Raw genomic sequence first — 53284 nt, 5'->3', positions numbered from 1 at the left:
CCACGCCGTCGCTTCGCGCCATCGCGGCTTGCCCGGGACGACAGCGATGGGTGCGATGGAGCGCGGACATGCCTGATGGGCTCGCGCCTGCGTAAAGGTCGCTGAAGGAACTGATCCTCTCTCCTCCGTCATTGCGAGCGCAGCGAAGCAATCCAGAATCCCTCTGCGGAGACCGTCTGGATTGCTTCGCTGCGCTCGCAATAACGCTGGGGCGGCCGTAGGACGCCCCGCTCAGCTTCACGCGCTGAGCGCGCGCATCTCGGCATAGAGATCGGATTTGCCCTCGAAGCCGATGCCGGGGAGGTCCAGCATCGTGATGTGGCCATCGATCACCTTCACGCCGTCGGGGAAGCCGCCATAAGGCTGGAACAGGTCGGGATAGCTCTCATTGCCGCCGAGGCCGAGGCCGGCGGCGATGTTGAGCGACATCTGGTGGCCGCCATGCGGGATGCAGCGTGACGGCGACCAGCCGTAGGTCCTGAGGACGTCGAGCGTGCGCAGATATTCGCACAGGCCGTAGGACAGCGCGCAGTCGAATTGCAGCCAGTCGCGATCGGGACGCATGCCGCCATAGCGAATGAGGTTGCGCGCGTCCTGGTGGCTGAACAGGTTCTCGCCGGTGGCCATCGGGCCGGGATAGAAGTCAGCCAGCGTCGCCTGCAGGTGATAGTCGAGCGGATCGCCAGCCTCCTCGTACCAGAACAGCGGATAGTCGCGCAGCATCTTGGCGTAGGCGATGGCGGTCTCCAGGTCGAAGCGGCCATTGGCATCGACGGCGAGCTGATGGCCGGAGCCGATCTCATCGAGCACGGCCTCGATGCGCTCACGGTCCTCATCGATCGGGGCGCCGCCGATCTTCATCTTCACGACATTGTAGCCACGCTCGAGATAGCCGCGCATCTCGCGGCGGAGCGCCGAGAGATCCTTGCCGGGATAGTAGTAGCCGCCGGCAGCGTAGACGAAGACGCGCGGTTCGGCCTTGCGGCCGTGCCGCTCCGCGAGCAGACGGAACAGCGGCTTGTCGGCGATCTTGGCGACCGCATCCCAGATCGCCATGTCGAGCGTGCCGACGGCGACCGAGCGCTCGCCGTGACCGCCGGGCTTCTCGTTGCTCATCATCGCCGCCCAGGCCTTGTCGGGATCGATGTTGTCCTTGGTCGCGTCCAGCAGCGAGACTGGATCAGCCTCCAGCAGCCGCGCGCGAAAACGCTCACGGATGAGCCCGCCCTGCCCGTAGCGGCCGTTGGAGTTGAAGCCGTAGCCGACCACGGGACGCCCGTTGCGCTCGACATTGGTGATGACGGCAACCAGGCTCGTCGTCATCCTGGTGAAGTCGATATAGGCGTTGCGGATCGGCGACGAGATCGGCTTCGTCACCTCGCGGACGTCGACGATGCGGATGGTCATGGTCAGTCTCCTGGTCGTGTGAGCATGCGCGGTCGCTCTAGAGCGAGGCGCCGGCGCAGATGGTGATGGTCTGTCCGGTGATGGCGCCCGCCTCCGGCGACAGCAGGAAGGCGGCGAGCGCGGCCACCTCGGCCGGACCGACGAAGCGGCCCATCGGCGGCAGCACCGGCGCGGTGCCGGCGCGGCTGGGATCGCGCAGGAACGGTGTGTCGGTCGCGGCCGGCGCGATGACGTTGACGGTGACGCGGCGCGGCGCCAGCTCGATCGCCCAGGACCGCGCGAGGCCGGTGAGCGCCGCCTTGGTCGCGGCATACTGGCTGCGGCCGGCTGCACCGTTGGCGGTGCGGCTGCCGATCAGCACGATGCGCCCACCCTCGCCCATATCGGGTGCCAGCGCATTGGCCAGCGCCTCCGCCGCACCGACATGGACGCGCCACATGCCCGCGCTGGTCTCAGGCGCGAGCTCGCCGAGACGGCCGACCCGCATGTAGCCGGCGGCATGGACCAGCGCGGTCACGTCGCCGAGATCGGCCAGGCGCGCGACAAGGGCGTCCGGCTCGGCCAGATCAGCCTGCAGGCCCACGAAGTCGGGATGCGACAACGCCGACGGCGCGCGGTCGATGCCGGTCACGCGCCAGCCGCCCGCGAGGAGGCGCGCGGCAATGGCGTGGCCGATGCCGGAGCTGCTTCCGGTCACCACCGCGTGGCGCGCAGACCTGCGTTCGTGATCCCCTGCCGTCATCCCTTGTACGCAGCCGCCTCGGCCTTGACCTTCACTGCATCGAAATTGTTGATCTTGTCGATCAGCTCGTTGGTGTAGAGCGCAGCATAGTCCTTGATGTCCAGCCCGTTCATCGCCGCTTCGGTGCGGAACTCCTGCTCGTTGATCGTGCCCATCTGGGTGCTGGCATAAGGCGGCGCATAGAGCTTGATGCGGCGGCTGATCGACTGCAGCACGGCCTTGACCGCCTCGTCCTCGCTGGCGCCGCGCGGCGCCGTTTCAGGATAGAGCTTGAGAAAGGCCCTGGCGCCGGCGGCGGGATTGGCGAGCAGGAACTGCGACGCCTTGCACACCGAGCGGCCGAAGCCGATCAGCAGATCCTTGTCCTTCTCGAAGGTCGCGGGCATCGCCATCAGAAACTGGCCGCCGACCATCGGGATATTGGTCGGACGCGGCAGGTAGGTCAGCTCGATGCCGGCGGCTTCGATCTGGCCAAAACCCGTATCGAAATAGGCGAGCGCATCGATGACGCCACGCTGCAGGGCGACGCCGGCCGGCGTGCCGTTGCCGACCGCGACCCAGCTCACGTCCTTGTCCGGATCCAGGCCGAGCGCCTTCAGCACGTTCCTGGTCACCGGATATTCGGTGGCGCCAAAGTCCGAGACGCCGATCTTCCTGCCCTTGAGATCCGTGTAGCTCTTGAGCGTCGACCCCGGCGGGACGGCAATGTCCCATTTGTACGGATAGGTGTACTGATAGAACAGTTTGGCGCCGCTCCATTCGCCCTTGGCGAGCAGCGGCAGCGCGGTCGAGGGCACGCCGACGCCGATCGCCACCGTGCCGCGATCGGTCGCGACCTGGACGTTGGCGTTGGTGCCGAGCGCCTGGACGTCGAGCGAAAAGCCCTCCTGCGCGTTGTAGCCCAGCGCCTCGCCGATCACGCAGTTGATCACGGTGGCGTTGAGCGCCTTGAGCCCGACGCCGAAACGGATCTTCTTGATGTCAGCCGCCATCAAGCCAGCCGGCGCACTGCTCATCAGCAGCGCCGCCCCGGCGCTGCCCTTCAGGAATGACCTGCGCGAAACCATTCTTCGTTCCTCCCTGTTTTATTTTTTGCGGTTGGCGCCCCAGTGCACGATCTTGGCCTCGCACCAGCGCACGATCCCATGCAGCACGATGCCGAGCACACCGAGAATGATCAGCGCGGCGAACACGCCGGCGACATCCGACACCGCCTGCGCCTGGGTGATGACCACGCCCATGCCGCGCTGCGCGCCGAGGAACTCGGCCACGATGGCGCCGAGCAGCGCATAGACCACGGCCATGTCGAGGCCCGCGAAGATGAAGGGCGCAGCGTTGGGCAGCTTGACGATGCGGTAGGTCTCGAGCCGCGACGCCGACAGCGAGCGCATCAGGTCGATGCGCTCCGGCTCGACGGCGCGCAGCCCCGTGAAGCTGTTGATGAGCACGGGGAAGAACGACAGCAGCGCCGAGATCGCGATCTTCGAGCCGTCGCCGAAGCCGAACCAGATCACGATCAGCGGCGCAATCGCCACTTTCGGCAGGCTCTGCAGCGCGAACGCATAGGGCATCACCAGGCGCTCGATCGCCTCGACCTCCGCCATCAGCGAGCCGATGACAAGGCCGAGCGCAACGCCGATGGCGCAGCCGACGGCGGCGTTGCTGAGCGTGCTCCACAGCGGCAGGTAGTAGCCGAGCGGACTGGCGGGGCTGACGGCGAGGCCCGACCACAGCGCGCGCACGACGGCTTCGGGCTTGGGCAGGATGTAGGAGGGGATGTTCAGCAAATTGACCGCGGCGATCCAGCTCAGGATCAGCACCGCGAGACCGATCCAGGCGATCGGCGATCCCAGGCTGAGGCGTCGGCGCGGCCTGGCTGGTTGATGTGACATGGCTGAAACGGCGACGTTGGCGAGATCAGTCATGACCGTGCTCCTGCGCGTTGAGCAATCCACGCACCTCCTTGGCGAGTCGTGCATAGTCCGGGTGCAGCACGATGTCGTCGAAGGTACGCGGCCGCGGGATCGGCACGGGGAGATCGGCGAGGATGCGGCCGGGGCGTGCCGACATCACGATCACGCGGTCGGCGAGGAAGATGGCCTCGGAAATCGAGTGGGTGATCAGCAGGATGGTCTTGCGGTTCTCCTGCCAGATGCGCTGCAGCTCGAGGTTCAGGCGCTCGCGCGTCAGCGCGTCGAGCGCGCCGAACGGCTCGTCCATCAGCAGGATCTCGGGATCGCGCGCCAGCGCACGGCAGATGCCGGCCCGCTGCTGCATGCCGCCGGACAGCTCGTAGGGATATTTGTCGCCGAAATCGGCGAGACCAGTGACGGCAAGCAGGCGCTCGATGCGGTCGCCCGCCGGTCCATGCTTGCCGCCGACGCGCAGCGGCAGCCGCACATTGTCGCGCACCGTCATCCACGGCAGCAGGTTGGCAGCCTGGAACACCACGCCGACCTTGCGCGAGGGCCCTGCGACCGTCTCGCCGTCGAGCAGTAGCCGTCCATCGCTATAGCCGTCGAGCCCGGCGAGCAGACGCAGCAAGGTGCTCTTGCCGCAGCCCGACGGACCGACCACACAGACGAACTCGCCCGGCCTGATGTCGAGCGAGATCCGGCTCAGCGCATGAACCGCCGCGCCCGAAGCCGAGACGTAGGTCTTCGACACCTGGTCGATCGCGATGAGCACGTCATCCGGCGCGGCGGCGCGCCGGGGCGCATTGTCGACATCCATCATCAGCATGAGCGTCCACCCGATTTTTTATGAGTTGTCGCCTGGGTGACGGCCGGGCCAAGCCCGACCGTCGCTTGTCGAGCAATCAGGCCGCGGCCTGCACCGTCAGTCCGGCCGCAGCCACCGCCGCGCGGATCGCGGCCATCTCCTCGGCGCTCGGCGCGTGCGTCGGCGGGCGCACCGTGGCATCACGGATGACGCCGGCAACCTGCATCGCCGCCTTCATGCGGCCATGCGCCTCGCCGGTCGGCTCGCCGCCGCCGTACACGGCGTCCTTCAGCGGATCAATCATGCCCTGCAGCTTCATCGCAAGCTTGAGGTCGCCGGCGGTGACGGCCGCGAACAGATCGTAGATCAGATCCGGAATCAGCGAGGCGAAGCCGACCAGCGCGCCGTCGACGCCCTGCACCATCGAGGCCAGCAGATATTCGTCGTGGCAGGTCAACAGCGCCTTGTGCGGCGCCGCGGCGCGGATCGCCTTGAGGTCGCGGGCGTATTTGTTCATCTCGCGGGTGCCGATCTTGAACGCCTGCACGTGGTCGAGGCGGGCGAGCTCGGCGAGCAGCTCAGACGAGAACGAGGCGCGGGTCCAGGCGGGATAGACATGGACGATCAGCGGCAGCTTGGTCGCTTCGCCGATCGCGCTGAAATAATCCAGGCAGTGCTCGCGCTTGAAGCCGAAGCGCAGCCAGTGATGCGGCGGCATGATGTCGAGCGCGGTGGCGCCGGCTTCCTTCGCCATCAGCGCATGCTCGATGCCGTCCTTGATGCCTTCGCACACGACAGAAGAAATGGTCGGACAGATGCCGGTGAGCGCCTTGGCGACGATGCGCGTCACCTCGGCGCGCTCCTTCGCGGTGAGGCCGAACACCTCGCCGGTGTGGCCGTTGGTCATGATGCCGACGATGCCGCGGCGCTTGCCGAGCCAGGCCGCGTAGCGCGACAGCTCGGCCTCGTCGATCGAATGGTCGGCGTTGAAGGGGACGGCGATCGCCGGGATGATCCCCTTGAAGTTGGTCATGACGCTCATGCTTGCTCCTGTTTCGTCACATCGATGTTCATCGTTTCGAGACCGTCGCGGTCGCCCCGCCCATCGCCTCCAGAGCCCGCGACAGCTGGGCGGCCGCTCTGAGCAGCGGCGCCACGCCGAGCCGCTCGAAGTCGTCCGCCGTGATGCGCATGGTGGGCGCAGCGATGCTGATCGCCGCGAGCGGAATGCCGTCGCGATCGATGACGGGTGCCGCGAGCACGCACAGCCCGGGCGCATTTTCCTGATTTGACAGCGCGTAGCCGGCCGCCTTCACCTGACGCAGACGCTGCAGCAGCGCGTCGAGCTCGGTGATCGTGGTCTCGGTGCGCTTGATGCGCGGCTGCGCCTCCAGCACCTGGATCTGCGTCTCGACCGGCAGCAGCGCGAGAATGGCCTGGCCGACCGCGGTCGAATAGACCGGCGCCCGGCTGCCGATGCGGACATCGACGCCGAGCCTGACGAGGCCGGCCTGGATGCGCTCGACATAGACGATGTCGCTGCCGTCGAGCACGGCCAGCGACGCAGCCTCGTTCATCTCGCCGACCAAGCTGCGCAGGATCGGGCGTGCCTGGGTGCGCAGCTCCGAGCGCGCGATCGCGTTAAAGCCGAGGTCGAGACATTTGAGCGTGAGGCGGAAGCGCCTGGAGTCGCCGACCTTCTCGACATAGCCGAGCATCACGAGCGTGTTGAGCAGGCGGAACGTGGTGCCCTTGTCGAGGGCGGCGCGGCGCGCGACGTCGGCGAGCACCAGCTCGGGCTCCTCGCTGGTGAAGGCATTGAGCACCTGAAAGCCCTTGGCCAGCGACTGCACGACGCTTTTGCCAGCCTTGCTGTCCTCGTCCACTTGGAGGCTCCGACGTTTCCTGGCTGACGCCGGCCTTGACGACCGGCATTTTTTGTATGGTTCGGATTGCGAACTATAGTTCGTATATTAGAATGCGCGTAGCCGCTTCTGTCAAGCGCTCTCGCACGCCGCATGCGCGCACGGCTTGAAATCTGCGCAGCCGGCATGATCTCTCCCTGAGGGCCGCGACATCTCGCGGCCTTTTTCAGGAGTCCGGCGTGAGCGTTGCATTCACCAAGGAAGAGAGCGCCGAGACGGCCGCCGAAACGCAGCTACCCGACCGGCCGGTCTCGCCGCATCCGAACCTCGTCACCGAGGCGGGACTCAAGGCGCTCGAGGAGCAGTTGCGCGAGGCGCAGGCGGCGTTTGAAGCGGCGCAGGGGATCGAGGACGTGAATGAACGGCGACGGGAGTCGGCGCTGCCGCTGCGCGACGCGCGCTACTTTGCAGCGCGTGTCCGGACCGCGCAGGTGATGCCGGCGCCGACATCGACCGATCAGATCGCGTTCGGCAGCACGGTGACGTTCAAGCGCGGCGACGGCCGCGTGCAGACCTACACGATCGTCGGCGAGGATGAGGCTGATCCGAAGCGCGGCATGATCTCGCACGTCTCGCCGGTGGCTCGCCTGCTGATGGGCAAGTCGGCCGGCGACGTCGTCGAGGTTACCGGACAAGAGCTGGAGATTCTCACGATCGCCTGAGGCGGTACCCATCACGCCGGCAGGAAACGATGCTCAAAGTTGGAATCATCTCCGACACGCACGGGCTGCTGCGGCCGGAGGCAGTGCGATGTCTGTCGGGCGTCCATCACATCATCCACGCCGGCGATATCGGCCGGCACGAGATCGTTGACCGGCTTCGCCTGATCGCGCCGGTGACTGCGATCCGCGGCAACATCGACACGGCAGACTGGGCGAATGCATATCCTGCGACCGAGACCGTCAGGCTCGGCACGCATGCCGTCCATGTCGTGCACGACGTCCACGACCTCGCGATCGATTCTGCAACGTCGGGCATCGACATCGTCGTATCTGGTCACTCGCATCGCGCAGGCATCGAGACACGCGACGGCGTGCTCTACCTGAATCCAGGCAGCGCAGGGCCGCGTCGCTTCAAGCTGCCGATCACGCTGGCGACGCTGAACATCTCCGCAGGCCAACTGTCACCCGCGATCCACGATCTCGGCAGCGCCTGAGGCAAAGCGAAAGGGCGCCCATGGGCGCCCTCCCCGAACCTCGTATGAGATGCATCGATCAGAAGCGATCGGCCAGCGCCATCCCGGGGTCGCTGAACGAGGGACGGCCGGTCTCGACGTGGCCGGCGACGCGGCGATAGAAGCTGTCGTCGGTGTCGCTGGTGACGACGAAGTCGTACCAATGGCCGGACTTGCGCAGTTGCCAGTACAGCTCGCCGTGGCGTCCGGGCGCGGACACCTTGACCGTCCACGACGTGGACGGACCGCCATGGCCCGGTCCGGGGAAGAAGGTTGGCGCGCCGAAGCCGAAGCCCGGAGCATCGAAGTCGGGAGCCGAGCGGAAACCCGGCACCGCGCCAAGACCCACCGCATGGAAGCCGGGCAGCGGACCGAAGCCGGGACATCGGGGCTCCAGCGCGGCCGAGACCGAGGCGGTGACGGCCTGCAACGGCCCATAGATCTCGTTGGACTTCACCGTGAAGCTCGCGCGAGCATGACCGTCGTTGCGCAGCTGCATGTGCAGGCCGCCCTCGAAGACGTTGTAGCCGACGAAGATCTCGGGGCTGGCTGCATTCGACGGCCTGACCTTGTCGAGGTCGCCCTTGAAATGACGATGGAAGCCGTTCGGGCCGAGCACCCAGAGATCATACAGGCCGTCGCTGCCGACGCTCCATTCATCGTCGATCATCTTGCCGGCCTCGACGGTGTAGCGGCGCGGAATGAGATCGAGATGCTGCTTGTCGTAGACGTGGAACACGGCACCGGCGAAGCCGGTGTTGGCGAACAACAGCTTCACCTTGCCCGCGGCGGCGTCGACCTTCGCGGTGGCGTGCAGGATGTAGGGCAGCGGACGTGAATAACGCGCGCCGCTCTCCTGGAACAGCGGCTGCGGTGTCGCGGGCGCAACCGGCGCCGGCAACGTCTTCTGATGCGCGTCCGAGGCCTGCCAGTTGCTCTGGTCGGGCAGCTCCGGGAAGCGCGGATCGTTCGGGCTGGCGAAGTCGAACGCCGAGGTCAGGTCGCCCGAGACGGCGCGGTGCCACGGGCTGATGGCGTCGACCTTGATCGCAAAGCGCTTCTCGAGGAAGCGGCCGATCGAGGTGTGGTCGAACACCTGCGAGTTGACCCAGCCGCCCTTGCTCCACGGCGAAACGACGTACATCGGCACGCGCGCGGAGAGGCCCCAGGGACGGATGTTGCCGCTAATCGTGTCGGTCGCGGTCAGCACGTTGCCGACGGAGTTGGAGAAATACTCGCCATCGAGCGGCAGCGTCGCCTTGCCCATCAGCTTGCCGTTGATGTCATAGGACGGCACCGACGGTGCCGGCAGGTGATCGAAGAAGCCGTCATTCTCGTCGAAGGTCAGGAAGAAGACCGTCTGGCTCCAGACCTCGGGATTGGCGGTCAGCGCTTCCAGCACCTGGTCGGTGAAATTGCCGGCCCGCGTGGGACTGCCGCCGCCGGGATGCTCGGAGTTGGCCTGGGTCGGCAGTATCCATGACACCTCCGGCAGCGTACCGGCCATGACGTCGGCCTTCAGCCGGTCGAGATAATCCGGGCCGCCGGTCAGGCCGTGGACGTAGTTCGGATCACCCGGCTGGGCATGACGGAAGCTGGAGAACGCGAGGCAGCCGTGCATCGCGCCGGTCCAGTTGTCGTTCATGTCCTGATAGATGTGCCAGCTGACGCCGGCCTTGTTCAGCAGATCGGGCAGCGTGTCCCAGGCGAAGTCGCTGCCGACATATTTGTAGGTCGCCTGCGGCTGGGGCTGGCCGGCGACCCAATTGTGCGGGTTCGGCCAGCAGCGCAGGTTGTTGGGCTCGGAGTCGCTGGTCGTGGAGTTGATGCCCTGCGCGCGCAGCGCCGGATTGAAGTTGGAGCCCGACCAGAACTCGATCCGGTTCGGATCGGTGCCGGTGGTGATCGAGGCATGGTAGGCGTCGCACAGGGTGAAGGCCTCGGCGAGCGCGAACTGGAACGGGATGTCGTCGCGGCCGAAATAGCCCATCGCGTAGGGCGTCTTGTACTTCGCCCAATAGCCCATCTTGCCCTGATTCCAGGCCGCCTGGCTGTCGCCGAACGAGTGCGGCGTGCCGTAGCCGACCAGCGCGTTGGAGGTCGTGGAGTCGCGGTGATAGGGCGGAATCTCGCGGCTGCCGTCGGACTGGAACCAGACCGGCTTGCCGCTCTCCAACGGGATCGGGAAGCGGTCGCCGAAGCCGCGGACGCCGCGCAGCGTGCCGAAGTAGTGATCGAAGGAGCGGTTCTCCTGCATCAGGATGACGATGTGCTTGACGTCCTGAATGGTGCCGGTCCGGCGCCGTGCCGGAATGGCCAGCGCCTGGCGGATGCTGGCGAAGGCAGCCGCCGCCGTGGCGCCTGCCAAGAAATCGCGACGTGTTGTCATGCTGATACGACCTTTTGAAATCTTGAAGAACGTATTCAGGGTTGGCGGGGCGAGCCCGACCTGCTCCTGCGAACGTCGCTGGCGTATCAGCGCGACTTGACAGCGCTGTGAAATTTTTATTCACGAAATGAATCTGAATGAGATTTTCTCAGTATCGGGGGCGCAGCGTGATGGGATCGACCTTTCGTTCTGGGCCGGGCGCGAACGGCATCTTGTTTCGTATCCGCGAGCTGCAGAACGAGCTGCCGCCAAAGGCTAGGCAGATCGCGGAGCTGGTCATCGCCCGGCCGGAGCCGTTCATTCACATGTCGATCACGGAGGTCGCCGAGGCCTGCGGCGTCAGCGAGGGCACGATCGTGTCGTTCTGCCGGCGCGTGGGGGTGCGGGGGTTCCAGGAGCTCAAGATCATGCTGGCGCGGGACCTGATCGAGCCGGTGCGGCTGATCCAGGAGGACCTGCATCGCGGCGACGATCCGGCGACGGTCACGGACCACATCTTCGCGGCGCATGCCGCCTCGCTGCAGGAGACGCGGCGGCTGCTGTCGATGGACGCGCTGGCGCAGGCGGCCAGACTGTTGCGGGAAGCACGGCGGGTCGAGATCTACGGCATCGGCAGTTCGGCGCCGATTGCGCAGGACCTGTCGTATCGCCTGCTGCAGCTCGGGCTGGCGGCCAATGCGATCGTGGATTCCCACGTCCAGGCCGTCAGCGCCGGGATGACCGGGCCCGATGTCGCGACCGTCACGGTGTCGCATTCGGGCAGCACGGTCGAGACGGTGCTGGCGACGCGGCTGGCGCAGGCGGCGGGTGCGCGGACCATCGGCATCACCCGGCTCGGCAAGTCGCCGCTGGCGGCGCATTGCGAGGTGCTGCTCTACACCGTCGCCAACGAGACGCGCTATCGCCCGGAGGCGATGAGCAGCCGCGTCGCGCAGCTCGCGATCATCGACACGCTGGTCAGCTGCTGCGCGCTGACCGACACCGAGCGCTCCGTCGACCGGCTGCAGCACGCGGCGCGCATCCTGTCCGAGAAACGCTATTGACCGACGCGGCCTCCGGTCAGAACGGTGAGCCACGGGCATGACCTCCCGTGGCCGACCCATCCTCAATAGTCCTTCAGCAGCCGCTCGATGTAGTCGAGCTCGAGCTGCGGCCGCGACTGATCGCCGAGACGGCGGCGCAGCTCCTCGAGGATGCGGCGGACGCGCTGCACGTCGATCTCGCCCGGGATCTTCTGGGAGAAATCGTCGATGTCGCGGCCGGGATGCATCGGGCGTCCAAGCGGATCGGTCTGCTGCGCGCCCTGCTGGCGGCCGGCGCGCTGGCCGGGGCCGTCGCCGGGCTGGTCGCCGTCGCCCTGCTGCATCGCCTCGGCGAGGCTCTGTGCGCCCTTGCGCAGCGCGTCCAGCGCCTTGCCCTGCGATTCCACCGCGCCGTCGGCATTATTGTCGCCGAGCTGACTGCCGGCATCGCCCATCGCGCTGTCGGCGTCGTCGAGCCCGTCGCCGGAATCGCCCTGGTCGCCTTGATCACCGGGATCGCCCTGCTGACCCTGTTGCCCCTTCTGGCCTTTCTGACCCTTCTGGCCTTTTTCGCCCTTCTGGCCCATGCCGCGCTTGGCGAGCTGGTCCTGAAGCTGCTTGAGACGGTCGCGCAGCGCCTGCTGGTCCTGCTGCAGGTCGCCCATGCTCTGGTCCTGGTCGCCCTGCTGCTTGTTGCGGTTGCGGCGCGAATCCTGGCCCTGCTTGAAGGTCTTGTCGCGGAGCTGCTGCTGCTTGCGGATCATGTCGCCGAGCTCGTTGAGCGCCTGCTCCATGTCGTTGTCGCCGCCCTGGTTGGGCTGCGCCATCTGCAGGTTCTCCAGCATCTGCTGCAGCTGCTCGAGCAGCTCGCGTGCGCCCTCCTTGTCGCCCTGCCGCGACAGCCGCTCCATGCGGTCGATCATGTTCTGCAGGTCCTGCTGGCGCAGGATCTTGGTGTTCTGGTCGAGCGGCCGCTGCGCCATCTGCGGGTTGTTGCGCAGCTGCTCGGCGAGCTGGCGCATGTAGTTGTCCATCGCCTTGCGCAGATCCTCGGCGAGCTTCTTGATCTCCTCGTCGCTGGCGCCGCGCTCCAGCGCCTGCTTCAGCGCGTCCTGGGCCGCGCGCAGCGCCTTGTCGACGTCGGAGATGTTGCCGTCCTCGATGGTGACGGCGAGCGCCCACAGGCTCGCCACCACCTCGCGCAGCGCATCGTCGGTGCGCGCGGCCTCGAGCTGGCGCGTCACCGAGCGCAGGCCGAGATACTGGCCGGGCTCGGGCGTGAACAGCTCCGGCGCGATCGCCAGCGCATCGAGCGCGGTGAACACGTCGGCATTGCGGTTGCCGTCGAGCGCGAGGATGCGCCGCTGCTCGATCAGCGCCCGCGCCAGCGGCTTGGTGAACAACCGCTCCGGCAGCCTGGTCTCGAACGGCTCGCTGGTGCCCTCGTTGCCGGCCTCGTCCTTGGCCGTCAGCGTGAGCGTGACGTCGGCGCCGGCGTACGGGTCCTCGCTGAGATCCTTGACGGTCTGGCCGACGCCGTTGCGGGTGCGCGCATTTGGCAGCACCAGCGGAAACTCCGGCGGCTGGAACAGCGGCCGCGCGGCGGGCGCATCAGCCGTCTTGCTCTCGGCAGCCTTGTTTTCGACAGGCCGCGCAACGACCTTGGCGCGGGCTTCGGTGACGCCGTAATCATCCTCGAGCTTGTAGGACAGCTTCAGCGAGCCGCGCGCCTGCCGCTCGGGGTCCTTGGCCATGCTGATGACCGGCGGCTTGTCCGGCGTCGCCGCGAACACCCATTGCGGTTGCCCTGCGGGCGCGCGGACGTGAACGGTGCCGTCGGTCTTAATCGTGTAGTGCTTCTCGGTGGTGCCCTTCGGCGCCGCCTCGCCGGCCGCGCCCTCGCCGGGCGCCGCCTCGGCGACGCCGCCACCGGTGACGACATCGAGATTGCCGCCGCTGGAACGCACGATCAGCGTCGAGCCCTGGGGCACCACGATCGGGCCGCTCGCCGGCACCGCGCCTTCCTTGTTGGCGGCGGACAGGATGATCGGCGGCTTCGCGGTGTAGAGCGGCGGCTTGATCCAGGCATCGACCCGGATCGTCACCGGCGTCATCACGCCGTTCCAGTCGAACGCCGAGGCCACCCGCAGCGCCCGCTCGTCACCGGCCGCGATAGAGGTCGCGACCAGCAGCACGACGACCAGCGCGCGCACGGCCCAGGGATCGTGCAGCGACAGCCGCGGCCGCGGCGTCCCGGCGCGGATGCGCTTGATCGAGGCCAAAGTGCGCTCGCGCTGCGCCTGCCAAAGCGCGCGGGCCAGCGGATCCTGCGTGGTGAGCGTGTCGGTGAGCGCGGTGGCGGGGCGATGGGCGATGCCCGAGCCGCGATCGAGCCGCGCCAGGCCCTCGTCGCGGGTCGGCCAGCGATAGCGCAGCATTGGCACGGCGGCGCCGAGCAGCAGCAGCAGAAACAGCCCGACGCCGATCATGCGGACCGTGAACGGCAGGCCGAGCCAGAGTCCGGCCCAGGAGACGATCAGGAACAGACCGACGACCGTAAGCAGCCGAGCGAGATGCGGCCAGCCGCGCTCCCAGGCGATGGCGAGACGCGCCCGCTGCAGCGCCTGCGCCAGCTTCAGCCGCGCCAAGCCATCATGCGTCAGGCCATCGGGCGTGCTGCTTGCCGGCCCGGCCGGCTCGGGGGTGATGCCGCTCAACAATCTCTCCAGGTTGCCCGGATGTTCACCCTAGCACAAAGGCAGCCGTGAGGCACCCGCTCTGCGCGGGCTTTCCCGCCGCCGGCCGCGGTTCACACGGGAGTGTGACCGGCCGGGTTCCCGGGGAGTTACGGGGCGCCCTGATGACGGCTGGGCGTCCGGTGACAACGGAGAGATCCACGCCGCACACCCCAAACTCCGTCATTGCGAGCGCAGCGACGTGTCCGCCGAAGCCCTTCGGGCGAAGGCGGAAGCAATCCAGGGCTCCGGGCGGGACTCTGGATTGCTTCGTCGCTGCGCTCCTCGCAATGACGTCGTGGCGAACGTCACGTTGCACATGATCAAACACCCCCGCGGAGAAATCATCGGCGAGACGAGCACCGTCCTTCTCGCGGCGCAGTCGGCGCCCGAGTGATGCCCGCCATCTCACCCTCATCAGACAGAGGGCGCAGGGAAGACCGGGCGCCGGCCGGCGCCCATGGTCCGCGTGCAGCAAGAAAGCACGCGGCAGAACCACAGGCTCAGCCGAGATCACCCGGCCTTCCCTGCGCGATGGTGTTACGATTTATACGCGATCTTCCCGGGGAACGGCTGTCTTGCCCCCGTCGCAGTCGACTCGTCATCGGCCTGCTTGGCATCAGCACCGCGATGCCAGAACCACGCGACTTCATCGTCGCACCGGGGTCGTTCGTCCGCGCGAGCAAGCCCACGCTGCGCCCCAATGCGCCCACCGCATCCCGCACCCGACGTCCGTGACGATCGCGAAGCGCCCCCTCAGCGGGACGGGATGCGGCGAGTAGAGCATGATTTCGGATAAAGCGCAACAAGAATCTCGGTATACCGACTGAAACTGGATGAAGCGCGCGGACAGTGCTCGTGAATTTGGTTGTTCGACCTGACCTAGTCAGGCAAAATGGAGGCATCGTATTTGATGCGGGTAAAAGTCGTTGAAATTGAAATCGGCGCATTCTTTCAGGAAATAGCTGCGTGAGCCGGATTGACCGACAGCAGCCCGGCATGAGGGCAGAGCCTGATAGCGGCACCAACAGGACCGACCTTGCGCTGATTAGCCTCGGCGTCGCTACGACCAAGGCCGTAAAGCTAAGGAAGGCTGGCCACACGATCACCAAGCTCAAGCAGATGACCCGCGCTGAGCTGACGAAGCTTGGGCTGAACAAGCTAGTCGTTGACAATATCTTGGGAAGCGGCCGTCCGCCTATACCTCCTAAGAATCTGATCGAGGTGTTGTTTGCTAACCGCTTCACATGCTGTGTCTGCCGACAGCAGAAGCGCGGCGTGATTGTCCATCACATCAGGAAATGGGCCGAAACGCGCGATCACGGGATGGATAATCTGTCCGTCCTCTGCACCCTCGATCACGCTAAGGTCCATACTAAGAGCGAGCTGACGCAAAACATCGATGAAACGACCCTCCGCGGATTCAAACAGCGGTGGGAGTCTGACATTGCGCAGATGGATGCCGAGGCCATTCTCGATCAATCGCGCCAGCATCACGACGCGTGGGTCTACTTCAACCACCAGCGAGTCTTCGACCTAGCCGTGCAAAACAAGGTGAAGTTCAGTGAACTCGACGCGTTCGGGGTAGCCAAGATGCAGCAACTCTGTGACAGAAATGGGTTTCTTGTGCCCCGGAACCTCGATACTGGCTGGATGTACAGTGATGGCTACGGCCGGGTTCTCTATGCCTACGTGCGGGACGTTCTGCACGCCACCCTTCAGAAGATGACCATCGCGAATATCTCCGATGACCTGGAGAGAGGCGTGCTGTCGGCTCTGCTCAAGTCCGGCGACTTCATCCTAGTGCAAGGCCTGCACAGCTTCGCGAAACAGAACTCGATAGACAGGGGTCCTGGCCAGACTACTGATGGCATCAGGAAGGCGAATAGCGTGAGCGTGGAGTTCACGCTCGACCGGTTCGAGGCCACGTCATCTTCAGCCCACGGTCGTTGGGTTTCCGGCACCGTGGACGTGAGCAGTGTGATCCGGGTTGGTACAATTTTGTCGGAAGGGGGCAAGCTGCGGATACAGGGGACCGTCCTCGCTATCGCGATGGGGTTCTCCGGGTTTAAGACGCGGGAATACGCCAGCTTCCCATATCGCGCGGGCGTCTATCTACTCGACGACTTCGACGAGGACGACGATATCGGGCTGGACGATGATGACGGCAATGAGTGAACCTTACTTCTCGATGAGGCTGATAGTGTAGTTGGTTTGCTCGATCGTGTCGAACAGCTTGAGGCCGGATTTTTCCAGCAGCTGCTTGAACAGGTCATCCATGTCCTTGTAGGCCGTCATAATGGGCTCATGGGTCAGCGCCATCTGCCAGTCGGCTTTCAGATTATCGATGATATTCTGCTGATCGGGCGTTGCGCTGGTAACGTTATCGTACCGGATCTCCGCCGGCTTGCCGTGGGCAAGGGTGTCTCGCAGGTTCTTCATAGCCCGGAATGAACTCAGCGGCCGGGTCTCCCAGACGATCGGCATCTTGAAGGCGTTGAACACCGCGGCGACTTTGCTCTCGATCGGGTCGCGCTCGACGTAACCTTTGACGCACTTCATGCCGAAGAAATTGATATGCGCTTCGTTGGTGAACGCAATCGAGATTGCGCAGGCCAGATAGTCGAAGGCTATGCCCGTTCTGTCGTCTGACTCGATCTTCTTCTCAATCTGGCGTTTGAACCAGTAAGCTGAGTTTGCGAGATGGTTATGCAGGTAAACATCAGCCTTGCCAGTGACCTTCGCCTTGAGATCCTTGTCCATATCCCGCCCCTTCTTGCTTAGCCAAGTCACCTTGGGACTACGGTGACAGTCACCGTAGTCCCCGGCAAGATCCTGCCTACGATTGCGGCGACAGTGCACTAAACATTTGCGTTCCGCGGACTTAGGAATTTATCGAGACTTGGGTATTTGTTAAGTGCACTATCACCGCCATTCCCCGTCACTATAGCATCTGCTTTAAAATCATTTCGAAGACGCGTGCCGCTTCAGTCTCACCGATGCTATCGAGCTCCATGGAAAGACGTCTGCAGATCCCGGCCTCGAAATGCACTTCCTTGCCATCCTGGAATGTGAACGCGATCCTGGGTATTCCATCGATTCTCAGGTTGGATGGTTTCGCGCTAACCCAGGTCTCCAGCCCATAACGCCTGATGACTTCCCGCGCTCTGGGTGAGAATGCGGCGGTGGGAACAACCGGATCGCTAGCCTCGTATCGCCCGAACCGATCTAGCGCGCTTGGTTGAATGCGTTCCGCAGTCTCCATCAACGGCTCCCCGCCAATCATTTTGATCCGCTCCATCGGACTCTTCCGCGAAGGCACAATGTATCTATCGTTCACCGTGTCAAAGACCTTGAAATGGTACACAGTGACTCTCGAGTTCTGTGACTTCTTTTGCGAAACGGCAGTTGGAATTGCTCCGCGCACCCGCGGCACAATTCGTGCTGGACCGGGAAGCGATGCAATGGCAAGCGCCACCGCAGCAAGACAGCTTCCTTCGCAGGGAAAACCACAGGCAATTGCATCCTTATTGTCTAGCGGGGCTCCAACCTGAAAGAAAATACCATTGGCGTCGCGTTGCGGCATCAGCTTGACGACGTCGGTCAATTCGTCACCGGCTTCACTGATATCGGCATATAGGTCGCGCAATTCATCAAGAACACCCGCAGGGGCCGTTCTGCGATCGCTGCACCATGACTTTATAGTGTCGATCCTGGTTCCATGAAAACTCGCTGCATCTGCCTGAGACAGACCACAGCGCTGGCGTAGTAGGTCGTAGACACTGGTCACAGCGTCGCTTTCAATTAGCGCAGTTGATGCGATATCCATCGGTGGGCTCTCCGTTTCCCGAGCGTCGGGCTATCCCAACGCATCAAAGACTGTACACTTTAGGTGTACAGACGTAAAGTCTAGATCTTCGGCGCACAAGACGAGTGGCTGACCGGAGGCGATTCAACCAGAGAACCACCAGTTCACGACGCTGCCCTCGCGGCCAGAGGGCCGGCCTACCCAGGATCTGCGCATCCAAGGCGAACAGAACCCCCGGGACGAATTTTTCAGTAAGAACCTTGACGCTCTTTCGGGAAGAACCGACATACAAGCGAGTAGTTTCTCGAAAGGATATCAGAAATGGTATTGAGCGATGGCGAACGGCTGATATTGGTTATGTTAGCGGAAGTTTATAAGCATCACGGCATCAAGGGCGAGATCGATCCCGACTTCGTGCTGGCGACTATTTTTAACAACCAAACATGGGCGTTTCGTTGGAAGTACGGATCCATCGTACGCGAGGACCAGAAGCAACCGGAAATCGTCGAAGAGACCTGCGACATCCTCGACATGTACCGGCACATGTCAAACAGTCTCAAGAAATTAGATGCAGCCCAACTATCAGCTATAAAGAAAAGAACTGATCCTTTTGATGATTACCTAAAATTCCAAGGTTTCGACTTCAACAACGACGAGCACGCGACTGTGGTCGACCACTTGGTCAAACATCTCGACCGGTATACCGAGATCAATCCGGACCTTAATTCCCATAGTTCGGCAACAATCCAACAGTATCGCAAGATGCTTACGCGCTATCAGAAGAACAGACCCGCTCATGGGGAGCTCACACCTGAGCAAATCATCGCGATTGTAAAAGGCTAGCGCCCCGCCAAATCACATCTCACGACCACGGTGCAAGCCTCTCCGTCGCAATCAGCGCCCGGGGCCTCAATCCGCGACCGGGCCACAGGCCTGGTCGCCCAAGCCCTCACGGCCAAACCGGCGCCCCCTCCAGTCCCGCCGTCTCCGGCAGCCCGCACATCAGATTCGCGTTCTGCACCGCCTGCCCGGCGGCGCCCTTGCCGAGATTGTCGACGACGCCGAGCGCGATCACCAGATTGCGGTCGGGGTCGGCGGCGTAGCTGACGAAGGCGAGGTTGGAGCCGGTGGCCCATTTGGTCTGCGGCGGCGTGTCGGTGACGCGGACGAAGGCGCTGCCTTCGTAGAAGCGGCGGGCGGCGTCGAGGCATTGCGCCGTCGTGGCGCGGCCGCGGGCGTAGATCGTGGCGAGGATGCCGCGGGTCATCGGCACCAGATGCGGCGTGAACACGAGGCCGGCGGCGCTGCCGCCGTCGAGGCGCGCGATCGTGCTTTCGATCTCGGGCATGTGAACGTGCCTGAGCAGGCCGTAGGGGATCAGGTTCTCGTTGCTCTCGGCGTAGCCGAATTTGCTGTCGCCGCCGCGGCCGGCGCCGGAGATGCCGGTCTTGGCGTCGATCACGATGTTGTCGGGCGAGATCAGCTTCTCGGCCAGCAGCGGCGCCAGCGGGGTCAGCGCCGCCGCCGGGAAGCAGCCGGGATTGGCGATGCGGGTCTTGCCCGCGATCTCCTGGGGCCAGACGTCGGCGAGGCCGTAGGTCCAGCCGTCGGCGTAGCGGTGGTCGCCGCCGATGTCGACGATCTTCACGTCCGCCGGCACGCGCGCCAGCGCCTCCCGCGAGGCGCCGGTGGGAAGCGAGGCGAACAGCACGTCGAGCTGCGGCAGGCGCGTGGGGTCCCACTTCTCGATCACGAGATCGGCGAGCCTGGCCGGCACGCCGGGGAAGCGCTCCGCCAGCCGGTCGCCGGCGCTGCCCTCGCCCGCGGCGTAGACCAGCTCGAACGAGGGATGCCCCGCGACCAGGCGCATCGCCTCGCCGCCGCCAAAACCGCTGATCCCGACGATGCCGACGCGAATGCTCATGGGTGGGGTCCTGCTGGTAGAGTGACGGAACGGGTTGAGTGAGGTAACCGGCTGGCGGGGCCATATGCGGTATCCCGGGTCCTGCCCGCAAGGGGTGAAGAACAACAATGAGCACCATCGATCCAAGCCGATATCCGCTCTTCGATCGAATGGCCGGCGGGCTTTTTCAGGGGGTGTCGAAAGTCTTCGCATCGGAAGATGAGCTGGGCGTCTTCCTGATCGAGTTCTTTGGGGACGACGAGCTTGAACCACTGCTGGCCGAGCTTCGGGACATTTCGACGATGGAGATGAGCGACCAGGACTGGGAAGCGTATTGGTGGCGTAGCCCGGCTCAGAGCGCGCCTCAGGATGCCCTGTCGAGCCATCGACTGCTACAGGCCGTCATCGGTGAGATCGTCGCGTGTCTCGAACGACGTCCGAGATGATGGCGACGCGGATGATCACCGCGACGCCGCGGCTTTCGTCTTCGGCTTGGCGCGGGCCGGCTCGGCCGTCAACCGGATTCCCATCGCGGTCATGATCCGCAGGACGGTCGCGAACTCCGGGTTGCCGTTCTCGCCGAGCGTCTTGTAGAGCCCTTCCCGCGTCACGCCGACGGCCTTGGCAACCTGGCTCATGCCCTGCGCGCGGGCGACGAGATTGAGCGCGTCGCGGACCTCGGCGGGATCACCGTCGGCGAGCACGAGGTTGAGATACTCCGCGCGGGCGGCCGGGGTGCGGAGATGCTCAGCGGCGTCGAATGTCTTGAGCTTGCTGATCTTCATCCTCAATCCTCCAATGTCGCCGCGAGGTCCTGGGCGTTCCGGATGTCCCTGTCCTGGGTGCGCTTGTCGCGCTGCGGCAGACCGGCCCCCCTCGCATCTCCCGGTGGCCCGTGCTATTTTATGGATATGACCGACGCTACCACCCGTGCAATGCCTTCCGCGCTGCCGCCGAGCGAAGCCGAGCTTGCCGAATGGCAGGCTTTGAGCCGCGACGAGCAGCTCGCGCGCTACCGCGAAGTGCTGCAGCATACCGATTGCGCGCGCATCAGCAGCTCGACCATGAGCGATATTCGCGCCGAGGCACAACGGCGGGCGGCGGCTCGCCGTGGCTGAGTTCAAGCTCTCAGCCCGCGCCGAGGCTGATCTGCTTGAAATCTACGATTATACGAACAGCACTTTTGGTACGTACCAAGCCGACGCCTACCATGCCGGGCTTGAGCGGACGTTCGATCTGCTGGCGAATTTTCCGCGGATCGGTGCGAGTGTGGACGATATTGCGCCCGGGCACCGGCGGTTTCGGTTCCAGGCGCATATCGTGTTCTACACCGAAGATCGCGACGGCGTCGTGATCCGCGCCATCATGCATCACTCGCGCGAGATCAGGCCCGATCTGTTCGATTGATCGTCCTCACAGCCAGGGCGCCGGCGTGTCCATGGCGATCAGCTGCTCGACCTCGATGCGCGGCCTGATCACCGCTGACTGGTCGCCCTTGACCAGGACCTCGGGCACCAGCGCGCGGGTGTTGTAGGTGCAGGCCTGGACGGCGCCGTAGGCGCCTGATGTCATGATGGCGAGGAGGTCGCCCGGCTTGGGCTCGGGCAGCGTGCGGTCGAGCGCGAGGTAGTCGCCGCTCTCGCAGACCGGGCCGACGACGTCGGCTGTGAAGGACGGCGTACCCGGCGCGGGCTTGATCACCGGCAGGATGTCGTGATGGGCCTCGTAGAGCGTCGGGCGGATCAGATCGTTCATCGCGGCGTCGATGATGACGAAGTTCTTGGCCTCGCCGTGCTTCACGTAGATCACCTTGGCGACGAGGATGCCGGCATTGCCGACGATCATGCGGCCGGGCTCGAACATCAGGGTGCAGCCGAGATTGTGCGAGACGCGCTTGACCATCGCGGCATAGGCCGCCGGCTCCGGCGGCACCGCACGGTCCATGTGATAGGGGATGCCGAGGCCGCCGCCGAAATCGACATGGGAGATGTCGTGGCCGTCGGCGCGCAGCGTCTGCACGAACTCGGTGAGGATGCGGAACGCCGTCTCCATGGGGCCGAGATCGGTGATCTGGCTGCCGATATGGACGTCGACGCCGGTGACCTTGATGCCCTTCATCTTCGCCGCGCGGGCGTAGACGCGGCGGGCGTGGTCGAGCGGGATGCCGAACTTGTTCTCCGACTTGCCGGTCGAGATCTTGGCGTGGGTGCCGGCGTCGACATCCGGATTGACGCGCACGGAGATGCGGGCGGTGTGCCCCGTCTCATTGGCGAGCCGCGCCAGCAGATCGAGCTCGGGCTCGGACTCGATGTTGAGGCAGTGGATGTCGGCCGCGAGCGCGGCGCGCAGCTCGGCCTCGGTCTTGCCGACGCCGGAGAACACGATCTTGCGCGAGGCGATGCCGGCCGCCAGCGCGCGCTTCAATTCACCGCCGGAGACGACGTCGGCGCCGGCGCCGAGATTGGCCAGGGTGCGCAGCACCGACTGGTTGGAGTTGGCCTTCATCGCGTAGCAGATCAGCACGTCCTGGCCGGTGAAGGCCTCAGCGAACACGCGGTAGTGCCGCTCCAGGGTCGCGGTGGAGTAGCAGTAGAACGGGGTGCCGACGGTGGCGGCGAGGGAGATGAGATTGACGGCCTCGGCGTGCAGCACGCCGTCGCGGTAGTCGAAGTGATTCATGGGTCTGATCCGCGCACGGGGCCGCGAGAAGGTTGATTGTGGCGGCGAATTGCCGGGAAATGAGCCGGAATGTCAATTGAAGCTGCCGTCCTCGCCGAGGCACAGATGCCGCGCCGTCCGGGCCTCATGGTTCGAGACGCGCCGCGCGCGGCGCTCCTCACCATGAGGGTGGAGATCTCGCCGGGGGCCAGGTCGCGCCACAAGTTCAGTCCTCGTCCTGAGGAGCCCGCCGGAGGCGGGCGTCTCGAAGGACGGTGGCGGCCTAGGTGCCTGCGCAGGCGTCGGTCGGATGCGATCTCCCCCGGAGAAGGGGTGGTGCCCGTCGCGGGCGCGTCAGCCGCTATTTGCTGTCGAGCAGCGGGTCGAGGATGAAGGGTTTCTTCTGGCCGCGGGTGGCGGCGGGGGCGGCGTCGGCGCCGTAGCCGGAGTTGAACAGGCCGGGCTTGTTCGCAGCTTCCGTCGCGGTGTCGGCGGGAGCGGCCGACATCTGCGGCGCCGGCGGGGAATTGGCCGGCAGGTCCAACGGGCCCTTGCGCCCGCAGGCGGCGAGCAGAAGGGCTGTGGCGCCCAGGACGAGGACGACCCGGGCGGCGGAGGTTGGACGACGAGCGCGATTCACGTGTGAGATCCCCATGCGGGCGGCACCATACAGAGATTGACCGGATGTGGCGAGTGCCGGAGAGCCACGCCACGCCGGTCAAATTTCAGACAGCAGCCCTACTTTCGCTGTTTTTCCAGCCGCTTCAGCCAGCTCTTGGCCTGGGACGCCACGTTCTTCGGCGCGGTGCCGCCGTAGCTGATGCGGCTCTTCACGGAGGACTCGACCGAGAGCATGCCGAGCACCTCGGCTGATATCTTGGGCTCGACCTCCTGCATCGCCGTCAGCGGCAGCTCGTGCAGGGCCACGCCCTGCTTGGCGGCCAGAGCCACGATCCGCCCGGTGACGTGGTGGGCCTCGCGGAACGGCATCTTGAGCGTGCGCACCAGCCAGTCGGCGAGATCGGTCGCGGTGGCATAGCCCTCGCCGGCGGCGGCCTTCATGCGGGCCTCGTCCGGCACGAGGTCGAGCGCCATGCCGGTCATGGCGCGCACGGCAAGCGACAGCGCCGCGAACGCCTCCATCGCGCCCTGCTTGTCCTCCTGCATGTCCTTCTGGTAGGCGAGCGGCAGGCCCTTCATCACGATCAGCAGCCCGTTCAGCGCGCCGATGACGCGACCCGTCTTGGCGCGCACCAGCTCGGCGGCGTCCGGATTGCGCTTCTGCGGCATGATCGAGGAGCCGGTGGTGAACTTGTCCGACAGCTTGATCAGGCCGACCAGCGGCGAGGTCCAGATCACGATCTCCTCGGCGAAGCGCGACAGGTGCACCGCGCAGATCGAGGCGGCCGACAGCGTCTCCAGCACGAAGTCGCGGTCCGACACCGCATCCAGCGAATTGGCCATCGGGCGCTCGAAGCCGAGCGCCTCGGCGGTGGCGTGGCGGTCGATCGGGAACGAGGTGCCGGCGAGCGCGGCGGCACCGAGCGGCGATTCATTGAGGCGCTTGCGGGCATCGATGAAGCGGCCGCGGTCGCGCCCGGCCATCTCGACATAGGCCAGCAGATGGTGGCCGAAGGTGACGGGCTGGGCGGTCTGGAGATGGGTGAAGCCGGGCATCACGGTGCCGGCGAACGCCAGCGCGCGGGTCGCGAGCGCATGCTGGTAGGCGGCCAGCGCGGCGTCGATCTCGTCGATGGTGTCGCGCACGAACAGGCGAAAATCGGTCGCGACCTGGTCGTTGCGCGAGCGCGCGGTGTGCAGGCGGCCCGCGGCCGGGCCGATCAGCTCGCCGAGCCGGCTCTCGACATTCATGTGAATGTCTTCCAGCGCCCGCTTGAACTGGAACGACCCCTTGGTGATCTCTGACAGAATCGTGTCTAGACCCTTGCCGATATTTTTCGCATCAGTCGCGGTGATGATGCCCTGGGCGGCGAGCATGGCGGCGTGCGCCTTGGAAGCGGCAATGTCCTGTGCGTAGAGATGGCGATCGACGTCGATCGAGACGTTGATGTCCTCCATGATCGCGTCGGGACGCTCCGAGAACCGTCCGCCCCACATCTTGTTGCTCATGCCTGAACCGCTCTTAAGACCTTGCTGACCGCCATGGGATGGGACACACCGTCCGGCGCCGCCCCGAAACTCGCGCTCCTGATAGCCGCAACCGACCCGAGATGACAAACGATAAGCCTGACCCGTCCCCTGCCCGCCCCGCCCGCTCGCGCCGGACGCTGCTCGCGGCCAGTGCCGTCGCGGTCGTCGCCGCGGCTGGCATCGCCGCGGTGGCGTTTGGCGGATTGCTGAAGGGACGGCCGTCGGGCGACCAGGCGTGCCAAGCGGCGGTCGCCACCGCCAAGCGGATCGCGCCGCTGATCAAGGGCGAGGTGGCGGCGCTGACGGCGGCAACAGTGCCGCTGCGGCTGCCGGATCTCGCCTTCGAGGACGCCGCAGGCGCGTCGAAGAAGCTGTCGGATTTCCGCGGCAAGACGGTGTTATTGAACCTCTGGGCGACATGGTGCGTGCCGTGCCGCAAGGAGATGCCGGCGCTGGACGGGCTGCAGGCCAGGCTCGGCGGCGACGATTTCCAGGTGGTCGCCGTCAACATCGACACCCGCGATCCGGAGAAGCCGAAGGCGTTCCTCAGCGACGCCAAGCTGACGCAGCTCGCCTATTTCAGCGACCAGAAGGCCAAGGTGTTCCAGGACCTGAAGGCGGTCGGCCGCGCGCTGGGCATGCCGACCTCGGTGCTGGTGGATTCGAATGGCTGCGAGATCGCGACCATCGCGGGTCCCGCCGAATGGGACAGCGCCGACGCGGTCAAGCTGATCCAGGCGGCGACATCGAAGGCGGCCGCGGGCCTGTAACCAGAGATATCAGGCCGCGATGTTGAGATTGCCGCCGACGCCGGGGCCGGCATTGGCGAGCGACAGCGTCTGCTGCGCGCCGCCGAGCAGCGTCATGACGGCATCCTTCTGGGCGTTCAGGTTCTGCTTCATCACCGACGTCGCGACCTGCTGCTGAATCGCACCCGTCTGCTGCGCCATGACCGCAGCCACCAAGCTCATATCCATACGCGCTTACCTCTCTGGGGCACATGCTAGCCGAGGAGGCTTAACGAAGCGTATCGAGGGAGCCGCGGTGGCGGGAAATTAGCGGGTCGGCACCGGCTTGGGGCCGCGGTAATCGTAGAAGCCACGCTGCGTCTTGCGGCCGAGCCAGCCGGCCTCGACATATTTCACCAGCAGCGGACAGGGCCGGTATTTGGAATCCGCCAGCCCCTCGTGCAGCACCTGCATGATGGACAGACAGGTATCGAGGCCGATGAAATCGGCAAGCTCCAGCGGGCCCATCGGGTGATGCGCGCCGAGCTTCATCGCCGCATCGATCGCCTCGACGTTGCCGACGCCCTCATACAGCGTGTAGATCGCCTCGTTGATCATCGGCAGCAGCACGCGGTTGACGATGAAGGCCGGAAAATCCTCGGAGACGGCGACCTGCTTGCCGAGCCGTCCGACGAACTCCTTGGCGGCCTCGAAGGTGGCGTCGTCGGTGGCGATGCCGCGGATCAGCTCCACCAGCTCCATCAGCGGAACCGGGTTCATGAAATGGATGCCGATGAAGCGCTCGGGGCGGTCGGTGCAGGCGGCGAGCCGGGTGATCGAGATCGACGAGGTGTTGGAGGCGATGATCGCCTCCGGCTTCAGCACCGCGCACAGATCGTGGAAGATCTTGCGCTTGACGTCCTCCTTCTCGATCGCCGTCTCGATGACGAGATCGCAATCGGCCAGGCCGTCGAGGGTTTCGGTGATCGAGATATGGCCGAGCGCCTGATTGCGGGCCTCCTCGGAGATGACCTTCTTGGCCACCTGACGGGTCAGGTTGCCGTTGATGGTGGCCATGCCCGACTTCAACCGGTCGGCAGTGACGTCGTTGAGCACCACGTCGAGCCCGGCCAGCGCGGCGACATGCGCGATGCCGTTGCCCATCTGTCCTGCGCCGATCACACCGAGCTTGTTGATCTGAGCCATGTTGTCATCCACCCGGACGGCACGCCTGCTGCGCCCGTCCATGCCCTTAGAAGTGAGAACACCGGCCGCCGCGGTCCCATGCGGCCGGTGCCAGCAGCGTTATTTGCCGAGCTTGCCGAGCGCCTCGGTCAGCTCGGGGACCGCCTGGTAGAGATCGGCCACTAGGCCGTAATCAGCCACCTGGAAGATCGGCGCGTCCTCGTCCTTGTTGATCGCGACGATCACCTTGGAGTCCTTCATGCCGGCCAGATGCTGAATGGCGCCTGAAATGCCGACCGCGACATAGAGCTCCGGCGCCACGACCTTGCCGGTCTGGCCGACCTGCCAGTCGTTCGGCGCGTAGCCTGCGTCAACCGCGGCACGCGAGGCGCCGACGCCGGCGCCGAGCTTGTCAGCCAGCGGCTCGATGTATTTGGCGAAGTTCTCGCGGCTCTGCATCGCGCGACCGCCGGAGACGATGATCTTGGCCGAGGTCAGCTCGGGGCGGTCGCTCTTGGCGACCTCCTCGCCGACGAAGGTCGACAGCGCCGGATCGCCGGCCGCCGCCACCGTCTCGACCGCGGCGCTACCGCCCTCGCCGGCCGCGGCGAAGGTCGAGGTGCGCACGGTGATGACCTTCTTGGCGTCCTTCGACTTCACGGTCTGGATCGCGTTGCCGGCATAGATCGGCCGCTCGAACGTGTCGGGCGCGACGACCTTGATGATCTCCGACACCTGCATCACGTCGAGCAGGGCGGCGATGCGCGGCATCACATTCTTGAAGCGCGAGGTCGCGGGGGCTACGATCGCGTCGTAGTTGGCGGCGAGCTTGACGACGAGGTCGGCGAGCGGCTCGGCGAGATCATGCGCGTAGGCCGCGTCGTCGGCGAGCAGCACCTTCTTGACGCCTGCGAGCTTGGCGGCGGCATCGGCCGCGCCCTTGGCGCCCTGGCCCGCGACCAGCACGTCGACATCGGCGCCGAGGGCAGTGGCCGCCGTCAGCGCCTTGTTGGTCGCGTCCTTGATCCCGGCATTGTCGTGTTCGGCAATCAGCAGCGTGGCCATCAGAGCACCCCCGCCTCGGTCTTGAGTTTGTTGACGAGCTCGGCGACGTCCTTGACCTTGACGCCGGCCTTGCGGCCCGCCGGCTCGGTGGTCTTGAGCACCTCGAGCCGCGGCGTGAGATCGACGCCGGCGTCGGCGGCGGTCTTCTCGGCGATCGGCTTCTTCTTCGCCTTCATGATGTTCGGCAGCGACGCATAGCGCGGCTCGTTGAGGCGCAGGTCGGTGGTGACGATCGCCGGCCCCTTCAGCTTCACGGTCTGCAGGCCGCCATCGACCTCGCGGGTGACCTTGAAGTCGGAGCCGTCGACCTCGAGCTTGGAGGCGAAGGTCGCCTGCGCCCAGCCGAGCAACGCCGCCAGCATCTGGCCGGTCTGGTTCGAGTCGTCGTCGATCGCCTGCTTGCCGAGGATGATCAGGCCCGGCTGCTCCTCCTGGGCGACGGCCTTGAGGATCTTGGCGACCGCCAGCGGTTCCACGTTGCCCTCGGCCTTGACCAGGATGCCGCGGTCCGCGCCCATCGCGAGCGCCGTGCGGATCGTCTCCGAGGCCTGCGCGGGGCCGATCGAGACCACCACCACCTCGGTCGCCTTGCCGGCTTCCTTCAGCCGCAGCGCTTCCTCGACGGCGATCTCGTCGAACGGATTCATCGACATCTTGACGTTGGCGAGCTCAACGCCCGATCCGTCGCTCTTGACGCGGACCTTGACGTTGTAATCGACCACCCGCTTGACCGGCACCAGAACCTTCATCGATCCTCTTTCGCTCTAAATTGTCCGGGGTTGACCTTTCGGGCGCGGAACCTAAAGCCCCCATCCCCCCCGGTCAACGCGCGACGGGCGAAAAAACGCAGGCCCGCACGCCGCCGGGTTAACGGTTTTGCCCGGGCACCCACAACACGTCGCCGGCGCCGTTCCGGTTCGCGGCCCGGCTCGCCACGAACAGGAAATCCGACAACCGGTTCATATAACGAATGGCGGCCTCGCTGACCGGCTCGTCGGGCTTGCCGGCGAGCTCCGTCATGATCCGTTCCGCCCTGCGGCAAATGGTACGCGCCACATGCAGATGCGCCGCCGCCGCGGTTCCCCCGGGCAGCACGAACGACGTCAGCGGCGAGAGCCGTTCGTTCAGCGTATCGATGTCACGCTCCAGGCGGTCGACCTGGCTGGCGACGACGCGCAGCCGCTCCGCCTTGCCCTCGCGCTGCGGCACGGCCAGATCGGCGCCGAGGTCGAACAGATCGTTCTGGATCAGGCCGAGCATCGCATCGATCTCGGGCGCATCGGCCAGATGCAGCCGGACCACGCCGATCGCAGCGTTGGTCTCGTCGACGGTTCCATAGGCGGAGACGCGCAGATCGTACTTGGGACGGCGCTCGCCATTGCCGAGCGCGGTCGTGCCGTCGTCACCGGTCCGCGTGTAGATGCGATTCAGGACCACCATGCTGCTTCTCAACGTCCGTTTCTCGACGCCTCGGCGTCTCGGTCTCAGCGCCCCATCGCCCAGATCGCCGCCATGGCAATGACGACCGCGACGAACTGCAGGATCACCCGCCAGCGCATCAGCTTCTGCGACAGGTTCGGCGAGCCGCCGCGCGTCATGTTGACGAGGCCGAGAAACAGCACAAGGGCGACCGCGCCGACGGCGATGGGAAGGATGAATTTACCGAGAAGTGAAGCCATCGGGGCTAGATAACACCGCAGACGCAAGAGCGCCATGGCGGATCCGCGCGGCCGGCGCTGCAACTTCTGGCTTTTGGACCCGTAATATCGGATTGTACAAACCAAGTTTCTTTTGCGGAGTGCAGGGACAGGTGAAGGCGCTTCGCTACATCTTCCACGTCGTCATGGACGCGTTCTACACCTTCCTCGCCGACGACGGCTGGGCGATCGCCAGCCATATCGCGCTGTCGACCCTGATGGCGCTGTTTCCGTTCCTGATCGTCCTGACCTCGCTCGCCGGCTTTCTCGGCTCCAAAGACCTGGCCGACCAGGCCGCCACCCTGATGCTCGAGACCTGGCCGGCGCAGGTCGCGGATGCGCTGACCGGCGAGATCCACGACGTGCTGACCACGACCCGGACCGATGCGCTGACCATCGGCGCCGTGCTCGCGGTCTACTTCGCCTCGAATGGCGTCGAGGCGCTGCGGGTCGCGCTCAACCGCGCCTATGGCGTGATCGAGCAGCGCCGCTGGTACTGGCTGCGGCTGGAATCGATCGGCTACACCCTGGTCGCCGCGTTCACGGCGCTGGCGATGTCGTTCCTGATCGTGCTCGGCCCGCTGATGCTGGCCACCGCCCGGCGCTATTTGCCGCTGGCGGTCGAAGCCAACGAGCGCTTCGTCAACCTGTCGCGCTACGGCATCACCATCAGCGCGCTGATCGTCGCGCTGTTCATCCTGCACGCCTGGCTGCCGGCGGGCCGGCGCAGCTTCATGCAGATCGTGCCCGGCATCGTCTTCACCTTCGTCGCCTCGCTGGTGTCGGGCATCGTGTTCGGCCAGTATCTGGCGCGCTTCGCCAACAACTACGTCACGATGTATGCGGGGCTCGCGTCGGTGATCATCGCGCTGGTGTTCCTGTATTTCATCGCCGCGATTTTCGTGTATGGCGGCGAGTTGAACGCCTCGATCATCAAGTCGCGGCTGCCGCGCGGCGTATCGCTCCAAGAAGCGCAGTCGCTAGAGCCCGCGGCGAAACGGGCTTGAGCAGGAACGCGTCCGCGCCGGCAGCGCGCGAGGCCGCCTCGTCCTCGCCGCGTCCGGACACGCCGATGATCGGGATAGTCCCTTGGGGCGCGTCCAGCTTGCGAATGCGAGCAATCGCCTCGACGCCGTTGATGCCGGGCAGCACCATGTCCATCAGCACCGCATCGTAATTGCCGGCCGCGATCCGCTCCGGCGCCGCCTCGCCACGGCCGATGAACTCGGCCTGGTGGCCGAGCTCGTTGAGGATGGTGTTGAGCACCACGCGGCCGAACGGATTGTCCTCGACCCCGAGGATGCGCAACGGCCTTGTCGGCGCCAGGGTCACGCCATTCTCCGATCCGCCCGCCGCGGTGTGCGGCGCGGCCGCAACGGTCAGCGTCACGGTCAGCGTGAAGGTCGTGCCGCCGCCTTCATGCGGCGCCACGGCGACGTCGCCCCCCATCGCGCGCGCCAGCTGCCGGACCGAGGACAGGCCGAGGCCGGCGCCGCCGAAGCGCGAGGCGATCGAGACATTGGCTTGGCTGAACGGGCGGAACAGCCGCTTGATCTCCTTCAGGGTCAGGCCGATGCCCGAATCCGAGACGTGGAAGGCGATCGCGGCGCGGCCCCTGTTCGCGCCTCGGCCTGCGCCCGTGCTCGGCTTGCCGCGACCGCCGCGACGTGCGGGAACGACCTCCAGCGCGACGCCGCCCTGCTCGGTGAACTTCACCGCATTGTCGATCAGGTTCTCCAGCGCAGCGCGCAGCCGCACGGGATCGCCGAACACGAGTCCCGGCAAGTCGTCGGAGACGTGGACCTTGACATCCAGCCCCTTGGCGGCGGCGCGGCCCGACAGCGAGTCTCCGGCGGCCCGCGCCAGCACGCGCAGATCGAACAGATCCTCACGCAGCAGCGCGCCGGCGGTCTCGTCCTTGGCGGCATCGACGAACAGGGTGGCGAGGCTCGACAGATGCTCCGCGCCGGCCTTGATCGTATCGACCCAGCGCCGCTCGCGCTCGCCGAGCTCGGAGGTGGCAAGCAGGTCGCTGATGGCGAGAATGCCTGTCAGCGGCGTGCGCACCTCATGGGCGAACACCGCCAGCGCGGCTTCGACGACCCCTGGTGATCCGGCACCAGCCCTGGGCACTGACTTCGCGGTTTCGGGCTTCCTCACTCCGGACTTGGCCGCGCTTCGCCGGCTCCCCGCCATCGCCGTGACCTGAGGAACGTGCTTCTTGAGCGGTCGCGCCTTGGCGCGCTCCTTGGCCGGCGCCGCCTTCGCGGCCTTGGCCTTCGGCGGTTGTGTCTTCGGCGTTTGTGTCTTCGGCGCTTGTGCTGCGGGCGACGGCATCCTGACGGATGTCGTCCTGGAGGACGCCTTTTCAGCGGGCGCTCTGGACGCGCCGGCGGGCCTGGGCGCAGCCGGCTTGGCCGGTCGGGCCCGACGCCCCGTACTCATCTTCCGAACGCGCTTCATCATGGCCCCTGTGACATGAACTCCGAAAAACGAAGGGGCACTTGTACTGTCATGTCTCGTCGTGCCGCTTTCGATTGAAGCTCCCGATTACCCGCGCCATTGAGCAGCATGGCACGGTCGTTTCCGGGTGTCACGATGCCCCGGAGGTTGTCCCCGCCGGAAACATTCGGAGATATCAGGGCTGCGGACAGGACACGGCTAGACCATGCCGATCCTGTGTCGGATTTCCGTCGGCGAGACGCCTTCCGCGCGCAAGGCGCGCAATCCCGTCGCCTGGGTGGACTTGGACAGCTTGTGGCCCTGCGCGTCGCGAATCAGTTGGTGATGCCGATAGGCCGGGGCCGGCAGGCCGAGCAGGACCTGCAGCAGCCGGTGGACGCTCGTGGCATGAAACAGGTCCTGTCCACGCACCACCTCCGTCACCCCCTGCAGGGCGTCGTCGATCACGACGGAGAGGTGATAGCTGGTCGGCGTCTCCTTGCGCGCCAAGACCACATCCCCCCAGGCCTCCGGCCTTGCTTCGACCCTGCCACTCTCGCCCCAAGGCCCGGCGCCATACTCGTCCCAGGCCGCCCGGCCCGCGCGCGCGACCGCGGCGGCCATGTCGAGCCGCAAGGCATAGGGCGCGCCGCTGGCCATCAGTGCCGCACGGTGCGCCTCGGAGAGCGAGGTCGCCGTCCCCGGATAGAGCGGCGCGCCATCCGGATCGCGCGGCCAAGCCCCCTCTGCATTCCGTTGCGCGACCATCCGCGCGACCTCGGCCCGGCTCTCGAAGCTCGGATAGACCAGCCCCATGCCCTGCAGCCGCTCCAGCGCAGCGCGATACTCGGCGAGGTGCTCCGATTGCCGCCGCACCGGCTGCTCCCAGGTGATGCCGAGCCAGGCGAGGTCCTCATAGATCGCCTGCTCGAACTCGGGGCGGCAGCGGGTCGGGTCGATGTCCTCGATGCGCAGCAGCAAGCGGCCGCCGCTCCGCTGCGCGCATTGGAAGTTCAACAGCGCCGAAAAAGCGTGGCCGAGATGCAGATAGCCGTTCGGGCTGGGGGCGAATCGGAAAACGGGTGGCATGTCATCTCGTCCTTGCCGGACTTGAGCTGGCGTGGTCCGACGATCATTCTTCGCGGGCTCGTTCGATCCGAGATGGATACGCGGGTCAAGCCCGCGCATGACAATGGAAAAGGTCGCACTGAGATGACCCTTCACCTCGATAGCCAGGACATCCTCGAGGATGCGATCCGCGACCTGGTGAAGCAGGACGCGCGGCTGGCGCCGATCCTCGCCGCCGCCGGCATGCCGGCGCTGCGGCGGCGCGAGCCAGGCTTTGCCGGGATCGCGCACATCGTCTGCGGCCAGCAACTGTCGACCGCCAGCGCGGCCGCGATCTGGGGCCGGCTGCAGGCGGCATTCGATCCGTTCGATGCCGACGCCATCCGCCGCGCCCGCGCCGACCGGCTGGGACGGCTCGGTCTCTCTGCGGCCAAGATCAAGACGCTGAAGCACATCGCGCGCGAGCTTGGCGCCGGGCGGCTCAATCTCGACGTGCTCGCCAATGAGGACGCCGATGCGGCCCACGCCACCTTGACGACCCTGCCCGGCATCGGACCGTGGACCGCCGACGTCTACCTGCTGTTCTGCCTCGGCCATGGCGATGCCTGGCCGGCCGGCGACCTCGCCGTGCAGGAGGCGGTCAAGGTCGGGCTCGGCCTTGCGGCGCGGCCTACGGCCAAGCAGATGATGCCGCTGGCCGAATCGTGGCGCCCGCTGCGCGGCGCGGCGGCGCACCTGTGGTGGAGCTATTACCGCGTGGTCAAGAAGCGCGAGGGCGTCATCGCATCGGCGAACTAACAACTCCGGTGAACGCCGTTTCAAACAAAGTTGGGGTTGCAAAACGGTCATCGATGTCGGCCAGGATCGCACCACGACGCACATCATCGAACGGCCGAGGTCTTCATCATGCAATCGTCCGACTTCATCGTCACACGCAACGATCTGCAGCAGTGCAAGACGATCGTCACCGAGCTTCCCGATGGCGCCGCGCTTCCTGCCGAGGCGCTGCTGGTGAAGGTCGACCGCTTCGCCTTCACCGCCAACAACATCACCTACGCGCTGCTCGGCGAGCAGTTGAAATATTGGCAACTGTTTCCTGCGCCCGACGGCTTCGGCATCATTCCCGTGTGGGGCTTCGGCGACGTGATCGCCTCCCGCCATCCTGCCGTCGCGGAAGGCGAGCGCCTGTTCGGCTACTTCCCGATGGCGACGCATCTCGTCATCGAGGCCGCCGACGTCGGCAAGCGCGGCCTGCGCGACGCGGCCGCACACCGGCAGGGCGTCGCGCCGGTCTACAACGCCTATGCGCGGGTCGGCGACGATCCCGCCTTTGCCGGACGGCAAGGCGACTATCAGGCCCTGCTGCGCCCACTGTTCATGCTGTCGTTCCTGGTCGATGACTTTCTCGCCGAACAGGCCCAATTCGGCGCAACGACCGTGATCCTGTCCTCGGCCTCGAGCAAGACCGCGTTCGGACTCGCCCACCTCTTGCATACGCAGCGCAAGGGCATCCGCGTGATCGGGCTGACCTCGCCATCGCATGCGGCCTTCGTCCGCTCGCTCGGCTGCTACGACGAGGTCGTGACCTACGATGCGGTCGACATGCTCGACGCGACGTCGCGCGCGGCCTTCGTCGACATGGCCGGCAATGCCAGTCTGCGCGCCGCGCTGCATCGACACTACGGCGACAACCTCGTCTATTCCGGCCGCATCGGCCTGACGCATCAGGACGGCAGCGATGATGTCGAGACGCTTTCCGGCGCCCGGCCCACCTGGTTCTTCGCGCCTGACCAGATCAGGAAGCGCGCCAAGGAATGGGGACCGGGCGGCATCGAGGCGCGGCTCGGCGCGGCGTGGCGGGACTTCGCTCCGCGGCTCGACGGCTGGCTCACGATCACGGAAGGACGCGGACCGGAGGCCGTGCAGCGCGTCTATCTCGACACCTTGCAAGGTCATATTCCGCCGCATCAGGGCCACATGCTGACGATGGCGACGTAACCAGGTTTTCACCCGCGACCAAAGCCGTGTAGCGTTGCCAGGACTGAGGTTGCACGGAGGCAGGGAGGCGAGGCGATGTCCATTCTTGGAACGGGCAATTTCACCTATCGCGTCGTCAAGGACTGGGCCAGGCTGCCCGAGGGCTGGGCGCTGACCGACGTCGCCTCGGTTGCCGTGGATAGCAAGGACCGCGTCTACGCCTTCAATCGCGGCGCCCATCCGATGATCGTGTTCGACCGCGGCGGCAATTTCATCAAGAGCTGGGGCGAGGGCCTGTTCAGCCGCGCCCACGGCCTGTCGATCGACGGCGACGACAATCTGTACTGCACCGATGATGGCGACCACACCGTCCGCAAATGCACTCCGGAAGGGACGGTGCTGCTGACCATCGGCCTGCCGAAGCGTCCGACCCCGTTCATGAGCGGCGAGCCGTTCAACCGCTGCACCCACACCGCGCTGTCGCCCTCGGGCGAGATCTATGTCTCCGACGGTTACGGCAATGCGCGGGTCCACAAATACACCCCCGACGGCAGATTGATCCGCAGCTGGGGCGAGCCAGGCTCGGATCCCGGCCAGTTCAACATCGTTCACAACATCGCGACCGATGCCGATGGCTTCGTCTACGTCGCCGATCGCGAGAACCACCGCATCCAGATCTTCGACGGCGACGGCCGCTACGAGACGCAGTGGAACAATCTGCACCGGCCCTGCGCGCTGTGCGCCTACGGCGCGGAGCGCAGGACCTTCATCATCGGTGAGCTCGGCCCGGGCATGCCGGTCAACCTCAACGTCCCCAATCTCGGCCCTCGCCTGACCATCACGGATGCTGGCGGTCAGCGGCTGGCGCGGCTGGGCGGCGAGCACGGCCCGGGCCTGGAAACCGGCCGTTTCCTGGCGCCGCACGGCCTCGCGATCGACAGCGGCGGCGACATCTATGTCGGCGAGGTCGGCGTCACCAATTGGAGCACAAGCTTCCCGGACCGGCCGATGCCCGCCGAGGTCAGGATCTCCCACTGCCTGCAGAAGCTGGAGCGGGTCCCGGGCTGACTTTTGGTCCGGCTGGTCCTCTCCCCAAACCGAAGACATGCAACTGATTTGCAGTGCAGCGACCTAACCCTCTGCCACGGTTCTGACGCGCTTTGGGCCGAAGCTGGAAGGGCGGGAGAAGCTGTGTCAAGCCATGTGTCAAGCCATTCTTGGGGCTTCACAATCCCGTCACGCTGCATGTAGTATATGAGGGCATGCTGCTTCGCAGCCGTTATGGAGGCCAGGAGCGTTACTTGAACGCACATGTCTCGCAAGGCGGTTGGCCGGTGTTGGTGCTGAACGCGGACTTCCGGCCGCTGAGTTATTACCCGCTGTCTCTCTGGTCGTGGCAAGACGCGATCAAGGCGGTGTTCCTCGATCGCGTCAACATTGTCGAATACTACGACAGAGCGATCCGAAGTCCCTCCTTCGAGATCCAGCTGCCCAGCGTGGTTTCGCTGAAATCCTTCGTGAAGCCGACGACGCATCCGGCCTTCACCCGCTTCAACGTCTTCCTCCGCGACCGCTTCGCCTGCCAGTACTGCCACTCCGGCGACGACCTGACCTTCGACCACGTCATTCCCCGCAGCAAGGGTGGCCAGACCACCTGGGAAAACGTCGTCGCCGCCTGCTCGCCCTGCAATCTGAAGAAGGGCAATCTGACCCCGCAGCAGGCCAAGATGTTCCCCAAGCAGGCGCCCTACGCGCCGACCGTCCACCAGCTCCATCGCAACGGCCGGCTGTTTCCGCCGAACTACCTGCACGACAGCTGGCTCGACTATCTCTATTGGGACACCGAGCTCGATCCGTAGCGGATCGGCGCTTTGTCGTCGTCGTTGGACCTCTGTGAAATGGCGGAAGCGCTCGCACGGCCGTGCCGGCTGGGGGTGATCGATGTCCGACGTCGACGACCACCGGCTCGATCGGCCAGACGGCTCGCCGCATGGCTCGGCCGTCCGGCGGTATAATGGGCTGGATTAACCCCACCTTAGGCCCCTGTTCAGCATGCTCCTGCGTCGCCGCGTTGGGCGCCGCCATGGCTGCCCGCTTCCGTCACCGATTCAGCAGGGCCGTCCGTTCCGCGCATGCAGACCGCAATCACCGAGTGCAAAGCGGCGGCGCTCGCGAAAGCCCAGGCAGCGAGCTCGCTGCAGAACATTTCCCTGACGCTGTTCGCCAATGTGGCGATCGCAACGTCGCTGGCGCTGTTGCTGTATCTCAGAGAGGGGGGCACGCTCATCTTCTGGTGGCTGGCAGCCGCCATCACCTTCGCGGCGCTCCGCGCTGGATGGGTGTCGTACCTGAAGTCTTCCGGACGGATCGAGCGCGATCCACGGCGCGTGCTGCGCAATCTCACCATCATGGCTTTCGCCAGCGGAGTGCTGTGGGCGATCGTCCCGCTCGCGCTGCCGGCCTTCTCCCGCGCGCACAACGTCAACGACGTCGTCTTCATCATGGCCGGCACCACCACCGGCGCCATCATCCAGAGTCTTGCTTTTTCGCCGATGGCGATCGCCTTCGGCGCGCCGCTGATGGGCTCGACCGTGTTGCGGATGCTGATCTCGGGCAGCGATGTCGACTACATCGTTGCGGTCGACGTCGCATTCCTGACCTTCATGCTGTTCCGCGCATCGCGGCTCGGCGAGCGCAACTTCATTGCGAGCCAGAATACCGCCATCGAGGCGACGGTGCTGGCGGAATCCGTCGCCGAGGCCAACCACGCCCTGGAGCGCCTGGTTCGCACGGACTCGCTCACCGGGCTCGCCAATCGCAGTCACTTCCGCACCGTGGCCGCCGCGGCCTGCCGTTCCGGACGTGGGGTCGCATTCCTCCTGATCGACGTCGACAACTTCAAGACCATCAACGATACGCGCGGCCACGACGCCGGCGACCGGGTCATCCAGGCAGTCGCCACCCTGCTGCAGTCCGCCTGCCACGCCGACGATCTGCCGGTTCGCCTGGGCGGCGACGAGTTCGTGGTCGTCATGCAGGGTGACGATGTCGCGAGCCGATCCGTCGCACTCGCCGAATGGCTGATGGCCGCCCTCACGCAGCCGCTCGCGATCGCGGGCCAGGTGCTGCCCGTCAGCTGCTCGATCGGCATCGCGGCGCATGCGGAAGGCTCGATCGATCTGGAAGAGCTCTCCGCCCGCGCCGACGTCGCGCTGTATCGCGCCAAGGACGACGGTCGCGGCTGCATGCGCGTGTTCGACGCCAAGATGCAGTCCGAGCTGACGCTGCAGCGCCGGCTCGATGCGGAGCTCCCCGCCGCGCTGGCCCGCCGCGAGCTCCACGTCGAATTCCAGCCCCAGGTCGCGATGGCCACGCAGGAGGTCATCGGGTTCGAGGCGCTGCTGCGCTGGAAGCACCCGAGCGCCGGACTGATCCCGCCGCCGGACATCGTGTCCGCGGCGATCCGATTGCGCCTGTCCGGCCAGCTCACGGAGTTCGTGGGCGAGCGCGTCTGCGCGTTCCTGCGCGCGCTCGACCGCAAGAAGGCGCACGGCATCCGGGTATCGATCAACGTCTCGCCGCGGGAATTCCCGCTTCACTCGCCAGCGCAGACCCTCAAGACCGTCTCCGAGCGCTACGGCGTCGATCCCCACCGGATCGAGATCGAGGTGACCGAAGAGGCGATGTTCGACCCCAAGCGCTGCGCCGACGAATTGAAGCTGATCGACCAATACGGCTTTGGTCTTGCGATCGACGATTTCGGCGTCGGCCATTCCTCGATTGCCAACCTGATGGCGGTCGAGATCGACACCATCAAGGTCGACCGCTCCTTCATCCACGGCATCGCCAGCAATCGACGGGATCAGCAGCTCGTCGCCGCCATCACCGCGGTGGCGCTGCCGCTCGGCCACCGCATGATCGCCGAGGGCGTCGAGAGCGAGGCGGATGCCGAGTGCCTTCGCATGCTCGGCTGCTCCTATGGACAGGGCTGGCTGTATGGCAAGCCGATGAAGGAGGACGACGCCATCGCGTGGCTCGTCCAGCATCGCAGCGGTGCTGCTGCCGCGGTCGAGCGCTTGCCGCGCAGCGCGTAGGTGCGGCGCGGACGTCGCGCTCACGGATGGACCAGCACATCGGCAAGACCATGGGCAAGGCTCGGTCCGAAGGCGCCGGCCCACGCGGCGGCGATGACGAGGACGAGTCCGGGGACGAGACGCAGGGCGAAGGACGACCCACCGCTGGTCCACGCCACCACGATCTTGCTGATCGTGTTCGTCGACAGCGCCGCGAGCACCGGAGCCACGGCATCGGCCGCGCTGATCTTGCCCGATGCGGCGAGCGCAGCCGCGGCCGCCGCCGGCGCATGGGTATCGACGAGACCGGCGACGGCGGCGCTCGCCACCAGGCCGGCTTCGCCGAACGCCTCGCGCAACGCGGCCGACAGCACCAGCACCGCTGAGATCGTCAGCGCCAGCAACAGCGCGCCCGGCAGGCTGAAGGCGTGTCCGGGCGGCAGGTCCGCGGCGCCACTCTGCCGCAAGCCGACGATCGTGAAGATCGCACCGTAGATCGCCGCCGCCGCGCCGGCGCATAGCAGCGGAACCAGCAGCGCCTGCAGCGCCGGCAGGCTGGTGACGGCCAGCACCGCGGCGAGCTGAGCGATGGTCGCGACGGTCGACAATGTCGCGCCCGCAGCCGCGGCACCGCCAAGCTCCGGCGCCTTGCGCGCCCGCGCGCCCATCGCGCCGATCGTGGCCGTGCTGGAGACGAAGCCCGAGGCGAAGCCGGATACGGCGAGCCCGCCGCGTGCGCCGAGCAGACGCATCGAGACATGTCCGGCGGCACCGATCGCCATCATCAGGACGACGAGCGTCCAGATGCCGCGCAGATTGAGCGCGCCGTACGGACCGATCGGCTGATCCGGGAGCAGAGGCAGCACCACCAGCGTGGCCGCGGCAAAGATCAGGCCGTCCTTGAGCTCGCTCTCGCTGAGCACCGAACGGACGAAGTCGTGCAGCACCGGCCGGGCCGCCAGCAGCACCGCCAGCACGACGGCGACGCCCGCCGCCAGAGCAGGTTGCTCGGTGGCGAGGCCGCCGAGCAGGACGGTCAGGATCAGCGCCGCCTCCGAGGTCAGTCCCGGATCGTCGCTGCGCGAACGCCAATAGGCGATCGCCGTGAGGACCATGATTCCAGCGGTGACGATGGCCAGCAGCACCTTGCCGCCGATCAGCATGCTCACCGCGCCGGCCAGCGAGGCGACGGCAAAGGTCCGCAAGCCCGCGGGCGAGCGCCCGGGCCCTTCGCCCTTGCGACGCTCGCGCTCCAAGCCGATCAGCAATCCGATGCCGAGCGCGACGACGATCGCGATGATCCCAGGATTGAGGCTCATGACATCCGGCATCGACATGGTCCTGAATCACATCGCCGGGTCGACGCCGGGGACCATCGGGAAACATGATACATCGGGCTGACAGTTCCTTCCCGGCCGGCTCAAGGCGCGACGAACGCGCTGACGATCATCAGCATACACGTGATGAGACCGAGCGCAGGGACCCATAGCGGCACCCGCACATGGGCGGCATCCGATCCAATGCGCCGGATGCGAATACGAAGCAGGCACAGGTTGACGATGGCAAAGATCGTCAGCGTCGCGAGCGAGGTGCCTTCCGCCAGCCGCTCCAGCGGGAAGGCCAGCGCGAGAACCGCGACCGCCAGCATGACGAGCCCGGTTGCGATCAGCGGCGTTCCGGTGCGGGGATCGACCCGGCCGGCGATGCGCGGCAGGTCGCCCTGCCCCGCCATGCCATAGACGACGCGGGCCGTCATCGTCATCTGGGCGAGAATGGTGTTGAGCGTGGACACGATCGCGATCGCATTGAAGGTGGCCGGACTGATGCCCGCTACGGCATTGAACACCACGCTGAGCGGCGCGGAAGAGGCCGACAGCGTGCCCGGCGGCACGGCGGTCACCGCAATCGCTGCAATCAGCACATACAGTACGGCGGTGATCAGCAGCGTGAGCGCCATCGCCCGCGGAATGTTTCGCTGCGGGCTCTTGGCCTCCTCCACGACGTTGGCGAGGTCCTCGAAGCCGACGAAGGCGAAGAACGCGAGCAGGCCGGCGAACGTGATGCCTGAGAGAACGCCGAGATCGAGCGGCGGCGGCGTCAGCAAGGCAGGGCCGAACGCGACGCCGGAGTGAACGGCCGAGACGACGATCCACACCAGTCCGCCGGTCTCGATCAAGGTCAGCAGTCCGGCGAGCATCACCGATTCGAGAATGCCCCAGGACGCGACCATGCCGAGCGCGACCACGATGGCCATCGCGATCAGCGGCGTCGGCAGATCGATCAGTTGCCGGATGTAGCCGGCGCCGCCGAGCGTCACCGCGGCCGCCGCGATGATGCCGGTGGCGAGCCGCAGCGTGCCGACCGCCGTCGACAACAGCCGCGACTTGAATGCCGCGCGGGCATAGGCGGCTTCGCCGGCACTCACGGGATAGCGGGTCGCAAGTTCGGCATAGGAGGCGGCGGTGAACGCCATCACGAACGCCGCCAGCGCAAAGGCCCAGGAGGAATGGACTCCCGCATGACCGGCGACCGCGCCGATCAGGACGTAGATGCCGGCTCCGACGGTTACGCCCGTGCCATAGAGGACCAGCAGCGGCAGTCCGAGCCGCCGCCGCAAGCCAGATGGAGGCACGATGGGATCTTGCGGCACCACGACGTCCATTCTTGATCACAACGAATAACAGAGTTGTAGGGGCTTAAGGGAGCAAGCGCGAGCGCTCTTGATCTCGGTCAACCGGGACACGCGCGAGACTCTCTGGGCTGCGGCATTCGGCCGCCGGGCCTTCTTCGCGAGGCGCGTTCGCCTTCACGGCCATCGGCCAACTTGAGATGCGCCGCGTCGAGACATGACTTCGCACTCTCGCGGCGCGATGGGCCCGAGCTGTGCTGATCGATCTCCTCTCGAAACGAGAGGGCGCAGGGAAGGCCGAGCCTCGGCTGAGGCCCGTGGCCCCCGTGCGACAAGAATGCACGGGGCAGGAACCACAGGATCAGCCGGATCGACCCGGCCTTCCCTGCGCGATGGTTTTCACGGCTGCTCCGCGCTCTCCCCGGGGACCGGCTTGTTTGCCCCCGTCGCTCGCAACCACGCACGAACGTGATCGCAAGCTTGGCGCCAGCTTCGGGGTGCCAGGACCACACGGCTTGACCGTCCGCCACGACATCAGTCGTCTTGCGCGCGAACGCGCCCGACCTCGCGACGGCCACCACTCCCCGCCCCCGCGTATCGTGACGACGCGTACGCCCCTCTCTGCATGAGGCGGGATGCGCGGGAGGTAAGCATGATTTCCGGAAAAACGAAACAAGCATATTTTTCGCAGGCGGGCTGGACATCAGCGGCAGATTGCGCTCGCCACCTCGATCGATTTGCCCGACGGGCAGTCCGGTACAACCTGCCTACGCCAATGCGATGGATTGCTCGTGCCCGTCCCGGCTTTCACTGCGGACGGCAGCCGCCTAGGATGCCATCGTCTCCACAATCCGGAACACGCGACGTGCCCGACTTCGAGCCGATCTACACCACGACCGGCGCCGAGAGCGTGGGCCGCTTCGTGGCAACACACTACGCGCTATCAGAGCCGCTCGCGTGCCGCCTGATGAACCGCGGCTTCAACGACGTCTATCTGATTACATCCGCAACGGGCGCACGCTACGTCTTCCGTCTGTCGCATCACCGCGCCCGCGGCCCGGCCGATGTCCGCACCGAGACCGACTTCCTCGCACATCTCGCGCGCTGCGGCGTGCCGGTGGCCGCGGCGGTTCCGGCACGCGACGGCGCGCTGTTCGTACGCGGCGAGGCGGCGGAAGGCCGCCGCGAAGGCGTGCTGTTTCACGCCATCGAGGGACGGACCCCGGAGGTCGCATCGCAGAGCGACGCGCGCGCCAACGGCGTGACGCTTGCCCGAGTGCACGCGGCGGCGATGTCCTATCGGCCCGAAGCGCCGCTCTATCTTCTGGACCTCGACCATCTGCTGCGCCGGCCGCTCGCGCGCGTTCAACAGCTCTGCAGCCTAATCGATGCCGATGATGGCGGCTTTCTCCAGGACATCGCGGAGCGAACCGCCGCACGGATCGAGGCGATGGAGGGCCTGACATGGACGCATTGTCACGGCGACTGCCACGGCTTCAATGCGCGCATCGGCGCTGGCGGCGAGGCCGTGTTCTTCGACTTCGACGACGGCGGCCCCGGCTATCTGGCCTATGACATGGCCGTGTTCCTGTGGGCCAAGCTGTCGTTCGGCCGGCGCTTTCATGCGGCGTGGCACGCCTTCGTCGACGGCTACCGCTCGGTCCGCCCGATCTCGACCGCTGATTTCGAGGCCGCGCATGCCTTCGTGATCGTCAGGCACTTCTGGCTGATGGGCGAGCAGGCCAGCCGTTCGCGCGAATGGGGTAGCGAGAATGTCCGCTGGGTCACGCAGCAGCGGGAATTTCTCGAAGGCTGGGAGGCGCAGCAGCTTGGGACGCGCTTGCTATGAGCTTGGGCGGATCGGAGGGATTGAACCGGAGAGCTCCGGCGGCCGACGCATGATCCGGCGTTCAGGCTTGCAGGGTTCGGTCCTTTCCGCGGTGACGATGACGAGAATAACGTTTCGCAATCCTTCCGCCGCGACCGAAGCAGACGCAGCACGCCCGCATCGGAGATTTTGAGCCATGACAGACACGATCGTTCAGTCACGCCGGCTGGGCATCATCGGTTGCGTGATCGGGCTTGTTGCTCTGGTCGCGGCGGTTCTGCCGCATTGGGTGCTGCCGGTGATCGATCCGCCGCCGCCGATCGACAAGGTCATCGTCGATGTCGGACATCGCGTGAGGGAGCGCCTGATGGCGCGCATCAAGGGCGTCGACTACCAGGCGCCGGTGCGCGAGACGTCTTGGACCGACCTCCTGCACCAGCAATTGCCGGTGGCCGCGGTCTCGCTCGGGTTGCTTGCGATCATTCTCGGCGTCGTGGGTCAGTTGCGTCGCGAGGAGCGGCACGTCGCGGCGATGGCGACGACCCTGGGCGGCTGCGCGATCGCCGTGCAGCTTTCCTTCTTGCTGATGGGCGCGCTGATCGTGGTGGCCATCATCTATTTCCTCGGCGATTTCCTCGCGCTGTTCTGATCGCGAGGATGCACGTGCCTGGATCCGCCGGCTGCGGGCAGATGCGCCGTTGTCCATCTTCGATGCCACCCATTCTGTGCGAGCGCAGCGAAGAATCCAGTGTGGTGCGTGGGGCCCTGGATTGCTTCGTCGCTGCGCTCCTCGCAATGACGGAGAGAAAGCGAGCTGCTCGAAAACGACGGGGCATCCGTGTCCTGTACGTCACAGCGGGACATCGGTTGAATGATGCACATTGCCAATATGATCGGGATGTGATTACTACGCGCTCCGGCGTCGAGCATTCGGCTCCGCCGCACAGGAGAGAGACGATGACTGCGATCATCCGTTGCTCCGCCAGGAGCCGCCAGGACTGATCCTCGCGTGAGGCGAGGCTTGGTCTGGCATGCGTGCGTCCGCGCGCGCTGATCGTCCCTGACCAGTTCTCCCTGTCTTTCTCCAAGGTATTTACATGGGCAATTCCCATCGCGTGGACGGCCGTGCGCCGGTCCACGGCTTCTACTCGTCCAGCTCCTGGATCGAGGGCGCCGCTGCGCGCCAGCTCGAAACGGTGGCTGACATCTGTGGCGTGCGTGCTGTCGCCGGCATGCCGGATCTGCATCCCGGCAAGTTCGGTCCCGTCGGCTGCGCCATCCTCGCCGACCATATCCACCCGGCCTTCGTCGGCTCCGATGCGGGCTGCGGCATGGCGCTGTATCAGCTCGACCTCGCTTCGCGCCGGATTCGCGTCGACAAGGCGGCCGACCGGCTGGGCGACGTCGCCACCCCCTATGACGGCGACATCGTGGGCGAGCTCGCAGCTCATCAGCTTGCGCCGTCCGACTTCGATGCGTCGCTCGGCACGATCGGTGGCGGCAATCACTTCTGTGAGCTGCAGGCGGTCGAGGAGGTGTTCGATCCGTCCTGCGGTATCGATCGCGACCGCGCTCATCTGCTGGTGCATTCGGGCTCGCGCGGCCTTGGCCACGCGCTGCTCGAACGGCACGTTGCGGAGGGTCTCAATCCGCTCGCGCCGGACAGTGAGGCTGGCCACGCCTATCTGGCAGCGCATGATCACGCGCTGCGCTGGGCGTCGCTGAACCGGCAGGTGATCGCGCAGCGGGCCGCGACGGCCTTGCGCGGTGAGGCCGATCCGGTCTGTGCGTGCTCGCACAATTGCATCGAGCATCGCACAGACGGCGTGTTGCACCGAAAGGGGGCTGCGCCGTCCGACCAGGGTCTCGTCGTCGTGCCGGGCTCGCGCGGCGCGCTGTCCTATCTGGTCGCGCCGCTCGCGTCAGCGCCAAAGGAGGCGTTGTGGTCGATCGCGCATGGCGCCGGTCGCAAGTTCGACCGGAGCTCGATGATCGGCCGTGTCGGCGCCACGCGATCGGATCGCGAGCGTCTCGCGCGCAATCCGTTCGGCGGCCGCGTGATCTGCGAGGACCGCGCGCTGCTCGCCGAGGAGGCGCCGGAGGCCTACAAGCCGATCGCCGGCGTGATCGCCGATCTCGAAGCATTCGGGCTGGCGCGCGTCGTCGCCAGCTTCCGCCCGCTGGTGACGGTGAAGAAGATCGCCGTCCAGCGGCCGCGCAGGGAGGACCGCCGATGAGACGGCTGCTCCTCACGGCGGGACGCGGTCCGGCCGAATGCCGGCTCGCGGTCGCGCATGCGCTGCGGCGGCTCGCCGACGAGGCCGAGGCGGCGGACTGCGAATGCGCGATCGCGCGAGAGCAGACCGACCGGCATGGGCCGGTCAGCGCGATCGTCGTGCTGGACGGGCCGACGGCGGCCGACCTCGCGCGGCGCTGGACGCAGGGCTCGCTGCTCTGGGTGTGCCGCAGTCCGCTGCGGCCGCATCACGGCCGCAAGAACTGGTTCGTCGGCATCGTCGATCTGCCCCTGTCGGAGCAGGTGGCGGCGTTGGCGGCCACCGACGCCCGGTTCGAGAGCTTTCGCGCCGGCGGGCCCGGCGGTCAGCACCAGAACAAGACCGAGAGCGCGGTGCGCGCAGTTCACGTGCCGACGGGGCTGGTCGCGATCGCGCGCGACGGCCGCTCCCAGCATCGCAACAAGGCGCTGGCGCTCGCGCGTCTCGCCGCATTGCTGGACGGCCGCGCCCGCCTGGCCGACGCCGGCGAGGAGCGCCTCATCCACGCGGCGCATGACCGCGTTGAACGCGGCGCAGCCGGGCTGCGCTTCGAGGGACCGGCGTTCAGGCCGGCGGGATGATCACCGGACAGCGGGGGCGTCAGCGCCCCCGGCTGCACCTTCGACAGGCAGGACGCACAGTCATCTCTCCGCCAGACGACTGCCATGCGCACCGCTCCGCACATTGGCGGATGACATCGCGCCGCCGAACGGCTAAGCGGTCCGCCCCCCCGGACGGAAACGAGACGAGCATGGCGGCAGCGGCCCATTGTGGCATCGACTTCGGCACTTCGAACACCACGGTCGGCCTCAGCAATTCCGCCTCCGCAGAGCTCATCCCCCTGGAGGGCGAGCAGCGGACCTTGCCGAGTGCGATGTTCTTCGATTTCGAGGATCACGGCACCCAGTTCGGGCGCAGCGCGATCGAGCGCTATCTGACCGGCCACGACGGCCGCTTCATGCGCGCGCTGAAGAGCATCCTCGGCACCGCGCTGATTCACGAGAAGACCTATATTCGGCAGAAGGCGGTGCCGTTTGCCGGCATCCTCGGCTTCTTCTTCGCGCATCTGAAGACGCAGATCGAGACGCGGCTCGGCAGGGAGATCAATCAGGTCGTGCTCGGCCGTCCCGTCCGCTTCGTCGACAAGGATGATGCGGCCGACGCGGAGGCGCAGGGCGCGCTGGAGGGCATCGCGCGCGACCAGGGTTTCAAGCACATCGCGTTCCAATACGAGCCGATCGCCGCCGCGCTCGACTACGAGCAGCAGGTCGCCCGCGAGGAGCTGGTGCTGATCGTCGACATCGGCGGCGGCACCTCGGACTTCTCGATCGTGCGCGTCTCGCCCGAGCGGCGCAGCAAGGCGCAGCGCGAGGACGACATCCTCGCCAATGGCGGCATCCATATCGGCGGCACCGATTTCGACCGGCTGCTCAGCCTGAAAAGCGTGATGCCGCATCTCGGCTATGGCAGCCGGACCGTCGACGGCAAGCGCGAGCTGCCGACGGCCTATTATCACGAGCTCGCCACCTGGCACCGCATCAACCAGCTCTACAAGAGGGGCGTCATCGGCGAGCTGCGCCAGATCCGCTACGAGGCCGAGCGGCGCGATCTGGTCGACCGCTTCATCAAGGTGGTGGAGGAGCATCGCGGCCATACGCTTGCGATCGGCGTCGAGCAGGCCAAGATCGCGCTGACCGCGGCGAAGTCGCTGACCTCGGTGCTGTCGGAGAAGGACGACTGGGCCCGCATCCGCTTCACGCGCAAGGATTTCGACCGCGCCATCGCCGATTCCGTCGAACGCGTCGTCGGCACCGTGACGAAGCTGCTCGACGATGCCGGCGTCGGGGCCGCTTCCATCAACACCATCTTCCTCACCGGCGGCTCGAGCATGGTGCCGGCGCTGCGTCAGGCGATCCTGGCGCTGTTTCCGGCGGCGCGCATCGCGGAGACCGACCTGCTCGGCAGCGTCGGCATCGGGCTCGCGCTCGACGCGCGGCGCAAGTTCGGCTGAGCCCGCTCAGCGCGGTTCCGACGCCGAGGGCTGCGGGTCCTGCACCCGGAGTGTCCGCGGCCGTGGCGCGGCGCGCGGCGGAGCCGGCGCCGATCCGGGAGCGCGAGCCTGGCTGCGCTTGGCGCGAGCCGGCGGAAGGCTGGTCGTCGTTGTCGCCGCACCCGCCCATTCTCCGTCACGAATGATGCGCCAGGGTTCGGGATCGATCGGACGCGATTGCGGAGCAACGACCGCGGGCCGGCTGGCGCGGCGCCGCCGCGGCGGCTCGCTCGGCACCGGCGGAGCGACCGGACGGACCATGTCGGATGTCGTCTCGGCGGCCGGCGGCGCATCGGCGGGCATTTCGATTGGGACTGCCGCCGCGGCCGGCTCGGCCGCAACAGGCTCGGCCTGAGCGGCGGGCGCAGCTTGAGACGGCGTCTCCGCTCGCACGATCGATCCCGTGGTCTCCTCGACCGGCCCCGACTGGAACATGTCATTCGGCAGCAGCACGCCCGCAATCGCGAGTGCGGCGGCGAGGCTTCTGCCGAGCGAGATCGGCGCAGGACGCTCGCGCGGCAGCGCGGCGCTGCTGATCATCCGGCGCCCGGCATCGACGCCGACCACCGCGACAAAGGCCGCGAAGCCGAGGCTGCCGCCGACGCTGGGCAGGACCGCCGCCGCCTGGACCAGCAACGCGGTCAGCGCCACCGCGGCGACCAGCGGCTGGACCACGCCGTGCAAACGCTGCGGCGACGACATGCCGACGAAACAACCGGCAAAATACGCGTCGGACAGGCGGGCATCGTCCGGCACGAGCTGCTGCAGGACGACGAGACCGGCACAGGCCAGTGCTGCCGAGACGAAGATGCGCGCCGGCCGCCCTGCGGCCGCGACCTGCGGCAGCCTCAGCGCGAACATCGTTGCGACCATTCCGACGCCGCACAGCGCCAGCATGAGCACCGAATGATTGAGACCCTTATCGAAGCCCTGAAGGCTGGCGACGCGCAACGGCACGCCATCGGCGCCGAGCAGCGGCGCGAGACTGAGGAACAGAAACGAGCCGATCGCCGCGAGCGCGCCGAAGCGCCCGCCATAGCCGCGCAACAGCACGACGCGCAGCCGCATTTCGAGCGCGCAGACGCTGCAGAACACGAGGCCGCAGAACAGCGACAGCAGCAGGAAGGACCTGTCGACCGGAAGCCCCGACCGCGCCACGCTCTCGCTCAACGCAACGATCGGCGTCATCCCGCTGAAGCTGCCGCCATAGACCGAGGAGGAGAAGGTCGTCGGCAGCAGATCTCTGGTTCTTGCCGTGATCAGGCCGGCGCAGAGCAGCAGGGTGGCGGTGACCGACGCGAGCGCCGGGGGCAGACCCGACGTGCTCAGGTGCAGCGTCGCCAGACAGCCGAGAAAGGCGCCGGCGAACGAGGCCAGCGGCACGACATTCAGCAACCGGCGCGGCCAGCGGCGAGAGCCGGGCTCGGACGACTGGTCGAGCGCGCCATCGCGGTCCGCTGTCACGGCCCCGCCAACGTCGACGGGTCCGGCCGCCACTCCGGCGCGGGCTGCACCTCATGGCGGGCCACGATGCGCGGTCGCGCCGTCGCGTGCGGCACCACCCGCGTCTGGTGGCGCTTCGGCGGCGCAGCTAGGACGCCCACGGCCTGACCGTCGCGAGCGATCCGCCGGGACGGCCCTGCGGAGGCCGGCGACGCGGACTGCTGGGCCGGCTCACTCGGGCGCCGCGCGGCGAGCGGATTGGCGCCCTGCGGATCCAGGATCTGAAGCGGCAGATCCGGCGCTGTGGCAGCGGCCGAGGCCGGCTCGCCGGGCACCATGCCGTCGCGCCGATCCTCGTCACGTGAGGGCATCGTGGTCCGCGCCGGCGCAGCGGCCCCGTCCGCGTTCACGAACGGACCGTTGGGCTCCGCCACCGGCCGCTGAAACATCAGCTCGCTGGAGAGCAGCACCGCGAAGATAGCGAGTGTGGCGACGAGCCCCCGCGTCCAGGCGAGGGCGGTCTGCCACGGCGATTCCCCTACCTCGACGAACAGCCGGACCGCAGCATCCACGAAGATGACCGAGACGAAGGCGATGTATCCGAGGCTGCCGCCGACGCTCGGCAGGATGGGACCGGTGAGGATCAGCAGAGCCGTCAGCAGCACCGCCGCGGCCATCGCCTGCAGCAGGCTGCGCAGCCGCCGCGACGACGACATGCCGACGAAGCAACCGGCAGAATAGGCGTCGAGATCGGGGGCGTCGCTGGGCAGGAGCTGCAGCACCACGAGGCCGGCAAAGGCCACGGTCGCCGCAACGAAGATGCGCACCGCGCGGCGCGACCCTGCCACGGGCGCCCAACGCAAGGCGGCCATCGTCGCCAGCATGCCGACCGAGCACAACGCGAAGGTGAGCGCGATGCCGCCGAGCCCCTGCTCCAGGGCGCCGCGACGCGCGATCGGAAACAGCTCGCCCTCGGCGCCGAGCAGCGGCGCCAGACCGACGAACAGGAACGAAGCGACCGCCGCCAGCGCGCCCAGTCGTCCGCCATAACCGCGCGCGAGCCCGCCGCGCAGCCACATGTCGAGCGCGCAGCCCAGACAGAACATCAGTCCACAGAACAGCGAGAGCAGAACGAAGGCAGCGTCGAGCGGCAGGCCGGCGCGAATGACGCTGGCGTTCAACAGCGCCACGGGAGTCATGCCGACGAAGCTGCCGCCATAGGCCGACGAGAAGAACGTGCTCGGCACCAGATCCGCGGTCCGTGTCAGGATCAGCGAGGCGCACAGCAGCAAAGCCGCCGCCGCCGAGGCAATCAGCGGCGACAGCCCGGCTGCACTCAGATGCAGGGTCATCAGGCAGCCGAGGAACGCGGCGATGAACGACGCCAGCGGCGGGCAGCCGAGCTGGAACAGCTGCGAGCCGTAGAACGGCACGGCCCGGCCGAGCTGCCGATCGCGCCATGTGCGCGGATCGAAGCTCTGCTCCGCCCGCAGACGACGTAACTGACGATCCGCCGCTTTGCGCTTCATGTCCACGACACCCCGAATCGCGCCAGCCCAAGATCTGCGTGATGATCTCGCGGCAAGCGAATGGTTGACGTTCGGGCGCAACCCTGAGCCCGAGCCGGCGCAGTTTCCTGCGACGGTTGTACGCGCGCTGCATTCGCGCAGGTTGCGTGTGCTCGATTCATGCACTGCAATGCAACGTTGTGGAAGTATCGGGCTCCAGTCCGGGCGTGAAAGTTCCTGGCAACCTTAATGGCGGAGCGCGATGCGAATTATCAATGACATGCGAGTTAGACGGCGTAGCAACCCCGGCTTGCAAACGAGCTTGGTAAACGACAGCATGGCGTCATGCTCACGCCCACGTTGCATACCGCCCGTCTGATCCTGCGGCCGCTGGCCCTCGCCGATGCGCCTGCGATCCAGCGTCAGTTCGACAACTGGAACGTGATCTGCAACCTCGCGGCCGTCGTGCCGTGGCCCTATCCTCCCGACGGCGCCGAGACCTTCGTCAGGCTGCAGCTCGACAGGATCGCAGCCGGCGAGGAGCTCTATCAATGGGTGCTGGTGCTGCGCGACGGTGACGGCGAGGCCATCGGCAACATTCACTTCCGGCCGCGCATGAAGTCGGTGAAGGGCCATCGCGGCTTCTGGCTCGCCGAGCGCTATTGGAATCGGGGACTGATGAGCGAGGCGATCGCCGCCGTGAACGACTTCGCCTTCGGTCCGCTCGGCCTCGATCAGTTCACCGTCTGCAACGTCGCGACCAATGTCGCGTCACGGCGAGTCAAGCAGAAGACCGGCGCCGAGTTCGTCGGCTTCATCGAGGTCGCGCACCACAATGGCGAGACCCGCTCCGAGCAATGGATCGTGCGGCGGGAGACGTGGCTGCAACGTCAAGGGAAGCAACGCGCTCCCGCCTGAGATCGTCGGCGCTACGCGCTCGCCGTCACGTCGAGCACCGCCTGCGCAAACGCTTGCGGCGCCTCCTGCGGCAAGTTGTGGCCGATGCCGCCGGTGATCAGCCGGTGCTCGTAGCGGCCGGTGAACTTCCTGGCATAGGCTTCGGGCGCTGGATGCGGCGCGCCGTTGGCATCGCCCTCCATCGTGATGGTGGGCACGGTGATGTCAGGAAAGGTCGCGAGCTTCGCCTCCAGCGCATCATATTTCGCCTCGCCCTGCGCGAGGCCGAGCCGCCAGCGATAGTTGTGCACGACGATGTCGACGTGATCGGGATTGTCGAAGGCGGCGGCGCTGCGCGCGAAGGTGGCGTCGTCGAACGCCCATTTCGGCGAGGCCGTCTGCCAGATCAGCCTGGCGAAGTCGCGCCGGTTCTTGTCGTAGCCCTCGCGGCCGCGCTCGGTCGCGAAGTAGAACTGGTACCACCATTGCAGCTCGGCGGCCGGCGGCAACGGCATGCGGCCGGCCTGCTGGCTGCCGATCAGATAGCCGCTGACCGAGACCATCGCCCTGCACCGCTCCGGCCACAGCGCCGCGATGATGTTGGCGGTGCGCGCGCCCCAGTCATAGCCGGCGAGGGTCGCGGTCCTGATCGCGAGCGCGTCCATCAGCGCGACGATGTCGGCCGCGACGGCGACCGGCTGGCCGCTGCGCAACGCGGTCGGCGACAGCAGCCGCGTCGTGCCGTAGCCGCGCAGATGCGGAATGATGACGCGATGGCCGGACGCGGCCAGCGCCGGCGCGACGTCGGCGAAGCTGTGGATGTCGTACGGCCAGCCGTGCAGCAGGATGACGACGGGGCCGTCGGCCGGACCTGTCTCGGCATAGCCGATGCTGATCTCGCCGGCCGTGACCTGCTTGATCGGTCCGAGCGACGTCCCCGCCCCCGGCCGGATCGCCGGCAGCTTCGTCGTCGCCTTGAAGCTCTGCGCCTGCCCAGCGCTGGAGCCGAGTTGAAAGGCCGCAACGGCGGTTCCGGCAAGGGTGAGGAAACGGCGGCGGTCGGGGTAAAGAACGGTCGGCATGGCGGAGGCTCCTGGTTCCGATGTGCGGTCCTTGTGCGCCATGCATCCGCGCGGCGCTTGGAGGAGGCATTGATTTTTCCTTGAGGCCGGCTTGATTTTGCGGATCGCGTGACGCGAGGGTGAAGCCGGCTGCCGCGGCGGCCAGGGCGGTGCATGTGGTGTATTGCTTCGACGATTTTGTGCTCGATCCCGGCCGCCGCGAGCTGCGCCGCGGCGACGACCTGGTTGCGATGGAACCGCAGGTGTTCGACCTGCTCGCGTTCCTGATCAGGACGCGCGACCGCGTCGTCAGCCGCGACGACATCCTCGCCGAGGTGTGGGGCGGCCGCATCGTCTCCGAGGCGACGCTGGCGAGCCGCATCAGCGCCGCCCGGAGCGCGATCGGCGACAGCGGCGAGGCGCAGCGCCTGATCCGCACCATTCCGCGCAAGGGCGTCCGCTTCGTCGGGGAAGTCCATGAGCAGGCGGACGCAGTGCAGACGCCGGCGGCGGTTTCGGGCGCGCAAGCCTTCGACGGCCCCGCCATCGCGGTGCTGCCGTTCACCAACATGAGCGGCGATCCGGAGCAGGACTATTTCGCCGACGGGATGGCCGAGGACATCATCACCGCGCTGTCCCGCTGCAGCGGCCTCGCCGTGATCGCCCGCAACTCCTCCTTCATCTACAAGGGCAAGGCCGTCGATATCCGTGCGGTCGGACGC

At 66.5% G+C, this 53284-nt stretch carries 51 protein-coding genes (1 of these 51 only partly in view); 22 read left to right on the top strand and 29 right to left on the bottom strand.

The window, feature by feature from the left end; all coding sequences use genetic code 11:
* Positions 1-237 precede the first annotated feature (237 nt).
* The 7 genes from QX039_RS23760 to QX039_RS23730 all read right to left on the bottom strand — a co-directional run bounded on the left by QX039_RS23760 (position 238) and on the right by QX039_RS23730 (position 6756).
* On the bottom strand, positions 238-1407 hold the full coding sequence (locus tag QX039_RS23760; RefSeq protein ID WP_315736230.1) for a mandelate racemase/muconate lactonizing enzyme family protein: 1170 nt from the start codon (positions 1405-1407) through the stop codon (positions 238-240).
* Positions 1408-1444: 37 nt separating this feature from the next.
* A complete protein-coding gene (locus QX039_RS23755) occupies positions 1445-2149 on the bottom strand; it encodes an SDR family oxidoreductase (RefSeq protein ID WP_315736229.1) in 705 nt (234 codons plus the stop codon).
* Positions 2146-3216: an ABC transporter substrate-binding protein gene (locus tag QX039_RS23750; RefSeq protein WP_315736228.1), complete on the bottom strand. Its 1071-nt coding sequence runs from the start codon at positions 3214-3216 to the stop codon at positions 2146-2148. Before QX039_RS23750 ends, QX039_RS23755 begins: the two co-directional genes overlap by 4 nt.
* 18 nt (positions 3217-3234) lie before the next feature.
* The gene (locus QX039_RS23745; RefSeq protein ID WP_315736227.1) at positions 3235-4074 is read right to left on the bottom strand and encodes an ABC transporter permease; all 840 of its coding nucleotides are present in this window, start codon (positions 4072-4074) and stop codon (positions 3235-3237) included.
* A complete protein-coding gene (locus QX039_RS23740) occupies positions 4067-4891 on the bottom strand; it encodes an ABC transporter ATP-binding protein (protein ID WP_315736226.1) in 825 nt (274 codons plus the stop codon). Before QX039_RS23740 ends, QX039_RS23745 begins: the two co-directional genes overlap by 8 nt.
* Before the next feature lie 76 nt (positions 4892-4967).
* Positions 4968-5912: a dihydrodipicolinate synthase family protein gene (locus QX039_RS23735; RefSeq protein WP_315736225.1), complete on the bottom strand. Its 945-nt coding sequence runs from the start codon at positions 5910-5912 to the stop codon at positions 4968-4970.
* 28 nt (positions 5913-5940) lie between these two features.
* Positions 5941-6756, bottom strand: coding sequence for an IclR family transcriptional regulator (locus tag QX039_RS23730; protein WP_315736224.1), 816 nt, complete (start codon positions 6754-6756; stop codon positions 5941-5943).
* 218 nt (positions 6757-6974) lie between these two features.
* On the opposite strand from QX039_RS23730, the gene greA reads away from it, so the two are divergent.
* Complete coding sequence (gene greA / locus QX039_RS23725; RefSeq protein WP_315736223.1) at positions 6975-7457, top strand: transcription elongation factor GreA; 483 nt, start codon at positions 6975-6977, stop codon at positions 7455-7457.
* A gap of 29 nt (positions 7458-7486) precedes the next feature.
* Positions 7487-7951, top strand: a complete 465-nt coding sequence (locus tag QX039_RS23720; protein ID WP_315736222.1) for a metallophosphoesterase family protein — start codon at positions 7487-7489, stop codon at positions 7949-7951.
* A 58-nt stretch (positions 7952-8009) separates the two neighbouring features.
* Here the strand turns inward: QX039_RS23720 and QX039_RS23715 are convergent, their stop codons facing one another.
* Entirely contained in the window at positions 8010-10358 is a 2349-nt protein-coding gene (locus QX039_RS23715; RefSeq protein ID WP_315772775.1) for a phosphocholine-specific phospholipase C, read from the bottom strand.
* 137 nt (positions 10359-10495) lie between these two features.
* On the opposite strand from QX039_RS23715, the gene QX039_RS23710 reads away from it, so the two are divergent.
* Positions 10496-11401 (top strand): MurR/RpiR family transcriptional regulator, encoded by a 906-nt coding sequence (locus tag QX039_RS23710; protein WP_315772773.1) that lies wholly within the window; start codon positions 10496-10498, stop codon positions 11399-11401.
* A 62-nt stretch (positions 11402-11463) separates the two neighbouring features.
* On the opposite strand, the gene QX039_RS23705 is transcribed toward QX039_RS23710, so the two are convergent.
* The gene (locus tag QX039_RS23705) at positions 11464-14097 is read right to left on the bottom strand and encodes a TIGR02302 family protein (protein ID WP_315772771.1); all 2634 of its coding nucleotides are present in this window, start codon (positions 14095-14097) and stop codon (positions 11464-11466) included.
* 987 nt (positions 14098-15084) lie between these two features.
* On the opposite strand from QX039_RS23705, the gene QX039_RS23700 reads away from it, so the two are divergent.
* Entirely contained in the window at positions 15085-16293 is a 1209-nt protein-coding gene (locus QX039_RS23700; RefSeq protein ID WP_315772769.1) for an HNH endonuclease signature motif containing protein, read from the top strand.
* Between the two features lie 3 nt (positions 16294-16296).
* Here QX039_RS23700 and QX039_RS23695 read toward each other — a convergent pair whose 3' ends face one another.
* Entirely contained in the window at positions 16297-16878 is a 582-nt protein-coding gene (locus QX039_RS23695; protein ID WP_315772768.1) for a hypothetical protein, read from the bottom strand.
* A gap of 181 nt (positions 16879-17059) precedes the next feature.
* Positions 17060-17944, bottom strand: a complete 885-nt coding sequence (locus tag QX039_RS23690; protein WP_315772766.1) for a hypothetical protein — start codon at positions 17942-17944, stop codon at positions 17060-17062.
* Positions 17945-18244: 300 nt separating this feature from the next.
* Here QX039_RS23690 and QX039_RS23685 point away from each other — a divergent pair, with 300 nt between their 5' ends.
* Positions 18245-18766 carry a YfbU family protein gene (locus QX039_RS23685; protein ID WP_315772765.1) on the top strand — a complete coding sequence of 174 codons (522 nt, stop codon included), beginning with the start codon at positions 18245-18247 and terminating at the stop codon, positions 18764-18766.
* 106 nt (positions 18767-18872) lie between these two features.
* Here QX039_RS23685 and argC read toward each other — a convergent pair whose 3' ends face one another.
* Complete coding sequence (gene argC / locus QX039_RS23680; protein WP_315772764.1) at positions 18873-19847, bottom strand: N-acetyl-gamma-glutamyl-phosphate reductase; 975 nt, start codon at positions 19845-19847, stop codon at positions 18873-18875.
* Between the two features lie 107 nt (positions 19848-19954).
* On the opposite strand from argC, the gene QX039_RS23675 reads away from it, so the two are divergent.
* A complete protein-coding gene (locus QX039_RS23675) occupies positions 19955-20272 on the top strand; it encodes a hypothetical protein (protein ID WP_315736214.1) in 318 nt (105 codons plus the stop codon).
* Positions 20273-20287: 15 nt separating this feature from the next.
* On the opposite strand, the gene QX039_RS23670 is transcribed toward QX039_RS23675, so the two are convergent.
* A complete protein-coding gene (locus QX039_RS23670) occupies positions 20288-20611 on the bottom strand; it encodes an addiction module antidote protein (protein WP_315772762.1) in 324 nt (107 codons plus the stop codon).
* Between the two features lie 120 nt (positions 20612-20731).
* On the opposite strand from QX039_RS23670, the gene QX039_RS23665 reads away from it, so the two are divergent.
* Complete coding sequence (locus tag QX039_RS23665; protein WP_315736212.1) at positions 20732-20944, top strand: hypothetical protein; 213 nt, start codon at positions 20732-20734, stop codon at positions 20942-20944.
* Positions 20937-21233, top strand: coding sequence for a type II toxin-antitoxin system RelE/ParE family toxin (locus QX039_RS23660; protein ID WP_315736211.1), 297 nt, complete (start codon positions 20937-20939; stop codon positions 21231-21233). The genes QX039_RS23665 and QX039_RS23660 overlap by 8 nt, the downstream gene beginning before the upstream one ends.
* A 6-nt stretch (positions 21234-21239) precedes the next feature.
* Here QX039_RS23660 and lysA read toward each other — a convergent pair whose 3' ends face one another.
* From lysA to argH, 3 genes are all read right to left on the bottom strand, one after another.
* Positions 21240-22505: a diaminopimelate decarboxylase gene (gene lysA, locus QX039_RS23655; protein WP_315772761.1), complete on the bottom strand. Its 1266-nt coding sequence runs from the start codon at positions 22503-22505 to the stop codon at positions 21240-21242.
* A 340-nt stretch (positions 22506-22845) separates the two neighbouring features.
* The gene (lptM, locus tag QX039_RS23650) at positions 22846-23139 is read right to left on the bottom strand and encodes an LPS translocon maturation chaperone LptM (protein WP_315736209.1); all 294 of its coding nucleotides are present in this window, start codon (positions 23137-23139) and stop codon (positions 22846-22848) included.
* Between the two features lie 83 nt (positions 23140-23222).
* Positions 23223-24614, bottom strand: coding sequence for an argininosuccinate lyase (argH, locus tag QX039_RS23645; protein WP_315736208.1), 1392 nt, complete (start codon positions 24612-24614; stop codon positions 23223-23225).
* Between the two features lie 101 nt (positions 24615-24715).
* Here argH and tlpA point away from each other — a divergent pair, with 101 nt between their 5' ends.
* Complete coding sequence (gene tlpA / locus QX039_RS23640) at positions 24716-25405, top strand: thiol:disulfide interchange protein TlpA (protein ID WP_315736207.1); 690 nt, start codon at positions 24716-24718, stop codon at positions 25403-25405.
* 9 nt (positions 25406-25414) lie between these two features.
* Here tlpA and QX039_RS23635 read toward each other — a convergent pair whose 3' ends face one another.
* The 6 genes from QX039_RS23635 to QX039_RS23610 all read right to left on the bottom strand — a co-directional run bounded on the left by QX039_RS23635 (position 25415) and on the right by QX039_RS23610 (position 29292).
* Positions 25415-25612: a putative motility protein gene (locus QX039_RS23635; RefSeq protein WP_315736206.1), complete on the bottom strand. Its 198-nt coding sequence runs from the start codon at positions 25610-25612 to the stop codon at positions 25415-25417.
* A gap of 78 nt (positions 25613-25690) precedes the next feature.
* Positions 25691-26569 (bottom strand): 3-hydroxybutyryl-CoA dehydrogenase, encoded by an 879-nt coding sequence (locus QX039_RS23630; protein WP_315736205.1) that lies wholly within the window; start codon positions 26567-26569, stop codon positions 25691-25693.
* Positions 26570-26668: 99 nt separating this feature from the next.
* Entirely contained in the window at positions 26669-27613 is a 945-nt protein-coding gene (locus QX039_RS23625) for an electron transfer flavoprotein subunit alpha/FixB family protein (RefSeq protein ID WP_315772760.1), read from the bottom strand.
* Complete coding sequence (locus tag QX039_RS23620) at positions 27613-28362, bottom strand: electron transfer flavoprotein subunit beta/FixA family protein (RefSeq protein WP_315772759.1); 750 nt, start codon at positions 28360-28362, stop codon at positions 27613-27615. Before QX039_RS23620 ends, QX039_RS23625 begins: the two co-directional genes overlap by 1 nt.
* A 118-nt stretch (positions 28363-28480) precedes the next feature.
* A complete protein-coding gene (locus tag QX039_RS23615) occupies positions 28481-29053 on the bottom strand; it encodes a cob(I)yrinic acid a,c-diamide adenosyltransferase (RefSeq protein WP_315736202.1) in 573 nt (190 codons plus the stop codon).
* A 44-nt stretch (positions 29054-29097) separates the two neighbouring features.
* Positions 29098-29292, bottom strand: a complete 195-nt coding sequence (locus QX039_RS23610) for a twin transmembrane helix small protein (protein ID WP_015664263.1) — start codon at positions 29290-29292, stop codon at positions 29098-29100.
* 131 nt (positions 29293-29423) lie between these two features.
* Here QX039_RS23610 and QX039_RS23605 point away from each other — a divergent pair, with 131 nt between their 5' ends.
* A complete protein-coding gene (locus QX039_RS23605) occupies positions 29424-30317 on the top strand; it encodes a YihY/virulence factor BrkB family protein (protein WP_315736201.1) in 894 nt (297 codons plus the stop codon).
* Here the strand turns inward: QX039_RS23605 and QX039_RS23600 are convergent.
* Together QX039_RS23600 and gluQRS are read right to left on the bottom strand one after the other, a co-directional pair.
* The gene (locus QX039_RS23600) at positions 30244-31398 is read right to left on the bottom strand and encodes an ATP-binding protein (RefSeq protein ID WP_409998898.1); all 1155 of its coding nucleotides are present in this window, start codon (positions 31396-31398) and stop codon (positions 30244-30246) included. The two genes, QX039_RS23605 and QX039_RS23600, sit on opposite strands and share 74 nt — an antisense overlap.
* 573 nt (positions 31399-31971) lie before the next feature.
* Positions 31972-32841, bottom strand: a complete 870-nt coding sequence (gene gluQRS, locus QX039_RS23595; protein WP_315736199.1) for a tRNA glutamyl-Q(34) synthetase GluQRS — start codon at positions 32839-32841, stop codon at positions 31972-31974.
* A gap of 123 nt (positions 32842-32964) precedes the next feature.
* Here gluQRS and QX039_RS23590 point away from each other — a divergent pair, with 123 nt between their 5' ends.
* From QX039_RS23590 to QX039_RS23570, 5 genes are all read left to right on the top strand, one after another.
* The gene (locus QX039_RS23590) at positions 32965-33618 is read left to right on the top strand and encodes a DNA-3-methyladenine glycosylase 2 family protein (protein WP_315736198.1); all 654 of its coding nucleotides are present in this window, start codon (positions 32965-32967) and stop codon (positions 33616-33618) included.
* Between the two features lie 108 nt (positions 33619-33726).
* Entirely contained in the window at positions 33727-34818 is a 1092-nt protein-coding gene (locus tag QX039_RS23585) for a DUF2855 family protein (protein WP_315736197.1), read from the top strand.
* A 75-nt stretch (positions 34819-34893) separates the two neighbouring features.
* Positions 34894-35865, top strand: a complete 972-nt coding sequence (locus tag QX039_RS23580; protein WP_315736196.1) for a peptidyl-alpha-hydroxyglycine alpha-amidating lyase family protein — start codon at positions 34894-34896, stop codon at positions 35863-35865.
* 233 nt (positions 35866-36098) lie between these two features.
* Positions 36099-36656 carry an HNH endonuclease gene (locus tag QX039_RS23575; protein ID WP_009025578.1) on the top strand — a complete coding sequence of 186 codons (558 nt, stop codon included), beginning with the start codon at positions 36099-36101 and terminating at the stop codon, positions 36654-36656.
* A gap of 273 nt (positions 36657-36929) precedes the next feature.
* Positions 36930-38891 (top strand): putative bifunctional diguanylate cyclase/phosphodiesterase, encoded by a 1962-nt coding sequence (locus tag QX039_RS23570; protein WP_315736195.1) that lies wholly within the window; start codon positions 36930-36932, stop codon positions 38889-38891.
* A gap of 20 nt (positions 38892-38911) precedes the next feature.
* Here the strand turns inward: QX039_RS23570 and QX039_RS23565 are convergent, their stop codons facing one another.
* Entirely contained in the window at positions 38912-40207 is a 1296-nt protein-coding gene (locus QX039_RS23565; protein ID WP_315736194.1) for an MgtC/SapB family protein, read from the bottom strand.
* An 83-nt stretch (positions 40208-40290) separates the two neighbouring features.
* On the bottom strand, positions 40291-41502 hold the full coding sequence (locus tag QX039_RS23560) for an APC family permease (protein ID WP_315736193.1): 1212 nt from the start codon (positions 41500-41502) through the stop codon (positions 40291-40293).
* 862 nt (positions 41503-42364) lie between these two features.
* Here QX039_RS23560 and QX039_RS23555 point away from each other — a divergent pair.
* The 5 genes from QX039_RS23555 (at position 42365) to QX039_RS23535 (ending at position 47614) form a co-directional block, all read left to right on the top strand.
* Positions 42365-43348 carry a phosphotransferase enzyme family protein gene (locus QX039_RS23555; RefSeq protein WP_315736192.1) on the top strand — a complete coding sequence of 328 codons (984 nt, stop codon included), beginning with the start codon at positions 42365-42367 and terminating at the stop codon, positions 43346-43348.
* Positions 43349-43523: 175 nt separating this feature from the next.
* Complete coding sequence (locus QX039_RS23550; RefSeq protein WP_315736191.1) at positions 43524-43976, top strand: hypothetical protein; 453 nt, start codon at positions 43524-43526, stop codon at positions 43974-43976.
* A gap of 448 nt (positions 43977-44424) precedes the next feature.
* The gene (locus tag QX039_RS23545) at positions 44425-45564 is read left to right on the top strand and encodes an RNA ligase RtcB family protein (RefSeq protein ID WP_315736190.1); all 1140 of its coding nucleotides are present in this window, start codon (positions 44425-44427) and stop codon (positions 45562-45564) included.
* A complete protein-coding gene (gene prfH / locus QX039_RS23540) occupies positions 45561-46184 on the top strand; it encodes a peptide chain release factor H (RefSeq protein ID WP_315736189.1) in 624 nt (207 codons plus the stop codon). The genes QX039_RS23545 and prfH overlap by 4 nt, the downstream gene beginning before the upstream one ends.
* A gap of 170 nt (positions 46185-46354) precedes the next feature.
* Positions 46355-47614 carry an Hsp70 family protein gene (locus tag QX039_RS23535; protein WP_315736188.1) on the top strand — a complete coding sequence of 420 codons (1260 nt, stop codon included), beginning with the start codon at positions 46355-46357 and terminating at the stop codon, positions 47612-47614.
* A 6-nt stretch (positions 47615-47620) separates the two neighbouring features.
* Here QX039_RS23535 and QX039_RS23530 read toward each other — a convergent pair whose 3' ends face one another.
* A complete protein-coding gene (locus QX039_RS23530) occupies positions 47621-49117 on the bottom strand; it encodes a hypothetical protein (RefSeq protein ID WP_315736187.1) in 1497 nt (498 codons plus the stop codon).
* The gene (locus QX039_RS23525) at positions 49114-50625 is read right to left on the bottom strand and encodes a hypothetical protein (RefSeq protein ID WP_315736186.1); all 1512 of its coding nucleotides are present in this window, start codon (positions 50623-50625) and stop codon (positions 49114-49116) included. The genes QX039_RS23530 and QX039_RS23525 overlap by 4 nt, the downstream gene beginning before the upstream one ends.
* A gap of 324 nt (positions 50626-50949) precedes the next feature.
* On the opposite strand from QX039_RS23525, the gene QX039_RS23520 reads away from it, so the two are divergent.
* Positions 50950-51522 carry a GNAT family N-acetyltransferase gene (locus QX039_RS23520; protein WP_315772757.1) on the top strand — a complete coding sequence of 191 codons (573 nt, stop codon included), beginning with the start codon at positions 50950-50952 and terminating at the stop codon, positions 51520-51522.
* Between the two features lie 11 nt (positions 51523-51533).
* Here the strand turns inward: QX039_RS23520 and QX039_RS23515 are convergent, their stop codons facing one another.
* Positions 51534-52583, bottom strand: coding sequence for an alpha/beta hydrolase (locus QX039_RS23515; RefSeq protein WP_315772755.1), 1050 nt, complete (start codon positions 52581-52583; stop codon positions 51534-51536).
* A gap of 155 nt (positions 52584-52738) precedes the next feature.
* On the opposite strand from QX039_RS23515, the gene QX039_RS23510 reads away from it, so the two are divergent.
* Positions 52739-53284, top strand: partial view of a winged helix-turn-helix domain-containing protein gene (locus tag QX039_RS23510; RefSeq protein ID WP_315772790.1) — the start only. 1005 nt of this gene lie beyond the right edge of the window; only the first 546 of its 1551 coding nucleotides appear in the window; it begins with the start codon at positions 52739-52741; the stop codon falls past the right edge of the window.

The sequence above is a fragment of the Bradyrhizobium sp. SZCCHNR1043 genome, assembly GCF_032489675.1.
GTDB lineage: Bacteria > Pseudomonadota > Alphaproteobacteria > Rhizobiales > Xanthobacteraceae > Bradyrhizobium.
This window is presented reverse-complemented; position numbering and strand designations above follow the sequence as displayed.

Bases quoted from the DNA above. Each gene is read 5' to 3' on its own strand.
- QX039_RS23685 (WP_315772765.1), top strand. From the start codon at position 18,245: ATGGTATTGAGCGATGGCGAACGGCTGATATTGGTTATGTTAGCGGAA.
- QX039_RS23675 (WP_315736214.1), top strand. From the start codon at position 19,955: ATGAGCACCATCGATCCAAGCCGATATCCGCTCTTCGATCGAATGGCC.
- QX039_RS23615 (WP_315736202.1), bottom strand. From the start codon at position 29,053: ATGGTGGTCCTGAATCGCATCTACACGCGGACCGGTGACGACGGCACG.
- QX039_RS23525 (WP_315736186.1), bottom strand. From the start codon at position 50,625: ATGAAGCGCAAAGCGGCGGATCGTCAGTTACGTCGTCTGCGGGCGGAG.
- QX039_RS23610 (WP_015664263.1), bottom strand. From the start codon at position 29,292: ATGGCTTCACTTCTCGGTAAATTCATCCTTCCCATCGCCGTCGGCGCG.
- QX039_RS23535 (WP_315736188.1), top strand. From the start codon at position 46,355: ATGGCGGCAGCGGCCCATTGTGGCATCGACTTCGGCACTTCGAACACC.
- QX039_RS23580 (WP_315736196.1), top strand. From the start codon at position 34,894: ATGTCCATTCTTGGAACGGGCAATTTCACCTATCGCGTCGTCAAGGAC.
- QX039_RS23570 (WP_315736195.1), top strand. From the start codon at position 36,930: ATGCAGACCGCAATCACCGAGTGCAAAGCGGCGGCGCTCGCGAAAGCC.
- QX039_RS23585 (WP_315736197.1), top strand. From the start codon at position 33,727: ATGCAATCGTCCGACTTCATCGTCACACGCAACGATCTGCAGCAGTGC.
- argH (WP_315736208.1), bottom strand. From the start codon at position 24,614: ATGAGCAACAAGATGTGGGGCGGACGGTTCTCGGAGCGTCCCGACGCG.
- QX039_RS23520 (WP_315772757.1), top strand. From the start codon at position 50,950: ATGCTCACGCCCACGTTGCATACCGCCCGTCTGATCCTGCGGCCGCTG.
- QX039_RS23670 (WP_315772762.1), bottom strand. From the start codon at position 20,611: ATGAAGATCAGCAAGCTCAAGACATTCGACGCCGCTGAGCATCTCCGC.
- QX039_RS23745 (WP_315736227.1), bottom strand. From the start codon at position 4,074: ATGACTGATCTCGCCAACGTCGCCGTTTCAGCCATGTCACATCAACCA.
- QX039_RS23590 (WP_315736198.1), top strand. From the start codon at position 32,965: ATGACCCTTCACCTCGATAGCCAGGACATCCTCGAGGATGCGATCCGC.
- QX039_RS23620 (WP_315772759.1), bottom strand. From the start codon at position 28,362: ATGAAGGTTCTGGTGCCGGTCAAGCGGGTGGTCGATTACAACGTCAAG.
- lptM (WP_315736209.1), bottom strand. From the start codon at position 23,139: ATGGGGATCTCACACGTGAATCGCGCTCGTCGTCCAACCTCCGCCGCC.
- QX039_RS23690 (WP_315772766.1), bottom strand. From the start codon at position 17,944: ATGGATATCGCATCAACTGCGCTAATTGAAAGCGACGCTGTGACCAGT.
- QX039_RS23545 (WP_315736190.1), top strand. From the start codon at position 44,425: ATGGGCAATTCCCATCGCGTGGACGGCCGTGCGCCGGTCCACGGCTTC.
- tlpA (WP_315736207.1), top strand. From the start codon at position 24,716: ATGACAAACGATAAGCCTGACCCGTCCCCTGCCCGCCCCGCCCGCTCG.
- QX039_RS23715 (WP_315772775.1), bottom strand. From the start codon at position 10,358: ATGACAACACGTCGCGATTTCTTGGCAGGCGCCACGGCGGCGGCTGCC.
- QX039_RS23710 (WP_315772773.1), top strand. From the start codon at position 10,496: ATGAGATTTTCTCAGTATCGGGGGCGCAGCGTGATGGGATCGACCTTT.
- QX039_RS23630 (WP_315736205.1), bottom strand. From the start codon at position 26,569: ATGGCTCAGATCAACAAGCTCGGTGTGATCGGCGCAGGACAGATGGGC.
- gluQRS (WP_315736199.1), bottom strand. From the start codon at position 32,841: ATGCCACCCGTTTTCCGATTCGCCCCCAGCCCGAACGGCTATCTGCAT.
- QX039_RS23625 (WP_315772760.1), bottom strand. From the start codon at position 27,613: ATGGCCACGCTGCTGATTGCCGAACACGACAATGCCGGGATCAAGGAC.
- QX039_RS23755 (WP_315736229.1), bottom strand. From the start codon at position 2,149: ATGACGGCAGGGGATCACGAACGCAGGTCTGCGCGCCACGCGGTGGTG.
- argC (WP_315772764.1), bottom strand. From the start codon at position 19,847: ATGAGCATTCGCGTCGGCATCGTCGGGATCAGCGGTTTTGGCGGCGGC.
- QX039_RS23760 (WP_315736230.1), bottom strand. From the start codon at position 1,407: ATGACCATCCGCATCGTCGACGTCCGCGAGGTGACGAAGCCGATCTCG.
- QX039_RS23740 (WP_315736226.1), bottom strand. From the start codon at position 4,891: ATGCTGATGATGGATGTCGACAATGCGCCCCGGCGCGCCGCCGCGCCG.
- QX039_RS23515 (WP_315772755.1), bottom strand. From the start codon at position 52,583: ATGCCGACCGTTCTTTACCCCGACCGCCGCCGTTTCCTCACCCTTGCC.
- QX039_RS23720 (WP_315736222.1), top strand. From the start codon at position 7,487: ATGCTCAAAGTTGGAATCATCTCCGACACGCACGGGCTGCTGCGGCCG.
- QX039_RS23665 (WP_315736212.1), top strand. From the start codon at position 20,732: ATGGATATGACCGACGCTACCACCCGTGCAATGCCTTCCGCGCTGCCG.
- QX039_RS23550 (WP_315736191.1), top strand. From the start codon at position 43,524: ATGACAGACACGATCGTTCAGTCACGCCGGCTGGGCATCATCGGTTGC.
- QX039_RS23565 (WP_315736194.1), bottom strand. From the start codon at position 40,207: ATGTCGATGCCGGATGTCATGAGCCTCAATCCTGGGATCATCGCGATC.
- QX039_RS23635 (WP_315736206.1), bottom strand. From the start codon at position 25,612: ATGGATATGAGCTTGGTGGCTGCGGTCATGGCGCAGCAGACGGGTGCG.
- QX039_RS23735 (WP_315736225.1), bottom strand. From the start codon at position 5,912: ATGAGCGTCATGACCAACTTCAAGGGGATCATCCCGGCGATCGCCGTC.
- QX039_RS23695 (WP_315772768.1), bottom strand. From the start codon at position 16,878: ATGGACAAGGATCTCAAGGCGAAGGTCACTGGCAAGGCTGATGTTTAC.
- QX039_RS23750 (WP_315736228.1), bottom strand. From the start codon at position 3,216: ATGGTTTCGCGCAGGTCATTCCTGAAGGGCAGCGCCGGGGCGGCGCTG.
- prfH (WP_315736189.1), top strand. From the start codon at position 45,561: ATGAGACGGCTGCTCCTCACGGCGGGACGCGGTCCGGCCGAATGCCGG.
- lysA (WP_315772761.1), bottom strand. From the start codon at position 22,505: ATGAATCACTTCGACTACCGCGACGGCGTGCTGCACGCCGAGGCCGTC.